The following is a 47147-nucleotide window of genomic DNA, read 5'->3' as shown; positions in this document are numbered from 1 at the left end:
GCTACACCACAGCGCCGAAGCGAGGCGAGTTGGCGGAGTGGTGACGCAGCGGATTGCAAATCCGTGTACACCGGTTCGATTCCGGTACTCGCCTCCATTTAAAAACAATCACTTAGATCACTCCTTGCCGTGTTTGAGGCCCTGCGTTTACAGGGGCGTTTACATTTTTGTGTCTTGAGACAGTGATTTTGCTCGATTGAGCTTGCGCAAAACCGCATCGCTTTCGTCCGGGCTAACCTGAGCATAATGCTCGATTACCTGCGCCGCGTAGCGAACCGACCAGCCCATCAGTACGGCAATCTGGCGCAAGGACAGATCGGCATTCAGCAATCTTGTCGCCGCCGTCCCGCGCGTATCAGACAGAGTCTTCTCCCTGCCGTCGATCCATGGTGGGATCTCCGCTTCGCGCCGCCACTTGGTGATCTGGTTCGATGCCCAACGGGCCGTCAAAGGCCTGCCAAGCTCTGACACCAGCAGCACATCTTGGCCCTCCGGCGTCTCTGCGATCAGTTTCTCAAGGGCTGAAGTGGCCGGGATATATGCGATCTGGCCGCGCTTACTGGTCCTGAAACGAAGGCGCTTGCCGTGCGGCGTGTCTTCGAATTGGTCCATTTTGACCTGAACCAGATCGGCCGCTCGCAAACCGGTTTCGCATCCGGCGGTCAGGATTCTCTGGACCCATTTCGGCGCGTACTTATTGAACTGAGCGATGTCCCCGCTCGTCCAGATGATCTCTGTGCGGTTCGATTGGTAGAGCTTCTTGAGCTTGTGGCAGTGATGCTCTTTCAGCTTTCCCTCTTCCACCGCCCAATTGAGGACGCGTGTGGCATGGGTGCCCGCCATGTCGTGCTGCTTGGGCGAATGGAGCCACTTCTTGCGCCAATTGTTAACCTCGCCCCGCGAGGCGCGTTCTTCGAACATCGCGACAGGATCGGCACCGAACTCCTCGCGGAACAGTTCCAACCATTTGCGGATATCGGCCTTTGAACGCTCAGCCTTGGGCAAGGACGCACTGGACAGAAAATCGTCGACCAAGTGAGTCGTGAGGTATTCAGCCGGGCTCACGGGCGTACCGCACTGTGAAAACGCATGGAAGAATTCGGGCTCTTTGGGGTTTGGGTCCGTCCCTTCCCAAAATTTGGGGCCACCCCGCCAAGCATAGAAATGGTAGCGCACACCGGACACGACCTTGCGCCGGACACGGTGGACGCCCTTGGGGAGGTTACTTCTGGGCACGACGCGCTCTCCGCTGTGCAACGAGGCTCGGTTGCGAAGCGGCCTCGCGTTCTGCCGCGCTGATGCCCTGAACAGCATCCAATCGCGCGCGAATGAGTTTCGGGTCATACCACCCGCGCCGTCCTGGCACCGGAGCAATACCCGTCCTACGGCAGAAGTCGTAGAAAGACGCGCTCGGCTCACTGTAGCCAAAGAGAAGCGCAAGCTCTGGGGTAGGAATCAGCTGGATATGGCTTGGGCTCATTTTTCAGCCCTCTCACCCACGGCTTCTTGCCGCGACATGGCTGCCCGCAAACAAGACACCACCTGAGCGCCCTGTGAGCGTAAGTTCCGCACAGCCTCCTCTTCGAGCCAAGCTTTCACGTCCGCCGGAAGGTTAAGTTTGAACTGGGTTGTCTTCATATTTACACCTCAACAAAAGGACATAAAATGTCCATATCATTGAGGACAAATATTGTCCATCATGGAATCATGAAAGAAGAAGCCTTGGTCCAATTCAAACTCTTGCTTCCTGCCGCGCTCAAGAAGCGTCTGGAAACGCATGCAACACTGAACCGGCGCAGCCTGTCTCAGGAAATCGTCGTCGCCCTTGAGGAGAAGTATCCGGCTGCAGAACCGGATGCGACATCCGATCCAGCGGCCCGTATGCTCTTCTGGCTTGCCAAACGCATCCGTCGAAGAAACCCGAAGCCCGGAACTCCCAGAGATAAGCAAGCCGCCCTGTATGAGCGCATTGCGGGCGATATTGCGGAACGCATGAAGGACATCGGCGAATAACCCTAATAGGCCACCCACTCATATCCGTGGTTACCTTCGTGATCTTCCCATTCCACGCCAACACCTCGTCGCCAATTTGATGACGAACAGCGCCTTGACGGCAGAACCCACTGCGGGGCGGCCGCTGGGGTCGTGCGTTGCCAGCCGAATTCGCCCTGCGTGCCGTAGGTCCCGAGGCGCATGTTGTAACTCTCAGAACAATCATCGTCGCGGCCATGTTCGCGATGGCTGTAGTACCGCACATCCCAAACACGGATCGAGCGGACAAAGTCGAACTCCAGACCGCTGATGTCGATATCGGCACCACCTTCGACTACCTGCGCCAGAATGACTTGGGCGAGCGTCCGACCCATTTGGCTGCTTGCCTCCCAGGTCTTCGGGGCCGTGCTTTGTAAAGGCACACGCTCAGAAACACCCATCGGACAACGCCAAATTTGCAATGGCGGCTCAATTGGCCAGGGCGTGATCCGGCGGATAAACACGGCACGCGCATGGGCACATTCTGCTGACGCAGGCCACCCACCAGCCAGGCAAAGCAGAATGGCGCAATCGACCTGATAGGCCTTTGCCGCCTGCGGGGCCACGGTTGAAAGAAGAGCCACGACAGCTCCGGCGCTCAAATTTCTGATAAGTCTGCACCACATATCAATAAATGCCTTCTGACTACATTACTGCATTATTGATACACTAGCTCCAATCTCAATCTCCACACCATATGCGAGCATAGTGTTTATGATGTTCGCGCGCGTTTTGTGGAATATATTCCGTAGAGCGGTTCTTGTGATCTGGCCGAATAGAGGCCATGAAATTACGGGAACGAGTAGGGTTAAATGTCCGGAATCTAAGAAGTTCCAGAGGATTGAGCCAAGAACAGCTAGCTTTGGCTGCGGATGTAGATCGCAGCTATATCAGCGAGATCGAACTCGCCAAAAATTCAGCATCAATCGATGTTCTGGAGCGGATCGCACTTGCTCTCGAAATCGACCCACAAGAGTTATTAAACAAGAGGGGCTGATATTGCCCGAAATTACGAGTGTTCGCACAACGGCCGAAGCCATCGGCCGTATTTCATGCATCAAAACAGGTGAAGAAATCGGCCTTCTGTATCGCTGGGACAACGGCGAGACGCAGGCTGCGTTGCACAATGACGGCGAGCCTATAGCGCAACACAACTCAGAGCTTACCACTGAACCAGACATTGGTGGAAAACGCAGCTAACGGCCGGAAAGAGCCCGTTCCAGACCTATCAAAAATCCTGCTGCGCGCGCTCGCAGCAAGATCATCGCTGCAGCCCAGCTAGAATCGTCGCTACAGCGCGGGGAGTAAACCCGCCGTTCAGGCAAGCTGCAGCGAGATTTCCACTGGCTATGACCGGGTCGCGGGACAATCCAGCCCTTTGCGGCTGCAGCTATTGCTGACGCAGCTTTTCCTCGCGCTCGCAGCACTAAAATATCGTCGGCGCAGCAATTTTTACCAAACCAGGCATTCAAACAGTTCAATTCGGGTGAAACCGAGATCATGCTTTCGCTGTACGTTGCCTGAATTCGAATGACGCGGGACATGGCCGACGATGGACGCGCGCGGACAAATGGTTTCGATCATAGCCGTCAGCCATTGCTCAGGGGGGATGAAACTGGCATCCATCGGCCCGTCGGGTGATGCGGGATAACAACGTGGACGACGGACGCGATACAACGCCGGAATTGGCCTACGTGAAAATGCACTTCTGTCTGTCTTTGCACAGTAGCTATGAGGCACTGTGCGACTATCTTGCGATGAACCATGTTGGCGAACTTGGGCTTGAGTTTGAGCACGAATAAAGGCGGCCCAACAAGGATGTCGGGCCGCCATTAGATCATGTCTTTGGGTTGGTGAGTCGCGCCTTACCCAAGCGTAGGCATAGTGAATTCCGGATCGGTGCGTTGACCGGAGGGCCAGCGCGTCGTTGTGGTCTTGATCCGGGTGTAGAACCGCACGCCTTCCATCCCGTGCATGTGATGCTCGCCAAAGATCGAGGACTTCCAGCCGCCGAAAGAGTGGTAGGCCATGGGCACGGGGATCGGCACGTTGATCCCGATCATGCCCACCTCGACATCCTGGCTAAAGCTGCGCGCCGTGTCCCCGTCACGGGTAAAGATTGCCGTACCGTTCGCGTATTCATGGCTGTGCACCAGATCAAGAGCTTCCTGATAGGAATTGCGTCGCACGACCGACAGAACGGGGCCAAAGATTTCCTCTTTCCAGACGGTCATGTCAGGCCTGACATTGTCCAGCAGCGTGCCGCCAAGGAAATAGCCGTTCTCGTAGCCCTGCATGTCCTGGTTGAAGTCACGGCCATCAACGACGACTTTCGCTCCTTCTACCTCACCCGTGTCAATGTAGCCACGAACTTTGGCAAGGTGCTGTTCGGTGACCAGCGGACCCATTTCCGAGGCTTTGTCCGTGGTCGGGCCGATTTTCAGCGCATTGATTTTTGGAACCATGATGTCGATCAGCGCATCGGCCACCGCATCGGTGACAGGAACTGCAACCGAGATCGCCATGCAGCGTTCGCCTGCAGAGCCGTAAGCCGCGCCCATCAGCGCGTTTGCGGTCATTTCCAGATCGGCATCGGGCATGATGATCGCGTGGTTCTTGGCGCCACCAAGGGCCTGAACGCGTTTGCCATTGGCTGTGCCGGTCTGGTGAATGTATTTCGCAATCGGGGTCGAGCCGACAAAGCTGACAGCTTTAACATCCGAGTTGTTTAATAAAGCATCGACGGCTTCCTTGTCGCCGTTGACGACGTTGAACACGCCCTCAGGCAGGCCTGCTTCGGTTAGCCATTCGGCCAGTTTCAGCGATGCCGAGGGCACGCGTTCGGATGGTTTCAGGACAAAAGTATTACCTGTCACCAACGCGACTGGGAACATCCACATCGGCACCATGGCCGGGAAGTTGAACGGCGTGATCCCTGCACAAACGCCAAGCGCCTGACGGATGTTATGGCTGTCAACGACCGAGCCCACGTTTTCGGAAAACTCGCCCTTCATGAAGTTCGGCGCGCCGACGGCGAATTCCACAACCTCAAGCCCGCGCGTCACTTCACCGACGGCATCGTCATGGGTCTTGCCGTGCTCGGACGCCAGGATAGAAGCCAATTCATCGGCACGGTCCCACAGGATGCTCTTGAACTTGTCGAGGATACGCGCACGGCGCAGAACAGGGGTCTTGGACCATGCTGGCCATGCCGCTTTTGCAGCGGCGACCGCGCTGTTGACTTCGTCGGTTGAAGCCAGTGGCACGTCCCGCTCGGATGCGCCAATGGCCGGGTTGAAGACAGGTTGCGTACGACCAGATGTGCCCTGCACATGCACGCCGTTGATGTAGTGGGTCAGAACAGGCATGGGTAACTCCTCCTAATGCATGGCCCATCTCGTACCGCTGTGTTACACTCAAAAATACAGTCAAATATGACGATCTGTTATTCAATTTCGGATGTAAGTAGTGAACTGGGACGATCTGCGATTTTTCTTGGCCGTTGCGCGTGAGGGGCAAATTCTTCGCGCGGCGCAAAGGCTTGGCACCAGTCAGGCGCGGGTTAATCGCCGGATCACCCAGTTTGAAAAGGCCTTGGGTGAAAAGCTTTTTGACCGGCGGACGGTGGGGTGCAGCCTGACGCAATCCGGGCGTTCGCTGATGCCCAATGCCCTCGCGGCCGAAGAGGCAATGCTCAAGTTGCGTACGACCCCCGGGACGAAGGGTTCGAGCAAGATCGCCGGAACCGTACGAATTGGCGCACCGGACGCTTTCGGTGTGGCCTATCTTGCCGCACAACTGCCAAAACTGCGGGCGCTTTATCCCGATCTGAAGGTGCAGCTTGTTCCGGCACCTCGCGCCTTTTCACTGTCGCAACGCGAAGCGGATATTGCCATTGTTATCGGGCGCCCGCAGAAGGGTCGGCTCAAGGCGACCAAGCTTACTGATTATTCACTGGGGCTCTATGCCTCGAAATCCTATGTTGCTGAACATGGAGCGCCCCAATGCATTGCGGATCTCGGCGACCATGAACTTGTCGGTTATGTGGACGATCTGATTTATACGCCTGAGCTTGAATTCAACAAAGGTTTTTGGCCGGGCTGGAACTCGCAGATTGAGATTTCGAGCGCGCAGGCGCAGGTTACGGCTGTGCGATCTGGTGCCGGGATCGGTGTCTTGCATGATTTTGTAGTCCGGAGTGATTCTGAGTTGGTCGCGTTGTTTTCCGAAACAAAGGCAGAGCGCAGCTATTGGGTGGTCTGGCATGAGGCGATGGACGCGATCCCCCATATCTCCGCGACGACGCGTTTCATTGTCGAAACGGTACGGCAGGATCGCAAGCTGTTTTCGCCGGGCACCTGATGTCCGGCGAAGGAAAGGGGGCTCATGGCCCCCTTTCTGAAGTTATTCGGCAGCGTGAATTGCCTGCACACCGTTTCTAGCACGTATGCCATCTCTCACTATTGCCTTGATCAGCGAAACACACATCAGCACCATGACGAGCGAGAATGGCAACGCACCGATGACCATGGCGGATTGGATTGCACCAACGCCGCCCGCGATCAGCAGACCGCCGACGACCAACGACAGCGCCAAACCCCAGAAGATGATGTGCGGGCGACCGGATGGCTTTTCAGCACCTGCGGCATTGATTGTGTTCACGATTAGGACCGCGGAGTCAGCCGTTGTCACAAGATATGTGAGCAGCAGAACAACAACGATGATGGCCATGACCCAGGCCAGACCAGACCCGAGGATGAAGTCGAGCATCGCGAACAACTGGTTCTGCTGACCAGCGCCGGAGATCGCGTCGCCCGCGCCACCGTTCAGGGTCAGATCGATGGCTGTGCCGCCAACAATCGTGAACCAGAAGAAACACATCAGCGATGGGATGACGATCGCCCCAAGGACGTACTCGCGCAAAGACCGGCCACGGGAAATCCGAGCCAGGAAAACGCCTACGAATGGTGCAAACGCAATCCACCAGGCCCAGTAGAAGACGGACCAACCACCTTGCCAGCTTGCCAGTTGCGCGGCTTCGCTGCCCTCAACGCCATCAGACGTCCAGATTGTGAACAGCATTTTCGGCAGCTGAACGATGTAGGTCATTAGGCCTTCAAAGAGAGCGGTCAGCCCGAAGAATGTTGAGCCAAAGATCAAGAAGAAAGCGAGAAGAAAGAAGCTAAGACCCATGTTGATGTTGGAGAGCCATTTGATGCCTTTGCCCACACCGGAAAGCGCCGACAATGTGGACGCGCCCATGATCACCAGAAGCGCAGTGATAACCCCGGCAGTTGACGGTTTGCCGGTTTCCGCAACGACGAGCCAGTCGCCGAATCCGATGCGGTGCAGCCCGGATACAAACTGCTCGACGCCAAAGCCAAGAGTTTGTGCCACACCTAGAATAGTCGCGACAACGGCCACGATGTCCACGATGTGTCCCAGGATGCCAGAGAGGCGTTCACCAAAAAGCGGCGTCAACGCGGAGCGGATCGTCAGAGGCAAATTGCGCCGATACGAAAAATACGCCAGCGACAGCCCGACGATGGCGTAGCACGCCCATGCCGAAAACCCCCAGTGCAGGAAAGACCAAAGGTAGGCGTTGCTTACGTTATCAGCGGCAGACGCTCCGGTTTCCCCCATGATGACATTAGGGTTCGTGGCAAAGTGATACATGGGTTCAGCGGTGGCAAAGGTCAACATGCCGATGCCGATACCCGCACCGAACATCATCGAGAACCACGAGAAGTTGGAAAACTCCGGTGTGTCGCCTTCGAGGCCGAGCTTCAGGCGGCCCGTGCTCGGGATCAACGCGAGAACGACGCATACAATCAGGAACAGCGCGACAACGTAGATATACCAGGAAGAGAATGTGGCAAGCAGCGAGCCGTTCAGGTCGCCAAGGATTCTTGCTGCTGTCTCTGGAACCGCGATGGCCCACACGATGAGAGCGGCGATTAGAATTTTGGAAGTGATCGCGACGTCCTTACTGAAACCAGTATAGAACCCGCGTTCTGCGATTGGGATGGAGAGTTCCATCAATGGTGGTGTCTTGGCCATATTTCCTCCTGAATGGCTGGTGAACGTCAGACACAAACGGCGACCCCACACAACGCGAGGTCACGTGGATTTCTGGTGTCTTTGGCTCGGTTAAATGGGCCTGTCCTTAGTTTCCGGCCCGGGAATTTTTGTGAAGCGTCACCCGCCGTCACTCAAGCAGGCGGCGCATCCGATCAGCTCGGCAAATATTCGTCACTCCAGGATTCACTGAGATTGCCAGACTTAATCATGGCTTCAATAGCAGTATCCGCATAGCCAAGCTCTGCAAGGATCGCACGTGTCGATGAACCAAACTTTTCGGACGGGGCCACGGCGAAGACTTTTCCACGGTTGGGTCGCACTGCATAGGGATCCAGCTGGATCACCTCGTGCCCGCTTGGGTGGTCAGCGTAGCTTGAGAACGAATAGCTGCCATTGCCCGTACCCGGATCGCCATCGGCTTCGCGCAGGTTTCTGGCCCTCAGAGCGTCCAGATTTTCGCAAATCACCGCGCCGATGTCTGCCGCCTGCAACCGTTCGATCCAAACCGCCGCCGGTTGGGTCTGGAACGCACTCGCAAGGTAGGCAGAACGGTCGTCCTCTGCCAAATCGGGCAGGTCTTCCAACCCTTCCACGTTGCGGAACAGCGGCAGGTCGGCCTCATAGGCGCTCAGCAGGATGTGGCGCGACGCGGTGCTGTAGAAACGTGTAAGTGCGTCATAGCCGCTTGCCTCCGGGCCGGAGGGTTCATCGAACAACCCGCGCCCTTTGTAATCAAAGGCGAATGGCACCTGTAGCAACCCGCTGTTTGACGACAGGGATGTGCGGCCACGGCCAATGCGCCCGTGACGGTGTTTCTGATAAAGTGCCGCGGCGACGCCCAATGCGCCACCGAACCCGCACATCACATCGATGGTGCCGACGTGGGCGTGTTCCTCAGGGCGATCCATCGCGCCGCCAAAGCGCAGCATGATGCCGGTGGTCGCCTGAACCAGATCGTCATAGCCGATATAGTCCGTTCTGGTCCCGCGGCGCACGCCGCTAAAGCAATCAAGTTTGCAGAACAGCGCATCAGGGTTCAGCCTGCGCAGGTTCTCCGCATCTAGACCCACCTTCCTGATCTGGTTGTCAGGGGCATTCCAGACGATCACATCGACGGATTTAATCAGATCCTCGAACACCTGGCGGCCGTGGCGGGATTTGATGTCTGCAAGGATCGAGCGTTTGCCGCGCATCTGGGACATGCCATAGATGACCGTGTTCCAGCTGTCATACGTTGGCGATGCAGGTTCTAGCTTGATCACTTCGGCCCCGAACCGCGCCAGATAGCTGGCCGAATGCGGCCCCGCGATCACGTTGCACATGTCCAGAACCCGCACGCCCGATAGCCATCCCTCTTGCTCAATTGCTCCCGACGGCTCGGGGATTTCGGTACGGATTTTCTTGAGAATTTTCAATGCCTCGTCGAACTCAACCCAACGGCGGGGTTCCGGCTGCAACGCCTCTTCGCCGCTTTCTTCCATCCAGACCACCGGCCCGGGCTGCGTCATATCGCCATAGACCGGATCGTGGACGTCGATCATCAGGCCGGATGTTTCGGCATATTCATCATGCACCCATTCCTGCAACCATCGCTGCGGCGCTCCGGGGATAAGCCCACGGCCAAACATCTTTTTCCATTCGTGGGACGTGCGAGTCATGAAGACCTCTTTCATCCGCGCTGAAATTTTGTCGGCCCAGTCCTTGGGCATCGGGTAGACGCCGAGCGATGTCTTGCTCTCCCATTCAGACCACGGCTTGTAGGTGTCTTCCTCTGAGGTCAGCCCCTCTTCGACCAGCTCATCATAGATACCGAGCACCTCAAGGCAGCGTCGCGCGTGGTTCTTGTGACTTGGGCAGACAACATAAAACCCGCGCCCGTCCTTGCACATGTAGCTGCGGAAGAACGGGTCCATCAATTCCTGTAGGTCCTCAAAGCTGACATTCATCGGCAAACCTTCGACGCGGCGTCGCTCTATTTCGACCTCGCGTTGGGTCAAGTAACGTTCTGGCATGCCATCAACGTGGATCGAGTTGTAACACAGCCCCTCCATAACAGCAGCGGCCAGGGGCACTTCGATTTGGTCACCAAGGCCGGTAACCTGGCGCGATTGCAGCGCCAGAACCGTGGCGGACGCCGCAATCTGTGAGGCATAAGCCGAGGCGAGAGGCAGGGGCGAGAACGATGGGTTCAATCCCATCAGAACGCGGTTCAACCCCATGTCGGTGAACACTCCCGAACTGGCCGCAACGATGCTTTCGTAAGCGCGCAATTCACGGCGTTCCGCATCGTTTGAGGCGAAACCAGGTACGGATATCGTGATCAGATCGGGGCGGTCTTCGCGCATTGCGGCGAAGTCGAACCCCAGCTTGGCAAACTTCCCAGGGCGGAAATTTTCGACGATGATATCGGCCTCGGCACAGAGCGCATGGGCCTGTTCCAGCCCTTCGTCAGACTTCAGATCAAGGTTCACGATGATCTTGTTGCGGTTCAGCGTGGCGTTGGCCGGACTGTCCCACATCGGGCCATCGGGCGGGTCGATGTGCACGACCGTGGCCCCCAGATCACCAAGCAACATCGCCACCGCCGGGCCAGCAATATACTGTCCAAAATCCACGACCTTCACACCGGTAAGCGGCAATTTCGAAAACGAATTACGCATGGGTCCTCCACAACGACTTCTTGATTTTTGATAGGGGCTGTTATTGCCCGGCCAATATCCAGCCAGCGGCTTTTTCGGCGATCATGATCGTAGGCGAGTTGGTGTTGCCGCTGGTGATTTCCGGCATCACGGACGCATCCACCACGCGCAGGCCGGCGACCCCCTTGAGGCGCAGATGTGGATCTAGAACAGCGGTTTCATCATCCTCGCGGCCCATTTTGACGGTCCCGACGGGGTGGAAAATGGTGCTTGCAATATCGCCCGCAAGACGCGCAAGATCTTCATCACTTTGATACTGAAAACCGGGTTTGTATTCTTCCGGAGCATAAGGCTGCATCGCAGGCTGCGACATGATTTCGCGGACCTGCCTCAAGCTATCGGCGGCAACCTTACGGTCGTCGTCCGTGTCCAGGTAATTCGGTGTAATCTTGGGTGCAACGCGGAAATCATCGGAAGCAATCCGCACATGCCCACGGCTGGTCGGGTTCAGGTTGCAAACGCTGACCGTCATGGCCGGAAAATCGTGTAGATCATCGCCAAAGGCCTCAAGGCTGAGCGGCTGCACGTGGTACTCGAGGTTTGCATGGCTGCGGCTCGGGTCGGACCGCGTAAAGGCACCCAGCTGGCTGGGGGACATGCTCATCGGACCAGAGCGCTTGAACAGATATTCCAGACCGATCTTGGCTTTGCCCACTATCGAATTGGCGAGCGTGTTCATCGTTTTTGTGCCTTTGACCTTGAACACCGCGCGGATTTGCAGGTGGTCTTGCAGGTTTTCTCCGACATACGGCTGGTCCATGACCACGTCGATGCCATGCTCTTTCAGCAATGCTGCTGGACCGATCCCCGACAGTTGCAGGATTTGAGGAGAGTTCACGGCGCCGGCAGACAGAACCACTTCCTTGGTGGCTGTGACATTAACAGGGTTGCCTTTGCGGTGAACCTTTGCGCCGACACAGCGCAGAGCGCCATTGGCTTCTTTCTCGAAGCAGAGTTTTTCGACTTGGGCCTCTGTCCAGATGGTTAGGTTCGCACGGTCCCTCGCGGGACGCAGAAACGCTTTGGACGTGTTCCAGCGCCAACCGGACCGCTGATTCACATCGAAATAGCCCACACCGGAATTATCGCCGCTGTTAAAATCACCGATCTTCTGAATGCCGTTTTCCTCTGCGGCATCGGCGAAGCTGTCCAGAACATCCCACCGCAGACGCTGCCTCTCAATGCGCCATTCGCCGCCATGCCCGTGCGTGTCCGAAAACCTGCTGTTGTCACCGGTGACCGGATCAGCGCCATCATCCAATTTGTAGTGGTTTTCGTGCGCCTTAAAATCGGCAAGCGAGTTTTCCCAGTTCCAGGACTCTTCACCGGTCAATTCAGCCCAGTTGTTATAATCGCGCGCTTGACCACGCATGTAGATCATACCGTTGATGGAAGAGCATCCACCCAGCGTCTTACCACGCGGATAAAGAAGGCTGCGCCCGTTCAAACCCTTGTCTGATTCGGTCTTGTACATCCAGTCGGCCCGCGGGTTGCCGATACAATAAAGATAGCCCACGGGGATATGAATCCAGGGATAGGTGTCTGGCTTCCCGGCTTCCAGAAGAAGCACCCTGTTGGCCGGATCAGCGCTCAGACGATTGGCCATCAAGCACCCGGCGGAACCGCCGCCAATCACGATATAATCGAACCCGTTCAAACCTTCAGACATTTGGTCATCCACCCATCAATCGTTTCGTTGCCATGTGCGTTCCGAGAGGGGCAAAGAGCCACCGCACTTGAACATGCCACTTCGAATGGCCGTCGAACCCAGCAGTTGATTTGCATTCACTCGCGGAACGCTGATTTCGCTGTTCTCTGAGCGATGTGGGCGAAAAAACCTAATGACAAATCCCACAATTCGATATTAGAAATTTTTATATGGATCGTTTTTCGAATATTAACAGCATCTTGGCTTTTGTGACCGTGGCCCGCGAGGGAAGCGTATCACGTGCTGCTGAGGTGCTGAACCTTACCCAACCAGCCATCAGTCACCAGATCAAGCGGCTTGGCGAAGAGACGGGAATCACGCTGTTCAACAGAACGTCCACCGGTCTTCAGATCAGCCATGATGGCGCAGCTGTCTTGGCAAAGGCCGAACGGGTTCTGGATGCGATGAGTGACTTCCAGCGCAGCGCCCGCCAAAGGTCTGGTCGGATCAGCGGCAAACTCAGGATCGGAACGATCGTTGATCCTGAGTTTATACGGCTTGGTCGAATTTTGGCGCGCTTGCGAACAGAACATCCGGACATTGAAACAGAACTGACCCACGGTGTTAGCGGCGATATTATGACCTGGCTGAAACGGGGCCAGATTGATGCGGGGTTCTATTTGTGTGGGCCAGACGACCTTGCCACGATGGGATTAGACAGCGAAGATCCAATACATGCACTCAAACTTGCCGATTTCACCTACCGCGTGATCGGTCCTGTTGGGTGGCAGAAGAAGATTGAGAATGCTGATTGGCCAGAATTGGCAAAACTGCCCTGGATCGGCACACCCGAGAGGTCCGTTCATTATCGCCTTTTGTCCAAAATCTATACAAATCCGGCCGATCGTTTGGGGGTGGTAGCGCGTGTCGACCAAGAAGCCTCGATGCTAGAGATGGTGCGATCCGGCATCGGCTTAAGCCTTTGCCGCGAATCCATCGCGCTCCACCAAAAACAATCCTTCGGTCTTGCGGTCTGCAATTCAGTTTCGGTGCCTGCTTGTCTTTGTTTCGTTGCCTTAGAGCGCCGCAAAGATAGTCCGACCCTCTCAGAAACATTCAACCTGTTGCGGAGTTCGTGGTGACTACCTGGCCGCGATCTGCACGGATGGCTGGTTTTCTCGCTGCACGGTGGAGCTATCTCTCTCTCTCTCTCTCTCTCTCATGCTAAAATTCTCTCGCTGCGAGCGCGCGCAGCGCGAAAATCAAACTCACAGTTTGGGCTCCTTGCAGACCAATGCGTGCGCAGAAGAGGCCCATTTGGTTGGCTTCTCAAAACGAGCGTTCAGCCCTGCTTGTACAATCGCCCGGTCAGCGCGGTGCTGATGATTGGGCTTGGAGGGAGGATCGGAGGGCAAATCATGCCTAGAGTTCAGCTACCCGTCGTCACCCCGAAACGCAGAGCTTGGAACAAGGGCCGGATCATCGGACAGAAACGTCCACTGCTGCCAAAACAGGTATGGGCGATCCGTGCTCGACTCGAACTTGCAGGCAATCTGCGCGACCTTGCCTTGTTCAACGTCGCCATCGACAGCAAGCTTCGAGGCTGTGATCTGGTCAAGCTATCCGTGCCTGATCTTGTCAAAGACGAATGCGTCCGAGAACGTGTTTCGGTGATCCAGAGCAAAACCAAGCGGCCTGTTCAATTCGAACTGTCGGAAAACACGCGAGAAACCGTTCTGACCTGGGTCAGATCTCCTGAGATGCTTGCTTGCCTGTTCATGTTCCCAAGCCGGTTTCACGACCGACCACACATCTCAACGCGCCAGTACGCACGGCTTGTCCGCGACTGGGTGAAGGCGATTGGTTTGGAGCCGAGTGGATATGGCACACATTCGCTTCGCCGGACAAAGGCGGCCGAGATCTATCGCAAGACCGGCAACCTTCGCGCGGTGCAACTGCTCCTTGGTCACACCAAAGTCGACAGCACCGTGCGTTACCTTGGTGTGGAACTGGAAGACGCTCTGAGCATAGCCGAGCGCATCGACATCTAACGAACCCTGGCGAACGGTCCTGCCGTTCGCCATTTGGGAGCGGTTATCCGTCCTTCATGCGGCGTTGGAGCATTCTGACCCCACCGAAATCCCGCGAACACCACTTTCAGTTGCCCGTCTGGCTCAGCCAGCAGTCGATTTGGTCAGCCACTCGCGCCCCTTCAGCATTGCGTTCCAATAGACCCATGGAAGAACGGATTTCTTAAGGAACCAGGCTGACCGCCGCGGTTTCGTCGAGTCCCACGGGAAAGTCGGCATGACTTTGCCCCCGTAGCCGAACTCTGCCAGGATTATCTTGCCGTTCTCGACCGTCAGCGGGCACGACCCGTAACCATCATACTTCGGCGCCATGGCGGCGCCCTTCATCCGGGCGATCAGGTTTTCGGCCACGATCGGAGCCTGCTTGCGGGCGGCCGCGGCGGTCTTGGCGTTGGGAGTGGATGTGACATCGCCCAACCCGAACACATTGTCGAACTTGGTGTGCTGCAACGTGGCCTGGTCCACATCGACCCACCCGCCAGCACCCGCCAGCGGGCTTGCCGCGATGAAATCGGGCGCGCATTGCGGCGGGCAGACGTGGATCATGTCGAACTTGCGCTCGACGATTTCGGGTTCTGCACCTTCTTTGGTGACCTTGAACCAGGCCGTCCTGGCGGGGCCGTCGATCTTGACAAGGTTATGTCCGAAATCGAGGTTGATGCCGTATTTCTTCACGTATTCCATCAGCGGCGGCACGTAAGGCGCGCAGCCGAACAGGACCGGCCCGGCATTGCAGAACGACACGTTCATGTCGCCCAGTTTGCCCGCCCGCATCCAGGCATCGCAGGACAGGTACATCGCCTTTTGCGGTGCGCCAGCGCATTTGATCGGCATCGGCGGCTGGGTAAAGATCGCCTGTTTGCCCGACATCTCCTGCACCAGCTTCCAGGTATAGGGGGCCAGGTCGAAGCGGTAGTTCGATGTCACGCCGTTCTTGCCCAAGGTCTCGGTCAGGCCTTCGACCGCGTCCCAGTCCAGTTTCAGACCTGCTGCAACCACGAGGAAGTCATAGCCGACGACCGTTCCGTCGCTCAGCGTCACGGTATTGGCGTCGGGCTGGAACGTGGCGACCGCTCCTTTTATCCGCTTTATGCCGCTGGGCCAGACCGCATCCATCGCCTTCACGGTCTGTTCTTTCGAGAAAATGCCGCCGCCCACCATGGTCCAGCCGGGTTGATAGAAATGCTGGTCCGCCGGTTCGACAATCGCAATATCGAGCGATCTGTCGCGTTTTTTCAGGCTGGTTGCAGTCGCGATCCCTCCGGCGCCACCGCCGACAATCAGAACTTGGTGGTGTTTGGTCATGTTCTTGTCTCCCCTTCGCCGATCCCCGGGTACTCAAAGGCGGTTGATTGGCACTTTCAGATAGGTGTTTCCGTCATCCTCGGCCGGCGGCATCCGACCCGCGCGCATATTCACCTGGATCGACGGGATGATGAGTTTCGGCATGGCAAGCTGGGCATCGCGCTTGGTCCGGAATGCAACGAATTCGGATTCCGACTTGCCTCCGCCGACATGGATGTTGCTGGCCTTTTGCTCGGCGACCGTGGTCTCCCAGCAAAAGGTATCGCGAGTCGCGGTCTTGTAGTCGTGGCACAAAAACAGACGCGTTGTGTCGGGCAGTGCGAGGATGCGCTGGATCGAGTTGTAGAGGTCGGTGGCCGACCCGCCCGGGAAGTCGGCGCGGGCAGTGCCGAAATCCGGCATGAACAGCGTGTCACCGATGAAGGCGGCATCGCCGATAACATAGGTCACGCAGGCCGGCGTGTGGCCGGGCGTGTGCATGACCACCACGTCGAGGTTCCCGATGGCAAAGCAGTCGCCGTCTTCGAACAGGCGGTCGAACTGGCTGCCGTCCATCTCGAATTCAGTGCCTGCGTTGAAGATCTTGCCAAACACCTCCTGCACCGACGAGATGTTGGCGCCGATCGCGATCTTGCCACCCAGGTGCTGTGCCAGATACGGCGCCGCCGACAGGTGATCCGCGTGAACATGGGTTTCGACGATCCATTGCAGGTCCCAGCCATTGGCCCGGATGGTCGCGATCAGGTTGTCGGCGTGTCTTGTGTGGGTGCGGCCCGACGCGTGGTCGAAATCTAGAATGGAATCGATCACCGCACAGGCATTGGATGATGGATCCTTGACGATGTAGCAGGCCGCGTTGGTGGCTTCGTCAAAGAAGCTGTGGACCTCGGGTGATGTCTGTCGCATGGATCAAAATTCGACGACGGCGCGGATCGACTTGCCCTCGTGCATCAGGTCGAAGCCATGGTTGATCTGGTCCAGAGACAGCTTGTGCGTGATCATCGGGTCGATCTCGATTTTGCCGTCCATGTACCAGTCGACGATCTTCGGAACATCTGTTCGGCCAGACGCGCCGCCAAAGGCGGTGCCGCGCCAAACACGTCCGGTGACAAGCTGGAAGGGACGTGTCGAAATCTCGGCACCCGCAGGCGCGACACCGATGATGATGCTCTCGCCCCAGCCTTTGTGCGCCGATTCAAGCGCGGTGCGCATGACGTTCACGTTGCCTGTGGCATCGAAGGTGTAATCTGCGCCGCCGCCGGTCAACTCGACCAGATGGGCCACCAAATCGCCATCCACCTTGGAGGGGTTGACGAAATCGGTCATGCCGAAATGCTTGGCCATCTCGGCCTTGCCGTCGTTCAGGTCCACGCCGACAATCTGGTCGGCCCCCGCCAGACGCAGGCCCTGAATGACGTTCAGCCCGATCCCGCCGAGGCCAAAGACGATGCCCCTGGACCCGATCTCGACCTTGGCAGTGTTGATCACCGCGCCGATCCCGGTGGTGACACCACAGCCGATATAGCAAATCTTGTCGAACGGCGCATCCTTGCGCACCTTGGCCAGCGCGATCTCGGGCACCACCGTGTGATTGGCGAAGGTCGAGCAGCCCATGTAGTGGTGGATCGGCGTGCCATCCAGCATCGAAAACCGCGTAGAGCCATCGGGCAACAGGCCCGCGCCTTGGGTCGCGCGGATCGACTGGCAGAGATTGGTCTTGGGGTTCAGGCAGTATTCGCATTCCCGGCATTCGGGCGTGTAAAGCGGGATTACATGATCGCCTGGCTCCAGCGTCGTGACGCCTTCTCCCACTTCCAGAACGACGCCTGCGCCCTCATGGCCGAGGATCGCGGGAAAGATCCCCTCGGGGTCATCGCCCGAGCGGGTGAATTCATCTGTATGGCAAAGGCCGGTCGCCTTGATCTCGACCAGCACCTCTCCGGCGCGAGGGCCTTCGAGGTTTACCTCCATCACTTCCAGTGGTTGTCCGGCTGCTAAGGCCACGGCGGCTTTGGTGCGCATCTGTCCCCTCCCAAGTTTCGACTTGCTTCGAATCGAAACATTCTCATAATTCGAGACACAGTCTCACAAGATGAGCGAATTCCGTCAATATGCATCTCGAACGTCTCATCAGCCTTCTGGAAATCATCGCTGTCGCAGGCCGGCCGATTTCCGCCGCGGACTTGCAAAGGGCTACGGGCCTGCCCAAACCAAGTTGTTATCGCCTGATCCAGACGCTGGTGGAACAGAAGCTGGTGGACCAACCGGGCGAGGACGGGAAATACGTCATCGGCGAACGGCTGATCCGTATCGCCTTGCTGGGCAAGTCGGACGCGGATGTGCGGCGCTGTTCAGCCCCGATTTTGAGAACAGCCGCGACAAATTTCAATGAAACGGTGTTTCTGGCCCGCTTTCGCGACGGCAAGGTCGAGATCATCCACGTTGAAACCCCCGACGATCCGGCGCGTGCTTTCATCCACCCCGGGCTGGGCGAACGCCCGATGCATGCATGTTCCTGTTCCAAGGCAATCGCGGCCTTCACCGAACCCGATTTCCAGAACGCGATCCTGTCGGGCACTTTGCAGCAATATACCGAACACACTAAAACGACCGAGGCGGCGCTGCGCGCGGAATTCGCCAAGATCGTCGAACAGGGCTTTGCCGATTGCGATCAGGAAATCGACATGGGCATCGCCAGTGTAGCGGCCCCTATTTCCATCGGCAATATCGGCGCAACCTTCAGCGTTGGCGCTGTCGGCCCGATCCGCCGGTTCGGGCCCGACTACCGCCGCGACATCGGCGTTAGACTCAAGGACATATCCGAAAAGATCAGCGGCGCCATTCAACTCTGCAACGTTGCGGAGGTGTGACCCGGCTTCGCTTCTTCAAATCGCCGGACCCAAAAAAAGACCCCGAAACGGGGCGTATTCAATCAACAAGGGAGAAACCACATGAACCTGAGACCAGACCCGACATTCCACGCCTCGCCCAAGCTGGCGATGGAGGCCCCGGTCGAGAATTATGCATTTACCGTGATGCTCAGCCCCGATGGCTCGCAATCGGACGGCATCGCCGTTGTCGATCTCAAGCCGGGCTCCGACACCTATGGCCAGATCGTCCATCAGGTTATTGTGCCCAACAAGGGCGACGAGTTTCACCATTTCGGCTGGAATGCCTGTTCGTCCTCGCTGTCGCCGCTGTCCGGGCACGCATTTCTGGAACGGCGTTACCTGATCGTTCCGGGCATCCGGTCGTCGCGCATCTATGTCATCGACGTCAAAGAGCCGCTGAGGGCCAAGATTCACAAGACCATCGAACCCGAAGAGCTGTTCGCCAAGACCGGCTATTCGCGCCCCCACACCATTCATTGCGGCCCCGAGGGCATCTATGTCTCTTGCCTTGGCGGTGGCGGCAAGGATGGCACCGACGGCCCTCCGGGCATCTTCATCATGGATTGCGAGACGTTCGAGATCATCGGCCAGTACGAGATGGATCGCGGCAAGCAGGACAAGCACTATGATTTCTGGTGGAACCTGCCGCAGGACTACATGGTCAGTTCCGAATGGGGCCTGCCGCCGCAGTTCGAGGGCGGCCTCGTCCCCGAGGATCTGCTCAGCAACAAATACGGCCACTCGATCCACTTCTGGGACCTGCGCAAGCGCAAGAACATCCAGACCATCGACCTGGGCGAAAACCACCAGATGGCGCTGGAAATCCGGCCCGCCCATGACCCGACCAAGTCTTATGGTTTCTGCGGCGTGGTGGTCGACACCACCAACCTGCAAGGGTCCATCTTCACATGGTGGCGGGACGACGATGGCAAATGGCAGGCCAAGAAGACCATCACCATCGACCCGCGCCCCGAAAAAGCAGAGAACCTGCCGCCCTTGCTGCAAGGGTTCGAGGCCGTGCCGCCTCTGGTCACCGATATCGACCTGAGCCTGGACGACAAATATCTCTATGTCGCCTGCTGGGGGCTGGGCGAGATGCATCAATACGATGTCTCCGACCCGATGAACCCCAAGCTGGCCGGCAAGGTCGAGCTGGGCGGCATCGCACGCGGTGCCAAACATCCCAACGGCAAGGATTTCGCCTTTGGTCCGCAGATGGTCGAGATCAGCCGCGACGGCAAGCGTGTCTACTGGACGAACTCGCTTTATTCCACGTGGGACGATCAATTCTACCCGGACGCCGAGGGCGGGCAGATGGTGATGGCCGATGTCGGCGAAAACGGAGGCCTGACGTTGAACAAGGACTTCTACATCGACTTCCCCAAGGGTCTGCGCAGCCACCAGATCAGGCTGGAAGGCGGCGATTGTTCGACCGACAGCTTCTGCTATCCGTCCGTCTAAACGATGGGTGACATGACAACGGTGACAGCCCTTTGGTGGGCTGTCATTTTTTCTGGCTTCTACCACGGCATCAACCCGGGCATGGGCTGGCCGCTGGCCGTTTCGGCGGCGTTGATGGAGCGTCGCCATATGGCGATGCCCAAGGCGCTGGCGATGCTGGCGGTGGGACATTTCCTGGCCATGATCGCCATTCTGCTGCCGTTCTCGCTCTTGGTGTTCCTTGTCGAATGGCAAACCCAGATCCGCATCGGCGCGGGGCTCCTGGTCATCGCGATGGGGGTCTATCTGCTGATCAATCGCAGGCACCCGAAGATACTGGCACGCGTGCATCCGGCCCGTCTGGCGCTCTGGTCGTTTCTCGCGGCGATGGCGCATGGCGCCGGGCTGATGCTGGTGCCCTTCTATCTGGGCATCTCCGACAGCGGCACGCACGACCATGGGCACATGGCCGCACAGACCCTGATGGGCAACACCGTGACCAAGGCCTTGGCCGTCGCGCTGTTTCACACAGCCGCCATGACGCTGGCAGGCGGGGCGATTGCTCTGGTCATCTATTTCTGGTTGGGGCTGAAATTCCTGTCGAAAACATGGTTCAACCTCGACCTCGTCTGGGCGCTGAGTCTTGTTCTGGTTGGTGCATTCGGCGTGACATTTGCCTATATGGGCCACTGAAAACCGACCAGTCGCATTTGTGATCCGAAGAGCCAAATGGAACTTGGTCGCGTTGCGGTCATCGCCAGCCCGCAAAACAGCCTTCCCGCCCACAGGGTCAGTGCGCAAATTGTCTGAAAATCTAGGGTTTCCGCACAGGCAAGTGCCAGAATTCATGCAAGTGCTGCGCTTCACGCCAATAGGTGTACATTCTTGTCGCAACAGTCAACGGCTGCTATTTCAGCACCTTGCAGGTTGGCGACGTGCGCAGCGAATGGGCGGCTTAATTTTGGCTTTATCTGCGTGTTTGAATGACCGGAAACAGTAAACGCGCTACAATGCCGCGATACCGACGCCGCGACGGTGACGGCTTTCTGCGTCAGCAATAGCTGCGCGGGCAAAAGGCGGCTTCGTCCGCACCTTACCAGTTCAGACAGCACGCAGCGAATGCCGTTATTCCCGAACCGGCCACTCATGACCAGCGCGGCGAAGGTGCCGGGAGAGCCCAAAGCTACTGATGCTGCAGAGTGCGTGAACGGCTGCTCAGGGCGGAGAGCGGACATTCGCGGCTGTTGCGCAATATAAATCCAACCACAGCAGAAGCTGTAATTGGGTCAAGATTTGACGGACCAAATTGTATAGGACGAAGATGGCCTGCTTTGAATCTTCATCGACCAACGCGCCTAATTCGTGATGATCTCCGGCCCCATGTAAGCCGTGGGCAACACGGTCGACAGCCATGGGATGTAGGTCACCATGATCAGGAACACGAAGAGCACCGCGAGGAACGGCAACGCCGCCCGCACGACCCGCATCATCGACATCTGCGCAACGCCTGACGTCACGAAGAGGTTCAAACCAACCGGTGGCGTGATCATCCCGATTTCCATGTTCACCACCATGATGATGCCCAGATGGATCGGATCGATCCCCAGCTGAATGGCAATCGGGAACACCAGTGGGGCCACGATCACGATCAGACCTGACGGTTCCATGAACTGCCCACCGATCAGCAGGATGATGTTGACGATGATCAGGAACCCAATGGGTCCAAATCCAGCCGCCAACATCACTTCCGTAATGTGCTGAGGGATCTGCTCGTCCGTCAGAACATGCTTCAGGATCAGTGCGTTGGCGATGATGAACATCAACATGATCGTCAGCTTGCCCGCTTCCAGCAACGTGTGCTTGGTATCGCGGTGCAGTAAGGCTGGCACCGCAAAAATCAGGTTTTCAAGGTTCGCACGCAGCAAGTTGCGCCCACCCACGGAAAGCGAAGTGCCGTATCCACCGCCCGCAGCTTCAAGCCGCTGCGCCCCACGCACCAGTGAGAAGACGAAAACCGCAGGGGGCAACAAAAGGACAAACACAGCACCGATGGTCTGGATCACGGCAAACAGCGCCGTCATCTCCTCGTTGGTGAAAATCATATAGAGCGCATAGAGCATTGGAAGCGCCCCAAAGATCGCCACAGCGCCAAAGGCCACACGCATGCCTTGCCCCGCAGGGACGGCTTTGGCCAGAAGTGCGCCCAGGACGAGTGCCACGACCAAGAAAACCACCGCCGCGTAGATGGCGATCATGATCGACATCCCCATCATAAAGGCCGCAATCGCATAGAGCAGGAAGCTCACAATCGTGAACCCCCAGACACGCAGCCCCAAAAGGCCCACATCGGCATCCGCTTCTGGCAGCCAGCTCTTGCCTTTCAGGGGTCCCATATCGCGATAAATGAAGATGGAAACGATGAAGGCATAGACGGACGCGATGGCCGCCGCTTCCGTGGGGGTGAATACGCCCCCGTAGATGCCGCCCAAGATCACGACCATTAAGAACAGACCCCAGCTTGCATCAAGGATCGTGGAAAACACCTGCTCAAATCCCTGCCACTCGCCTTTTGGCAAGTTCTTAATGCGCGCGATCACATAGATCGTCACCATCAACATGATCCCCGCCAACAGGCCCGGAATGACGCCCGCCAGGAACATCCGACCGACCGACACATCCGTTGCGGACGCATAGACGACCATTACAATCGACGGCGGGATCAGAATGCCCAAGGTGCCCGCGTTACAGATCACACCAGCGGCGAAGTCTTTGGAATACCCCGATTTGACCATGCCCGCGATCACGATTGACCCAACCGCCACGACCGTCGCCGGCGATGAGCCGCTAAGAGCAGCGAAGAGCATGCAGGCCAGAACACCCGCAATCGCCAGACCGCCGCGCACGTGCCCGATGATTGCAATCGCAAATTCGATAATCCGCCGCGCCACGCCGCCCGTCGACATGAAGGATGAGGCCAAAATGAAGAACGGGATCGCCAGCAGCGTATAATGACCGGCCATCGCCTGATACAGGGACTGCGCGATGGACCCAAGCGAGCTGTCAGACAGTACCAACAGGAACAGCGTTGAGCTCAGGCCAAGGGCCACGGCGATCGGCACACCGATCGCCAGCAAGGCCACGACCATGCCGAAAAGAATGACAACATCCATTGTTCTAAGTCTCCTTGGACAGGCTCTCAGCTGCCTCTTCCACAGCGTCTTCGGCCTCATGGCTAACGATCAGACTTTCGAGCTCACCTCGCACAATCCTCATCAGATTCTGCGCCAAACGATAGGCTGTCAGGGCCATTGCAAACGGCAGCATGGCATAGGGCACAAAGCGCGGTAGTTTCTCGTAGGGTTCGCCCAAGTTGAAGGTGTTCTCCAGCCAGATTTGCGCGAACGGGATCGGAATTTGCTCGGTCTCATACCAACCCTGATCTCGGGAGTTTTCAAAGCCCGTGGGGAACCAGCGCCCAGACGTTGCATCAAACCCGGCAAACGGCGCCCAGTAGTCCCAAGCGCCCTTCAAGAGCAGGAGCGCATAAATCAGACAGAGGGTCGCCGCCAGTATTCCCATCAGACGTTTCGGTCCCGGCGCTAGCAGATTGATCAATGCGTCCACACCCAGATGGCTGACCACCTTGAATCCATAGGCGATGCCAAACAACACGAGCCAAGCGAACAGGACGAGCGTCAGCTCAAGCCCCCAGATCAACTGGCTGTTAAATCCATAACGCATTACCACGTTGATAAACGTCACGAGGGTCATTAGGCCCAGCAACACGGCGATGATGGTTTCTTCGATGGTGTGAACGACCGCACCGAACCGCCCTTTTGGTTGATATCCACCCGACATTGCTATCCCTCCTCAAGAAGGGATCGGCCACCAAAGCAGCCGACCCGATTGTTAGCGAAAAGCCAGAGCCCTAGAGTGCCGCGTTGATAGCTTGCGCAGCATCGATGTTTTCCTGGCCTACATCGTCAATGAATTGCTCCCAGACGGGCTTCATGGCTTCGACCCACACTGCACGCTGCTCGGGTGTCAGTTCTCGGATCACACCGCCGGCATCGATGATGGATTGCTTGGCCTCTTCGTTCACCGCGAAGCTCTCCGCGTTGCGGGTCTCGGTGACTTCACCAAGGATCGTAAGGAATTGATCACGCACCTCTGGATCAAGGCTGTCGAGGAAATCGACGGACGTTACGACAAGATAATCGATGATGCCGTGGTCTGTTTGGGTGATGCCGTCCTGAACTTCAAAGAACTTCTGGCCCCAGATGTTGGACCATGTGTTCTCTTGGCCAGCAACAACGCCCGTTTGTAGGGCACCGTAAACTTCGGAAAAGGACATCGGCTGCGGGGAGGCTCCCATTGCTTCCATCTGCGCAATCAACACGTCTGACGGCTGAACACGGAACTTCAGACCTTCGGCATCCGATGGCACCATCAGCGGCACATTAGCCGACATCTGCTTCATGCCGTTGTGCCAATATCCCAGACCCTGAAGGCCACGACGTTGCATGGAATCGAGCATCGCCTGACCGGTGTCAGACGCTTGGAACGCATCTACAGCTTCGATGTTCGCGAACATGAATGGCAGGTCGAAAATGCGGAACTGGCGAGTGAAGGCCTCAAACTTGGACAGGGATGGTGCGGCCAATTGGACGTCACCTTGCAGCATCGCCTCCAGCACTTGGTCATCGTTGTAAAGCGACGACTGCGGGAAGACTTCCATGCACATTACGCCATCCATTTCGGCGTTCACACGCTCCTGCAGCAGCGTAGCAGCGATGCCTTTGGGGTGGCGGTCTGTGTTTGTGACGTGGCTGAACTTAACGACGACCTCACCCTCATCGCAGTCCGCCAAAGCGGAATTCGCGCTGATCGCCATTGTCAGGGATAGTGCAGTGGTTAGTAGAAATTTCATGGTATCCTCCTCTGATCCGGTTTGCCGGACACCCCGTGTCTCTGGTGCGGCTTATGTCAACAAAGACTATCGGGGTTTCGCACGGGGATTAGTCGGCATAACTGATCAGTTTTCCCGATTAAAATTCGCGAACTATTCTGAAATACTGGACAAAGTGTATTTTTCCCCAAGGAGTCGGAAATGTTCCAGGAATTCGTGGAAGACCACATCGAAGGCGATGGTGCGACACTGTTCGTCCGCCGCGCGGGGCCCGACGGGGCGCCACCGATTGTCCTTCTTCATGGCTATCCACAAACATCCGCCATGTGGCACGGTGTGGCGCCAATTCTGGCACGCTCTTATCAGGTTATCTGTCCGGATTTGCGCGGGTATGGACGGTCTGACAAGCCGACGTCGAACGGGGCGCATGAACCCTATTCAAAACGCGCCATGGCGGGTGACATCGTCGCGGTCATGCAGCGTTTGGGGCATGAAAGGTTTCTGGTTGGGGCCCATGATCGGGGTGCGCGGGTGGCGCATCGGATGGGTCTGGATCATGCTGATCGCGTGGCGGCTATGGTATTGTTGGACATTGCCCCGACGCGTGAAATGTACGCCAATACGTCTGCAAAATTTGCAGAGATGTATTGGCATTGGTTCTTCCTGATCCAGAAACACCCACTGCCCGAACAAATGATCGGTGCTGATCCGAAAGGATTCTGGAAACTGAAATGCTTCAATCAGGCAGGTGGTGAGAACCCGTTTTCTCCCAAGGCTCTATCGGAATACTTGCGCGCTTTTTCTGATCCCGATGCCATCCATGCAAGCTGTGAAGATTACCGAGCCGCCGCCACCATCGACATCGAACACGACGATGCGGACGAAGGGCGAAAACTTGAAATGCCTCTTCTGACGCTCTGGGCGAAACGTGGAGTGATTGAAACCTGCTTTGACGCGCTTGGCCTTTGGCAAATGCGCGCCGCACAGGTCGAGGGCGAAGCGCTCGACACCACACATTACATGGCCGAGGAAATCCCGGAAGACATTGCATCACGCATGTCGGATTTCTTTGCCCGTCACCCTATCCAAGCGGAGACAGCCGAATGAACCGGACGCTCTACGACAAATTGGTCGACGCCCATAAGGTGTGCGATCTGCCCGATGGCGACATGCTGATCTATGTCGATTTCCACATCATGAACGAATACACCAGCCCGCAGGCCTTCTCGGGCCTCGACACAAAGGGCCTGAGCGTATGGCGACCAGAGGCGCATCTGGCGGTTGTCGATCATGTCAACGCGACCCGAAGCAGTGAACCGCATGATGCGGCGTCCAAGCTGCTCATCGACAACTTGCAGGCAAACTGCACCAAACACGGTATCGCCTTTTACGGACTTGGCGACCCGCGACAGGGCATCGAACACGTTGTTGTTCCGGAACAGGGGCTCGTCGCGCCGGGTATGCTGATCGCTTGCGGCGACAGCCATACCACCACCTATGGGGCTTTCGGCGCGCTTGGCTTCGGGATCGGCACATCCGAGGTCGAACACGTGCTCGCCACCCAAACCTTGCGCTACAAGCGCATGAAAACCATGCGCGTTATGATCGACGGCGACATAGCACCCGGTGGAACGGCAAAAGACATCATCATGAAGGTCGTGCAGGTCGTTGGCGCAGGCGGGGCCAATGGATATGCGGTTGAATTTGCAGGCTCAGCCATTCGCGGTCTCGATATGGCCGGACGTATGACCGTTTGCAATATGGCGGTTGAGCTGGGTGCTCGCGCGGCCTTGATTGCAGCGGATGACATTACTGAGCGTGCATTGCAGGGTCATCCTCATAGCGGTCATTTTGACTTCGAAAGTGAAACCTGGGTCAGTGATTCCGAAGCCGTATTTGACCAAGAAGTCACCATCGCAGGGGCCGAAATTGAACCGTTGATCACTTGGGGCACGAGCCCAGATCAGTCAGTGCCCATCACAGCGAATGTGCCTTCTGAAAAGGACTTTGTCTCCCCGAAGGCTAAAGCGGCGCTGGAACGGGCGTTGCAATACATGGGGTTGAACGAAGGGCAACCGGCCCAGTCAATAAAGATCGACACGGCATTCATCGGCTCTTGCACCAACAGCCGTATCGAAGACCTGCGCGAGGCCGCCAAAATCCTGGACGGCCGGAAAGTTGCCGACGGAGTCGAAGCCATCGTTGTGCCAGGGTCTGCCATGACACGTATCAAGGCCGAAGCGGAAGGGTTGCGTGCCATCTTTGAGGTAGCAGGTTTTGAGTGGCGACCTGAAGCAGGCTGTTCGATGTGTCTGGCGATGAACGACGACATTGCAATGGATGGAGAGCGGGTAGCCTCATCAACCAACCGAAACTTTGAAGGACGTCAGGGCCGCGGTGCGCGCACCCATTTGATGTCGCCAGCAATGGTGGCCGCGGCCGCCATCGCTGGCCATCTGGCTGATGTGCGAGATTTCAAATGAAAGACAAACAGATGACGAAAACGATCAACGGGATCGCCGCCCCATTGCCACTGGCCAATGTCGATACCGACGTGATCATGCCTAAGCGGTTTCTGATCACGATCACCCGCGAAGGCTTGGCTGACGGCACGTTTGCCGACTTGCGATTTGACAACGCGGGGGGCCAGCGCCCGGACTTCATTTTGAACAATGCGCCTTGGACACAGGCCAACATTTTGGTCGTCGGTGACAATTTCGGCTGTGGGTCCAGTCGGGAACATGCCGTTTGGGGCCTGCGCCAGCTTGGAATAGATGCGTGCATCGGGACAAGTTTTGCAGGGATATTCTACGACAACGCCCGCAAAAACGGCCTTGCACTCCCACTTGTTTCCCCCTCGACACGGGACGCACTTTTGCAATTTGCGAGCGATGCCCGTGGCGGCGAGTTATCGATTGATCTAGAAAAACGAACGATAGCGGCAGGCAAACTGTCGGAGCCTTTCGAGATGGACGATGCCACACAAACATCGCTGATCCGAGGTCGCGATGATACGCTAGACTCGCTGGATTATGCAGGTGCGATCCGGGATTTCGAAGCCGGATTGAACAACAAGATGCGTGTAAGCGTTTTAAAGTAGACCGACAAAGGGGGACAGATTGGATATCAGACAACTGGAATGCTTCGTCGCTGTCGCCGAAGAGCTCCACTTCCGACGCGCAGGGGAACGATTGGGGCTAAGCCAATCCGCACTGTCTGAACGGGTCTCCGCGTTGGAGCACGAACTTGGGGCGAGGCTGCTTTTCAGAACGACCCGGCAGGTCAGCCTGACCCAAGCCGGATCGGAATTCATTCAAGATGCCAAAAGAATTCTATCCGATATCGAAAGATCAGTCTCCAATGTTCGTCATACTGCCGAGTCTGACCTGCGTCACATCCGGGTTAGCGGCGTTGACGAAGCGATTTCGATGTTGTTGCCGCGGACTCTGCTGGCTTTCCGGCAAACCGACCCAAAAGTCCATGTTCAGGTTCTGGAAATTTCCTCCTCTGAACAGCACTCCCAAGAATTGATCGGCCATCGTACCGATGTTGCCTTTGTTCGCACGCCTCTGGATGACGAATTCATTACCAGCGAGCTCCTGCACCGCCAGCCAATCGTGGTTGTCCTTGCCAACGCCAACCCGCTTTCCGGCGCGGCGTCTCTTTCCACTTCCGATATCGTTGACCAACCGATCGTGGGGTATCCCAAGCACGCGCGACCAATCCTGCACGAGGCATTGTGGAGCGGTTTTCGCCAAATTGGCGCTCAACCAAATATTGTCTGCGAGATCATCGATAAGTCCACTCTGCTGCAGTTCGTGGCCCAAGGTCTCGGGATTGCGCTGGCACCAGCCTGGGTCAAGAATATCGCCCCTCCCGGCGTTACATTCGTCCCGTTTGAACCATGCGAAAACCAAATCGATCTGTATGTTGCGTTTCGAAAGTCAGGGAACTCTGACACCATTAAAAGTTTCGTCGATACCGTAAGAACAGCCGCCGTCTAACAGCATGGCGCCGAAGTATGCTTTGACGAGGGCTCAGTTTCTGTTCGGTGTTGCCAAGTTCTTGTCGCCGTAGCGAAATGTCGACAATACGGGCTGCAACTGCGGCATCATTGCATTCACTCAATGTCCGGTTTGGGTTGTTTGCAGACACTGGCACTCAGCAGCCCAACGGCAGCTTTGTCCGCGTTGGCGACCTTCGCGGCAGCTTTGTTGAACGGCAGTTTTCTCTACTTGAGGACGGGTATCATTTCCTCATGTCGTTCAGGAATTCCAGAACGCGCGCATAGTCTCCACTGACCACGCGCGCTTGCTCGAAGACCTCTCGCCTCTGCTGATCTAGGCAACGGAAATAATTCTCTACATCCGCAAAATAAGCCTCCGCATCGCGCTTCAACAGATCCGCATAGGCCTGCACGTCATCGGCATCGGTCGGCATCCACGGCGGCGCAGGCGGCAAACAACTGCCCGCGATCGCGGCAGATCCCCAGCTCAGAACGACAATAGCCACGCATGTTTGTTTCAAAAGCCCCATATTATCTTGGCTCAGCCACTCCGTTGCAGTAAATTTGTTTCAACGCATGAAGGGCGCAACAACTCAAATTGCACCTATTGATTGCAAGATTATAATATTGTATCGGTTCGGTAGTCCATGAGGGACTGCCGGGCCAATGCACAATTCTGCAAGGCTCGATCCTATGAATTTGATGCAAGACGCCCCTAATGTTGTCAGTGAAGACGGGCTGCGCACACTACTTGCCGAGGGTCATTCGGCGGATGTTGTGTGCCGGGTTACGCCCAAACGTACAGGTGCTCAGTGGTCCGGAGTTTGGACCGTGCATTGCGTCTCGCCAGATGGCGAGACGCGTCGCCTGCTCGTCACCGCGCGTAACAACATGGCGGCCCGAGAGTTTAAGACAATCAACGGCTTATCCAGCTTCCTCGCCGGGCTTGGTGTTTCGATCGTCTCGATCCCCATGTTCGAAGGCAAGATCGCCTCTCACAAGTTGGACGACGCGGGCTAAGCCACTTGCCGTCTTCGCAGCATTCCTAGCTGCCCCGGCCTATTCCGAAGGCTTCGTGCTTTCCATGCGGGCCGATGGGCAGCTGGAAACCAAATCCCCCCAATCAGGTTTTGCACAAAGCTACGTCGACGGGATTGGTGCAAACCCGCCGGAGCTGATCGTATTCGCAGCTCCGGAACCTGAAGCTCCCACTCCTGCACCCGCCCGGGCAGTTCCCCGCCCCGAAATCCTCGCAGCGCTTGAAAGCACCGCGCATCGTTATGGCGGGCACCCTGCACTGCGCCGCGCCGGTCTGTCGGTGACGGAGTGGCAGGCCCTCTTCCAAGCCAATATCGAGATCGAAAGCGCCTATCGCCCGAATGCGCGCAGCTCGGCAGGCGCGATCGGCCTCGGTCAGTTGATGCCCGCGACGGCCGCGCAACTCGGCGTTGATCCGAATGACTGGCGGGCGAACCTTGATGGATCCGCACGCTACCTTTTGATGATGTTGGCGCAGTTCGGCACGCCTGAGCTCGCGCTCGCTGCCTATAATGCGGGACCAGACGCGGTCGCGCGCTATGGCGGCATCCCTCCCTACCAAGAAACCCAAAATCACGTGCGCCGCGTCATGGCCGTGCGTGATCGACTGACTGGAGCCTCCTGATGCACATACAATTCCGCACAATCCTGTCGCTGGCTCTGGCCAGTCTAATGATTGCCAATCCCGCCTTCGCGCAGAGCATCGACCTCTCGCCGGTCCAGAACCTGCTGCAAGGCATCGTCGACACGATCACCGGCCCCCTAGGCATTGTCATCGGCACCTTGGCTTTGATCGGCGTGTTCCTCTCCTGGCTCTTTGGCATCCTCGACTTCCGCCAGGCTCTTTGGGTACTGGTCGCGATCGCAGGCATCGCAGCTGCGCCGACCATCGTGACCGCGATCTGGGGCGCGTAAATCTGACATGGCAACGCAATCCCGCCTCTTCCTCGGTCTGATCCGGCCGCCAAAGCTCATCGGCTTGCCGATCATGTATGCCATGGTTTGGCTCTTCGGGTTTGTGTTGCTGTTTCTCTGGGTCCAGAGCTGGCCGGTGATCATCATCGCCGCTCTGGCCTATCCCGCGCTGTGGAAAGCGGCGGATTGGGATCCGGCCTTTCTTGAGGTGATGGTCACCGCCCTACAGGAAACGCCGCCCACCCCGAACCGCAAGATCCATTCGGGGGACAGCTATGCTCCATAACCCCTCGGATGATCTTGCGACGCTACCGGACTGGGCGCGCAAAGAGCGGCCTATGGCCAGTATGCTGCCCTATGTCAGCCTCGTGGATGACGTGACAATCCGCACGCGCGGCAATGCGCTGTTCCAGTGCATCCGCCTTGATGGCGTCAACAGCATGACCAGCGATGACGCACATTTGGAGAAGATCCGCGCGCTCTTTGCGGCGATCATTGCGCAGATTGGGCCGGAATACTGTTTCTACCTCCACAAGGTATCAAGAGCGATCGAGACCGCCTTGCCACTAGTGCCCAATGAGGGGTTTGCCCAAGCCCTGGACAGCCGATGGCAAACGGCCATGGCGCGGGCGGGCCTGCGGGACAAAACGCTCACACTCACAGTTCTGAAACGTCCTCCCCTCGGCGCTCGGCTGCGCCTGAAACGTGCAAATTCAATCGCGCAGCTGAATGACCAGACAACCAAACAGCTGCGCAAGCTCGAGGAAATCGTTGGTTTTCTGCTGTCATCTTCTGCCGAGATGAATCCGCGCCTGCTTGGGGCTGAGAGCGGCGAACTGCTCGGCTTCCTCGGGGCGCTCAATATTGGTCAGGAACGGCCGCTGTTCGCCAAATCGCGATTTGGCGTCATTGCCGAAGATGTCGCCAACACGCGCGTCACGTTTCAGGGGCGAGGCTTTACGCTCGACGATGGGACGGCGGGCAAGCGGCTTGGCACTAGCTTTGCAATCAAGACCTATCCCGCCAAAACCAACTGCACCATGTTCGATGAGCTGAATCTGCCCGTCGACATGGTCGTCACGCATTCCTTCACGCCGATCAACAGCAACATCATGGCCAGCCGGATCAAACGGCAACAGCGCTTGATGAAAGCAAGCGATGATGGCGCGATATCCCTTGCGGAAGAACTGGTCGACGCGCTGGATGATCTGGAATCCAAACGGCTCAGCTTTGGCGATCATCACATGACGGTGACGGTTTTCGCCGAGACCGAGGAAAAGCTAGAAGCAATCGCCGCCGAGGTCCGCAACATCGCGGCCAGTGAAGGCGTCAATCTGGTGAACGAGAGCTTTGCAGCGCGGACGCATTATTTCGCGCAGCATCCGGGCAATGGGCAGATGCGCAGCCGCAAGGCCGCCATCACCAACACGAATTTTGCCGATCTCGCAGCGCTACATCGCGGTCAACTCGGCAAACCCGGACACAAAGTGCCTTGGGGCAAGCCGATCACTCTCTTCCCGACGCCGGAGCGTTCGGGGTTCCTGTTCAACTACCATGAGACGGGTCAGCCGGACAAAGAACCGACCGGCGGGCACACCTTGATCCTCGGCCGTCCTGGCTCAGGCAAGTCAGTGCTGTCGGCCTTCCTCATGACCCAAGCCCGTCGCTGCGACGCGCGCGTGTTTGTGTTCGACTATCGCGCAGGTATGGAAATGGCCGTGCGGGCCAATGGCGGGCGCTACAGCGCTATCAAGGCGGGTGAAGCAACCGGTCTCAATCCACTGCGCACTGAAATCGATGGGCGCGGGCAAGCCTGGCTGTCTGATTGGCTGGCGACGCTGCTGCACCGGACCGACAAGCCCCTGAGCCCGGTCCAGATCAACCGCATTCAAGAAGTGGTGCGCCAAAACGCCGGGGCGAGCGATGCTGCCCTGCGCAACTGGCAGGATTTGGCCTCCCTCTTTGTGGCGGGGGCAGATGAAGGGGATCTGTTTGAGCGGATACAGGAATGGACCGCAGATGGTCGCTATGGCTGGATCTTCGGTCAAAGCGCCGAGGATACCTTCTCGCTCGATGGAGATGTCGTGGGGTTCGACCTGACCGGCATTCTCGACAGCGAAAGCGAGAAGGAACGCATGGCGGTCCTCTCCTACCTCTTTCGGCGGGTGGAACGCGTGATCGAGGACCGCAAGCCGACATTGATCATCATCGATGAGGCCTGGAAGGCGCTGGACAACCCGTATTTCGCGGACAGGCTCAGCAATTGGCTGGTCACGGCGCGCAAACAGAACGCGGTCGTCGTGATGATGACCCAATACGCAAGCCAGCTTGAGAAAACCCGCACTGGCAAGACGATTGTCGAGGCTGTGCCGACGCAACTCTTACTTCCTAACATACGCGCCTCGGCCAGTGATTACGCCATGTTGGGCCTTTCTGAAAAAGAGCTCAGCGTTCTGCTCAGCACGGGCAGCAACTCCCGTCTGGCGCTGGTGCGCGACGACCAAGGTTCGGTGGTAATCGATGCCGATCTGAGCGCCCTTGGCCCTTACCTCACGGTCCTTGGTGGCATGGAGAAAGGCGAAGCGCTGGTGGGCGCAGATTATCGCCAGAACCCCGATTTTTGGAGACAGATTTGATGCGTAGGCTGTTCGCCCTTATCCTCACCCTTTTGACCCTGACAGCCTGCGCGGAATACCGGCCGTCAGAGGCAGAATGCTTCAACTCCTTCGCCGAGGTCAGCCGCAGCAACTGCAATTTCGAGCTGCTCGGGCCGATTGGTGGTCTCGGTGAGTAATCACCGCCTGCATATCTTTGCGGGCTTGGTCTGTTTCGCCGCGCCATTGGCCTATGCCCAAGGCGTGCCCACATTTGATGCGGGCATGTTTTTACAGCGTGAGCGCGTGTTGCAGCAAGGCGAACAAGATCTGGCGCTGCAGCGGGATCGGTTGACCAAAGAGGAAGAGCTTGAAGAGCTCGAGCAAGAGCAACTCCAAGCGCTGGAAGACATTCTCGATGCGACGACGTTGGCCAGCGGGAATTCCGGCGGACTGGTCGCGGGTTTGGAAGCTAGTGCATCACCTGAAAGCGCCGCAGATACGCTCTACAGTCCGGTCGACCCAAACCCCGGCGCGGCACAGATGTTCGGCGATGCCTCGGGCTCCATCGAACAACTAATCATTCGCGCGGCTCAGGAAACGCGCCACATGTCCGGCGTGCGCGCTGCCGGTCTGTCGCCCAAGCAATGGCGCTGTCTTTTGCAGGCGCTGATCTGGCAAGAAAGCCGCTTCACCATCGGCGCGCGCTCCCCTGTCGGTGCGTTCGGACTGACCCAGATCATGCCCGGCACGGCGCAGGATCTGGGGATTTACCCGGCCTATTTTGAAAACCCCTACATCCAGGTCACCGGCGGCGCGCGCTATCTGGCCCGGATGCTGGCCATGTTTGATGGCAACATCATTCACGGGCTAGCGGCCTACAATGCGGGTCCCGGCAACGTGCAGCGCTATGGCGGCGTGCCGCCCTTTGCTGAGACCCAGCATTACGTTCAGGTCATCCCCAAACGCTACAATCTCTACCTTGCCCGTGTCGGCGGCGTCGACGCGCTCGGCACCATTGATCCTGTCTTGCTTGCCAACTCCACGATGAGCCTGACCTCATTCGGCGCAGGGGTCTATGGCGACTACTCCTTGGTGTCGGTGCAAGCGGCTGCGCTGCGCGTGCAGGACATCATCACCCGCATTGGCGAGACCGACGACATTCACGCGGCCATGTCTCTCAACACCTATGCGCGGGCCGAGCTCGCTCGCCTGATCGCGATCCGCACGCGCCTCAAGGCCTCCCACACCCGCCCGCTTAGCGCAGCTGAACTGGCCATGGCGGCCGCGCAGGCGCGTGAACAAGACTTCATGCACTTTGATCTGGAGGCTCTCCGATGATCCGTCTTCTTTCGACCGTTGCCACCTGCGCGTTGCTAGTTGCTTCTCCCGTATCTGCCCAAGGCGTTCCCACGGTCGACACCCGCAACATCGCCCAGGAAATTCGCCAACTGCAGCAATTGCTGGAGGATTTCGGGATCCAAACCGACCAGCTCGACACGCTGCTCGAACAACTCGACCTCGTGCAGCAGCAACTTGACACGCTCAACGAGACCTACGCGGCCCTGACCGGCGCGACGGATATCATCGAAATAGCCATGGGCGGTGATCTGGATGGTCTCCTCGACCAAGAGTTCGGCGATCTCTTGGGGACTATCCGACAAATTCAAAGCGGTGACTTCAGCGGCCTTATCGGCAACGCCGCCCCTCAGATGGAAGGCCGGATGACGCAAGCCTTGGAGGATGCAGGTTTTGATCAAGACAGCTTGTCCGACATGGCCAGCAGCGGCAATCCAGGGGCGGAGCGCATTGCCAGTCAGGCAGGCACCGGGGCAATGATGTCGGCGGCGGCTGAGAACAGCTATGACGAGGCCGCGCAATCCCTCGAACGGGTCGAACAGCTGGTCTCATTGATCCCGGACATGGAAACGCTCAAGGAAGCCATGGATCACAACACCCGCGTCACAGCCGAACTGGCGATTGCCATGACGCGCATGTGGGAACTCGAAGCCATCCAGACCGTTGGCGCTGGCCAATCCGGCGTGGTGGATGCCGCCACGCTGGCCGAAGAACGCCGCTACATGGACTTCACGCTGCCAGACCTGCGCGCGGACTGACCCCATGAACAGCGAGGCAGAAATCATCGAAGAGGAGCTGGTCTACGGCGCACGACGACGCGAGCTCATGTGGCAGAAATTGGGGCTGACAGGCATGGCGTTTGGTATGGCAGGTTGCCTCGCCGCTGCCCTCGTGGCCCTCTTCGACGTGGACCCGCCGCCCATGATCGTGCCCTTTGATAGCGAAACCGGCATGGCCCTCCCCAATGCCATGGTTGAAGCGGTCTCACTCACGGAACGCCCCGCTATCATCGAGGCACAGGTCTACCGCTATGTCATCGATCGAGAGACATACAACCAGCTCGACAATGATGTGCGTGTGCGGCGGGTCCTGGACCAGTCGGACGGCGCGGCCGCTGCAGGACTGCGCGCGCTTTGGACAGGTGGCCATGAGGCCTATCCGCCGGACAGCTACGGCACAGATGCACGCCTTGAAGTTGAGGTTTTGTCGATCACCCATATCAGCGCCAATCGTGCCCAGGTACGATTGCGCAAGCGGCTCAATTCACCGCGCGGCACTCAAAACGGGCTCTTCACCGCAACCCTGATGTTTGAGTTTCGGCCTGAGAATAGCCGGTCGATCGATGATGTCTGGCAGAACCCCTTCGGCTTCACCGTCACCGAATATGCGATCCGCTCAGATCGTCTGGAGTAACCAATGCGCCGCCTGTTCCTGTTCCTCGCTTTCATTGTTCCGCTCGCTGGCACCGCCTATGCCGAAACGCAGCCGCGCCAAGGCCCCTATGATGCCCGCGTTCGGCTGGCCACCTATCAGGATGGGCAGGTCTATCGCATCCGCACCAGCCTGACCCATGTGACCAGCATCGAGTTTGGCCAGGGCGAGACCATCCGCTCGATCATTGCGGGCGACACTGAAGGGTTCCTTCTCGACGGCGTCCCCGGCGGTCAGGCCTTTGCAATCAAACCAGTCACGCGCGGCGCGCATACCAACATCACGGTCTACACCAACCGGCGCAGCTATTATTTCAATGTGACCGAGGCGAGTTCACCGACCTTCTATGTCATCCGCTTCACCTATCCTGAGGCGGCACCCCAGCAATCCCGAGTGGCCGCAAGCCAACCTGCGAACCACGCCTATGGCGTCAGCGCGCGGTCCGAGATCACTCCGCGCGAGATTTGGGACGATGGCACCTTCACCTATTTCCGGTTTGCCGCAAACGCGCCGCTGCCTGCAATCTTTCGTTGGTCCGGCGGCAATGAGCGCAGCGTGAATGCGCTCGCCCGGTCAGATGGTGTGATCCGCGTGTCAGGTGTCAGCGATCGATGGGTTCTCCGGCTCGGCGAGGATGAGATCTGCGTCCAAGAGATGAGCGAGGCAACCCAAGATGAGTGAAACAGCTGAGCTTAAGAAGCGCCTCGAAGCGCTTGAAGGCAAACCACAAAACCGAAAATCGCGACCGTCCGTTGTCACTATTGCCCTAGGCATTGGGGCAATCGCCGCTCTGGGCGGCCTCTTGCTGTTGTTCTCTGGCGGTTCTGAACCCGACAGCTTGGAAACCGCATCCCCAGATGAGTTCCAAGCGGCAGGACCGGGCTTTGGTGCGCTCGAACCCACGCCCGCACCGATTGACACAGCCCCGCCGCCGGAGCCGGAACCGGCCAGCGACACAGAAGAGCTGCGCGCGCAAATGGACGCCATGCGCACTGAGCTCGAAGCACTGCGCAACGCACCCGCACCTGAAGTCCCAGCCGTCAACACTGAAGCATTGGAGACCTTGGGTGCAGAGATCGATGCCCTGCGCAGTGAGGCCGCTGCTACGCAAGCCGCCTTGCGCGAAGAACTGGAAGAACGCGCACGTCAGATACAGCGACTGCAGAACGATCTGGAGCTTGCGCGCCTGGAAACCCCGCGCACGCCCGCACCTACCGGCCCCACGGCCGAGGAACTGCGCCTTCAGGAGCTGGAACGGCGGCGGCAAGCCGAACTTGAAGAGCTGCAAGCCCGTATCGCCAGCCCAATCATTGCTTTCGGCGGCTCGGGCAGCGGCAACAATGAAACTGCCGCGCAGCAGCGGCGGCTTGATGGGGACACAGACTTTGTCCGAAATGGCGCTGAACCTGCCGAGGTGACGCAGGCCCAGTTGATCGTGAACCCGTCAAACACCGTTGTTCAAGGCACGATGATCCAGGCCGTGCTCGAGACAGCAATCGACAGCTCGCTCGCCGGTCAAGTCCGCGCGATGGTATCGGAAGATGTCCACGCCTATGACGGCTCGCGGATCCTGATCCCGCGCGGCGCGCGTCTGATCGGGCGGTATCAATCTGGTCTCGATATTGCACAGCAACGCGTGACCATCGCCTGGGACCGGATCATTCTGCCCAGCAACCAGACCGTTGAAATCAGCGCCTTTGGCGGTGATGAACTCGGGCGGTCCGGCACAACCGGTTTCGTCGACAGCCGTTTTGGCACGCGGTTCGGGTCAGCCGCCCTGATATCGCTGATCGGAGCCTTGCCCGCCGTGGCAGCCCAGAACACCGAAGATGAGATCGCCTCAGATGTCATCGAGGGCATTGGCGAAGACCTTCAGGACAGCGCGCAAAGCGTGATTGGCGAATATCTCTCCGTCTCGCCCGTGATCTATGTCGATCAGGGTGCCCGCGTCACCGTGATGGTCGACCGCGATCTGGAGATCTTCTGATCATGGCGGCCAGCTATCTGCAAAGCTCGATGGACAAGATCCCCGAGGCGCGCGATCCAAAGCTGATTGAGCTTTGCATCAACCCCGACGGCACGCTGTGGGCGGAGTTTCAGGGGGATCACTTCATGCGGAACGTCAATCGACAGCTCTCGGCGAATGAGATCAAGGACCTGGGAAATCAGATTGCCTCCGCCGCGAACACCACGCTCAGCCGAACGAAGCCCATCGTCTCGGTCAGCATCACCTACCGAGACCGCCCAATCCGGGCGCAAGTCATCCAGCCCCCCGCCGTTGATGGCGGTTACGCGATTTCACTGCGTTTCTTTTCGGACCTGCCACTGGATCAGATCAAGCTGTCCTATCTTTTCGGCAAAGAGCGCAGCAACGAGGGCGCAAGACGCAAGCGCAATGCCGAGCTGCGCAATGTCGTGGCCACCGGCGACATCGATGCGGCGATCAAGTTTTGCGTCACCCACAAGCTCAACATGATCGTCTCCGGTGGCACCTCTACCGGCAAGACCGTCACGGCGCGCAAGATCCTCTCCTTCGTGCCCGCCGACGAGCGTATCGTCACGATCGAAGAGGCTGCGGAGCTACGCCCGGCGCAGCCCAATGTCGTCACGCTGATGTCTGATCGCGACGAAGCTACACGCAGCGCTGATGTCCTGCTGACCTCCACCCTGCGCATGCGGCCGGACCGCATCGTCTTGGGCGAAGTGCGCGGCAAAGAGGCCATGACCTTTCTCGAGGCGATCAACACCGGCCATGGTGGCTCACTCACCACGCTCCATGCTGAAACCCCTCAGCTGGCCGTGCAGCGCCTCGCCATCGCCGCCCTGAAAACCGACGTGCCCATGACCTACCAGGACATGAACGACTACATCACCCGCTCGATTGATGTGATCATCCAGGCTGGTCGCCATGAAGGCGCACGCGGCATCACCGAATTCTACCTGCCGGTTGACCCGGCCCACGCAAAGGAAGCAGCCAATGTTTGAATACAAGATCGAAATGATCAACACCGCCAAAACAAAGCCACCGAAGATCGAAGCGCAGCTGACCGCCCTTGGTCAGGATGGCTGGGAGTTGGTCTCTGTCGTGCCGGATTTCGACGGCGAGCACATCCTGAAAGCCTTCCTGAAACGCCGCACCGGCTAAAGCACCTAAAAGCAAACCGAGGAGGATCGGATGGGCGTAGTCACCTGGATGGTCGAGACAACCGACAACTTTCTGGACGACGCGGCCCAAACCACCTTTGGCAATGTCGCCGGTCAGCTTGGCGGCGTCATTGCTGTGGCCTCGACGCTCGCCGTTATCGGCGTGTTCCTCAACATGGTGTTTCAGTACAAATCCATGGACGGGCGGACCGCCTTCTGGTTCGCCCTCAAGCTCATGCTCATCTCCCTGTTTGCGATGAACTGGGTCCAATTCAACGCCGTGGCTAGCGCCCTGATCAACGGGCTCGACCAGCTCGCGGGTGGCATGGTGGCAGGGCTTGGCGGCGGCGGCGCAGGTACATCCTACTTTGCCGAGGCCTTCGACGATCTCATCGAGGAATTTGGCGACTACCTGAACGCGGCCGGTGACAACATGCATTGGATGGCCGGAGCCCTGATCGGCGCGATTGGTGCGTTCCTCCTCGGCGTCATTGGCGCGCTCTGCGGCCTTGTTCTGATCTTCGCGAAGATCATGCTGGCCTTCATGATCGGCATCGCCCCAATCATGATCGCGCTTTCGCTGTTCGACGTGAGCAAGGACTACTTCCACCGCTGGCTGTCCAGCACGGTCTCCTACGCGCTCTACCCCCTCGTGATCGCGGGCGTGTTCTCCACCGTCGTCGGAATGTCGCGATCGCTGATGACCGAACTCGGAGATCCCTCCGGCGCAAGCAATATCGGTGCACTGGTGCCCTTCTTCATGATGATGTTCCTCGCAGGCGGTATGATCATCGCGACCCCGCTGATCGTGCGCTCTATCTCAGGCAACTTCATGATGGCTGGGCCGCCAAGCATTCCCGGCCCCAGCGGTTTCGCAAAGGGCTTAATTGGCACCAAAGGGTCACGGGCGCGGGCGCGGTTTGGGAACAGGTCTAATGCTGAGATCGCGGGGGCTGGGATACGTCAGGCAGGTGATGCGACCGTCTCGATGGTTCAGAGGGTGGCAAATCGGGCGAAGCGGCTTAGTGGATCAGATTGAAATTCCATACTGCGCCTTTTGCTCAAGCCCCCTTCGGAAGTCTTGGTCATTCGCATCCCAAAGGTCTATTGGGCGTCAACTTGACATTTGCTCTTTCTCCTTGAACTTCTGCCTCAGGGTATGTAGCGCGCCCGACTGTCAGGTTGATTCCACGTTGTATTTTACCCGCACCCCGCTAAAGTCCATCGAGCTTGCGGGCTACCTAGTTACAGCAAAATGTAAAATTAATCGGATCAAAATGACGATACCCATCAAGTGTATTTTTCAGGGCGGCGGAGCCAAATTGGTTACTCTTTTAGCTGCGGCAGAAGTGCTAGAAGACCTAGAAGGCGAAGGGATTCTTCAGGTAACGGAAGTTGCTGGCACCTCAGCGGGTTCGATTGCGGCTTACCTTTTGGCCCACCAGAAACCGACGGATCAGCTTCGCTTAAAAATGAAAATTGCGGCTCGTGACGTCATCTCGCATTTTTCGAAACGCCCAAGCATGAAGAAACTTGCATGGAAAATCTACTGGGGTTCGCCTGTATTTGACGAGAAGAAGTTACGAGAGTTCATTCGCGCGATCGTGACTGAGGATGAAGCCGAAAGGCCAAAACTATCCGACACACGTATACCAGTCCACATATGCACTGCTGATATACGAAACGGAACCGACTTCATTTATCCCCCTGAAAGCAATGCACCAATTGACCGTGTTCTAGCGGATTCCTGCGCCATCCCAATTGCCTTCAGAACGTTTAGTGACAACTCGGATTACGCCGATGGCGGGGTCGCATCGAATTTGGTGGGGCCAAGCGTATTTGGGGAAACAACCGAGAGAGTTCTTGCGTTGTCATTCGCACGCACAGCGCCCCGCGACTACAAGGACGCTCAATCGTACCTACTTGCTCTAGCATCGACAGCCATCGATAGTAGCGTTGAACAGTCGCAAAATAACATTATTGCTCAAGGGGGGTACGTATGTGAACTACCCAATGAGTATGGAACATTTGACTTCCACGAAGCACTTGAGAACGGCTTAGATGACAAAACTTTCAGAGAATCCAAAAGTGAAATCCGAGCTAAAATTCTAAGAGCGATCGACGGTTTCCGACGAGCTGACAGACAGCTCGACCTAAAGAACGACTTAGGCCGTGTCCAACGATTTGCCAACGCCACCTTGAGCCGAATTATGGAGCAGTACCCATACGCCATTGTGGGATCATCCACACTATGCGTAGCAAACTGCCTCGGTTCAAAGAATGATGACGAAGCCGTCCAACCGGATAAAGTCATTAAGGACGTCTATGTATCTGCATCCGGCGACGAGCTAATGGCTTTCCGAATTGGTTTAACCAGAGAAGAACACTATGAGCTCGGAAAAGACATAAATTGGGAAATTCACGATGCGCAAGGCGTGGACCTAAAAAAGGAAGTAATTCACGAGGTCTTGGAAACAGTACAGCGCGGAGATCAAAGTGTGGTTTATCAATCATGCTTTTGTTTTGCCAAGCCAATCGTTCAGTCGAGAACACCAGTACGAATACGGCTGGTAACGTCTCATGTAAAACTTATGGGCAACCTCAGGTTTAAGGAGAAAACTGAATACATGCGCTCTGAATCTCACCAAGAAGACAGAGTGAAATCGCTGGACTTCGTTTTCTGCTACCCGCAGCAGGCGGGGGAATTCGTCATGACCGACCTGCTACAAAACTACCACCGAGCTGACCCAAAACCGTCAAAATTTGCAGAGATGAAGGAAAGATGGTTTACTGGAGGGCCCCTCACTGGAGACGGTTTGACGCGTTATCGAAATGAACACTTGTATCTGTCAGACTATCAGTTTAGCGGTTGGCGCTGGGAAAACGTGCCACCTGAAACGTTCTCGGGTGTGCTAATTGAACGTTCTAGATAATGCGTTGATTTTGATGCGGCCACTAGGTATCGTATCAACATCGAGCAGGAGGACATACATGATGGTGAAAGCCATAGAGACTGCAATCTAGTAGTGAGTTCCCTTTTGGGCTCATGCGACTGAATTATTGAACGAGGCCGCGCACTGCGCGGCCTCTTCTCGTTACACCAATGACAACGAGCGATTCGCTCTAAGCAATTTTCCGTAGACTATGTCGCGCAAAATTCATTCCCCACCAATTGTGACAAGGGAGCCACACCACACAATGAGATATACCGCGCGACGCGCGTAAGCTTTTATTCCATCTTAAATCAATAGCTTACAGAAAATCCGACCACCATTGGAGGACATCAAACAAACAACATATCCCAATTCAAGGCCCCTCATCCCCGAGCTGCCTCCTCCAAAAATCTCTCCATCCGATCTGTTCCAGCCTGATACTCGCCCCGGCTAGGCGTGTCGTCCGACGTTACTTCCCGCTGTTCGCTGACAAGGTCTTCGACCTCTTCTCGCAGTTTCCCACCGCCTGCGGAACCACCAACTGGCACCACCTTCGGCAACTCAAGCTCTCCGATCTTTGCTTCCAGTGCCTTGATCTGCCCTTGCAGCCCGCGCATCTGGTCTCCTGCCGAGGGATAAGGTAGATCGCCGGTCTGCTTGTCGAAAATCTGCTTAAAGAACCTGTCGTCATAGTATTTGATCCGCTTGGCGCGGACGGGCATTTGCGCGTCGACGACCAGAACAATGTCATCAAGATCCATGCGCCGTGCCTCATCCTCGGGTAGGAGCGCGGTTTCTTCAGTCCGTTCAGACATGCTGCGACCAGCGAAAGGGTTTCGGCCGACAGAACGCGAGCGGGTCACAACGCGCTTGGTTGTTTTGCCAACGGCCTTGCTGAGCTCTTCGATGGTCTTTTCGTCTGAGGGGGTCAGATAGAGCTTGATACCCGCGTTGCCCTGCAAGGCGCGGCGGGCGTTTTCACCGTAGATTTCGTCCAGCGCCGGGATCGTCTGTGTGACGATCGCGAGGTTCGCCCGGTAAGATCGCAGGGTTTCGATGCTGTCCAGAACGATGGGCATTTTGCCCAAGCGGTTGAACTCATCGAGCATGATCATCACAGGCCAAGGCTCGTCCTTGCCGGGTTCATGATCTTGCAGCGATGCCAACAAGTCCGAGAAGAACAGACGGATAAGCGGCGCGAGCGGTTTCACCATCAGCGGTTCGACCACGAGATAGACCGAAAACGGCGTTTTTCGGATGTCGCGGAAGTCGAAGTCTGAGGTTGCGGTTGCACGGTCGATGGCGGGGTTGGACCATTGTTTGAGGCCAGATGTCATCAAGAGCGACAGGTAGGACGTTAACGTGTCGTTGTTGGTTGAGGCCATGCGCATGAAGATCAGCTTGGCGGCTGGGTTGACCACTTCATCGGCGCGGCGGCGGTATTCCTTCTGCTTGTCCCCGCCCGACGCGGTGATGCGGTAAATCTCACCCAGGGTCGGCCGCTTGCGCTCGAACGCCAAAAGTCCTGCCGCCACGAATAGATCGATACCGCCATCGAGGAGTCCTTGGACGCGGTCGTTATCTGCTTGCAGGAACAGCGAAGCCAGAAGTTGCAGCTCCATCTGCTGACGGTCGACGTTTTCCAGCACCGATATGCGCAGCAAAGGATTGTACCGGTGAGAGCGACCATCCTTCCAATCTGTTGGCGCGAACCGGAACACCTTGTCGCCCTGTGCGGCCCTGTGGCGCGCCGTCGCCTCGAAGTTCTCACCCTTCACGTCCAACACCACCGCGCTGCCCTGATAGGTAAGCAGGTTCGGGATGACGAAACCCGTCGTTTTGCCGCGTCCGGTCGGGGCGACGATCAGGGCATGGGGGAACACCTTGGACATCACGAAGGGTTTGCGACTCTTAGGCTTACCCATTTTGCCGAGGACAAAGCCGTGGCCAGGCTTGCCGAAAAAGCCGTTCCGCTTCATCTCTGACATGTGCTGCCAGTGGGTTTCACCAAATTTGGTCAGCGCGTCATTCATCAATACAGCGCTGAGCAAAACACCCGCGCAAGTGCTGATCCCCACGATCAAGTGAACAATCTGCATGTCGGCCTGATGGGTCGTTCGGAGAACCCCATAGCTGCGTGCCAGCATCAGGAAATCGATATCCGCCCCAACCCCGAACCAGCGGAACGTCAGAAAGGCCGACGCCAGAACATACCCTAGCACCGCGCCCAGAAGAGCAAAGCACATGACGCCAAGTGCGATCCGCGTCTTACCCATGCGTCACACCCTTTTCGCCATCGCTATCGACATGCCGCTCGCGTTGAACATCAATTTCTTCATTGGCGATCTCATCGAGGACGTGCTCGATCGCCACGCTGTTCGCCAGAGCGGCATCGCTCTGCAGATAAGCCTTAGCCGCATAGAGCCGGTCCAGGCGGTCTTCGATATGTTCCTCCAGAGCGGTCTCATCGCCAATCGCCAAGTCCGGGGTGCCCTCTTCACTGACCAGTTCCTCCATCTCAGCACGCAATGTCTCGCGTTCCTGATCGTTTCGGAATGGATCTACGGTTGGGTCGTCCCTCATACGAATCAGGATTTCTGCAGTGGTCGGCGGCAGCCGGTCGATGATGGCTTCCTGCCGGTCAGTCTCCACCGTACCACTGTCTCTAAGAACCTCGGCATCTGCCAACACACGGCCCAGATCACTGTGCACCTGGTCAAGGCGGTCGATCACTTTCTCGAGTTCATCGGCGCGTGACAGGTCAAAGCCTTCTTTATCGGCAATCGCCTTCAGATCCTGTCCAAGCCATTGCCGTTCCAGCGCGGCATTGCCCGCGCCGATTTCAACGCGGCGCGTCACCTCTTGCGCGTCAATTCCGGTGCCTTTCAAAGCCCGCTGAAGACGTTCGGAAAGAGCTGGATCTTGCAAAGCGCCTTGGGCCTCGGTCCGTATATTCGCTGCGGAATAAATTCCACTCTTGGACGCATCCTCAAGCAAGGTGTGGGACTGCGTTCCCATTGGGCTCAGATGTGACAAAGAACGATAGATGTCGTTCAGCTCATGCTCCAGCGCCGCACGTCGCTCCACCGGAGCGTCCGCCACAATGCGTTCGGCTTGGTTGATCTTGTCGTGAAAGGCATCCACGACCTCATCAAAGGAATGCTGTTCTTCGGCCATACCATATACCTTTCCATCTGCTTCAATCGGAATACCCTGCGCCAAAAGCGTCGCGGCTTTGTCCAAGGCAGCTGCAATGTCATGCTGGTTCTCGCGCGAGGCCTCGGCAGCCAGGCCGCGATAAAGCCGCGCGTTCTGCACCACCTCAGCCAATGCGCGTTCGAGCTCTGGCCCCACGCGCTCGCGTTCGGTTAGCTGCTTTCCCGTGTCTTCCGCGCGGCGCTGTTCTACATCGCTTGGCCTCTTCGTCGTGATGCCTCGCTCAAGCTTTCTCGTCGCCTCAAGGCGCAGCCCATAGCGGTCCGACACCTCCACCATCGCCTCGCGAAAACTGTCGTAGTTGAAGTGGTGCCCTTCCTTTAGAAAGAAGAACTCGCCGTCCTTGCTGCGCCGGTTCAGAACGATGTGCGCGTGGGGGTGATCCCGGTCCTCATGCACGGCGGCGATGTAGTCAAAGTGGCTGCCTTCGCCCTGAAAAAACCGCTCGCAAATCTCGCGCGTGATCTCGGCGACATCCTCGCCGCGCGTGCCAATCGGGAAAGCCATCAACAGGTGAGAAGTGTGCCCCAGCTTGGGATGAAACCCCTCGTTCCACTGCGCTGAAAACCGGCGCGTGACCTGTTCGATCTCTTTGGCTGACAGGACGCTTTGACCGTCATAGGTGCCCCGACTATCGATGATGAAGCTCGACTTGGTGGTCAGGTATTCCAGCTGGTTGCGCAGCTGCGCTTTGTTATGCGTGCCGCCGTCGCGAATGGCTTTGAAGATCGCGGGCGAATGCCCCATCGCCGCCCGGGCCATTTGCTTGGCACGGGCACGCGGCACGCTGCCGCGAATGCGGCTCCAGTCGCGATCGAAGAAGGCCTCCTGCGCGGCAGCAACGGCGCTATTCCGGGCCATCGGCAAAACCTCCCAGTACGCGAGCAACCTCGCCGGACAGCGCGCTTCGGCGGCGCTGCGCCATGTCCTGAACCTGGTCGGCGATATCGAAAATCAGCCCGGCCAAGGCGCGCACCTGGCTATGGGCAGAGTTGCCATAGGGCGGCGTCTTGCCCTGCCGCTTTGCCTCGTTCAGGCGCTGTGCAATCTGGTTGATATTGTTGCCGGTGCGATTGAGCGAAGCCGATAGCCCCTGCATCTGGTTCGCCAGTTCATCGTCAGGAACAAAGAGATCGTTCGACGCATGGATCAGCCGCCGCAGCCCCTCCGCCCGGCTTACGATATCATGCCGCGTCAGCACCGCGTCAAAACTCGCCAGCTCTCTTGGCGTGAGCCGGACATTCACCAGTTCGGAGCGCACGCGCGCATCAAGCTTGCGGCTTTGATCGGCCTTCAACGTGTAGAAGATGCTGCGGGTCGTGACGCCGAATTCACGGGCCAGATCCTCGATCGGCGCCCCTTCGGTGCGTGTTTCGCGGGATGGTGGGCACAGATTTCATCTGATCGTGGGCAGTGA

45 protein-coding genes and 1 tRNA gene are annotated in these 47147 nt (G+C 57.5%); 30 read left to right on the top strand and 16 right to left on the bottom strand.

Features of this window, described 5'->3' with window-relative positions; all coding sequences use genetic code 11:
* Nucleotides 1-23 precede the first annotated feature (23 nt).
* Nucleotides 24-97: transfer RNA gene (locus AC4GMC_RS03715), tRNA-Cys, on the top strand.
* Nucleotides 98-159: 62 nt separating this feature from the next.
* Here the strand turns inward: AC4GMC_RS03715 and AC4GMC_RS03710 are convergent.
* Nucleotides 160-1065 carry a tyrosine-type recombinase/integrase gene (locus AC4GMC_RS03710; protein ID WP_487875720.1) on the bottom strand — a complete coding sequence of 302 codons (906 nt, stop codon included), beginning with the start codon at nucleotides 1063-1065 and terminating at the stop codon, nucleotides 160-162.
* A 642-nt stretch (nucleotides 1066-1707) separates the two neighbouring features.
* On the opposite strand from AC4GMC_RS03710, the gene AC4GMC_RS03705 reads away from it, so the two are divergent.
* Nucleotides 1708-2013: a hypothetical protein gene (locus AC4GMC_RS03705; RefSeq protein ID WP_050673817.1), complete on the top strand. Its 306-nt coding sequence runs from the start codon at nucleotides 1708-1710 to the stop codon at nucleotides 2011-2013.
* Between the two features lie 2 nt (nucleotides 2014-2015).
* On the opposite strand, the gene AC4GMC_RS03700 is transcribed toward AC4GMC_RS03705, so the two are convergent.
* Complete coding sequence (locus AC4GMC_RS03700) at nucleotides 2016-2657, bottom strand: hypothetical protein (protein WP_487875721.1); 642 nt, start codon at nucleotides 2655-2657, stop codon at nucleotides 2016-2018.
* 158 nt (nucleotides 2658-2815) lie between these two features.
* Here AC4GMC_RS03700 and AC4GMC_RS03695 point away from each other — a divergent pair, with 158 nt between their 5' ends.
* From AC4GMC_RS03695 to AC4GMC_RS03685, 3 genes are all read left to right on the top strand, one after another.
* The gene (locus tag AC4GMC_RS03695) at nucleotides 2816-3028 is read left to right on the top strand and encodes a helix-turn-helix domain-containing protein (protein WP_170349196.1); all 213 of its coding nucleotides are present in this window, start codon (nucleotides 2816-2818) and stop codon (nucleotides 3026-3028) included.
* Nucleotides 3029-3030: 2 nt separating this feature from the next.
* Complete coding sequence (locus AC4GMC_RS03690; RefSeq protein WP_058260737.1) at nucleotides 3031-3231, top strand: hypothetical protein; 201 nt, start codon at nucleotides 3031-3033, stop codon at nucleotides 3229-3231.
* Between the two features lie 455 nt (nucleotides 3232-3686).
* Entirely contained in the window at nucleotides 3687-3833 is a 147-nt protein-coding gene (locus AC4GMC_RS03685; protein WP_487875722.1) for a hypothetical protein, read from the top strand.
* A 63-nt stretch (nucleotides 3834-3896) separates the two neighbouring features.
* Here AC4GMC_RS03685 and AC4GMC_RS03680 read toward each other — a convergent pair whose 3' ends face one another.
* The gene (locus tag AC4GMC_RS03680; protein ID WP_487875723.1) at nucleotides 3897-5399 is read right to left on the bottom strand and encodes a CoA-acylating methylmalonate-semialdehyde dehydrogenase; all 1503 of its coding nucleotides are present in this window, start codon (nucleotides 5397-5399) and stop codon (nucleotides 3897-3899) included.
* A gap of 100 nt (nucleotides 5400-5499) precedes the next feature.
* On the opposite strand from AC4GMC_RS03680, the gene AC4GMC_RS03675 reads away from it, so the two are divergent.
* Nucleotides 5500-6393 carry a LysR family transcriptional regulator gene (locus AC4GMC_RS03675; protein WP_487875724.1) on the top strand — a complete coding sequence of 298 codons (894 nt, stop codon included), beginning with the start codon at nucleotides 5500-5502 and terminating at the stop codon, nucleotides 6391-6393.
* A gap of 42 nt (nucleotides 6394-6435) precedes the next feature.
* Here AC4GMC_RS03675 and AC4GMC_RS03670 read toward each other — a convergent pair whose 3' ends face one another.
* The 3 genes from AC4GMC_RS03670 to AC4GMC_RS03660 form a co-directional block, all read right to left on the bottom strand.
* Entirely contained in the window at nucleotides 6436-8091 is a 1656-nt protein-coding gene (locus tag AC4GMC_RS03670) for a BCCT family transporter (RefSeq protein WP_487875725.1), read from the bottom strand.
* Between the two features lie 173 nt (nucleotides 8092-8264).
* Nucleotides 8265-10772, bottom strand: a complete 2508-nt coding sequence (locus tag AC4GMC_RS03665) for a CoA transferase (RefSeq protein ID WP_487875726.1) — start codon at nucleotides 10770-10772, stop codon at nucleotides 8265-8267.
* 40 nt (nucleotides 10773-10812) lie between these two features.
* On the bottom strand, nucleotides 10813-12480 hold the full coding sequence (locus tag AC4GMC_RS03660) for a GMC family oxidoreductase (RefSeq protein WP_487875727.1): 1668 nt from the start codon (nucleotides 12478-12480) through the stop codon (nucleotides 10813-10815).
* Between the two features lie 209 nt (nucleotides 12481-12689).
* On the opposite strand from AC4GMC_RS03660, the gene AC4GMC_RS03655 reads away from it, so the two are divergent.
* Both AC4GMC_RS03655 and AC4GMC_RS03650 read left to right on the top strand, forming a co-directional pair.
* Nucleotides 12690-13601, top strand: a complete 912-nt coding sequence (locus AC4GMC_RS03655; RefSeq protein WP_487875728.1) for a LysR family transcriptional regulator — start codon at nucleotides 12690-12692, stop codon at nucleotides 13599-13601.
* Nucleotides 13602-13877: 276 nt separating this feature from the next.
* Nucleotides 13878-14510: a tyrosine-type recombinase/integrase gene (locus tag AC4GMC_RS03650; protein WP_487875729.1), complete on the top strand. Its 633-nt coding sequence runs from the start codon at nucleotides 13878-13880 to the stop codon at nucleotides 14508-14510.
* Between the two features lie 123 nt (nucleotides 14511-14633).
* On the opposite strand, the gene AC4GMC_RS03645 is transcribed toward AC4GMC_RS03650, so the two are convergent.
* From AC4GMC_RS03645 to AC4GMC_RS03635, 3 genes are read right to left on the bottom strand one after another with little or no spacing between them, the layout of a single operon-like run.
* Nucleotides 14634-15854 (bottom strand): NAD(P)/FAD-dependent oxidoreductase, encoded by a 1221-nt coding sequence (locus AC4GMC_RS03645; RefSeq protein WP_487875730.1) that lies wholly within the window; start codon nucleotides 15852-15854, stop codon nucleotides 14634-14636.
* Nucleotides 15855-15887: 33 nt separating this feature from the next.
* Nucleotides 15888-16760, bottom strand: a complete 873-nt coding sequence (locus AC4GMC_RS03640) for an MBL fold metallo-hydrolase (protein WP_487875731.1) — start codon at nucleotides 16758-16760, stop codon at nucleotides 15888-15890.
* Between the two features lie 3 nt (nucleotides 16761-16763).
* Entirely contained in the window at nucleotides 16764-17876 is a 1113-nt protein-coding gene (locus tag AC4GMC_RS03635; protein ID WP_487875732.1) for an S-(hydroxymethyl)glutathione dehydrogenase/class III alcohol dehydrogenase, read from the bottom strand.
* Nucleotides 17877-17965: 89 nt separating this feature from the next.
* Between AC4GMC_RS03635 and AC4GMC_RS03630 the strand changes: the two genes are divergently transcribed.
* The 3 genes from AC4GMC_RS03630 (at nucleotide 17966) to AC4GMC_RS03620 (ending at nucleotide 20878) form a co-directional block, all read left to right on the top strand.
* Complete coding sequence (locus AC4GMC_RS03630) at nucleotides 17966-18724, top strand: IclR family transcriptional regulator (RefSeq protein ID WP_487875733.1); 759 nt, start codon at nucleotides 17966-17968, stop codon at nucleotides 18722-18724.
* Nucleotides 18725-18805: 81 nt separating this feature from the next.
* Nucleotides 18806-20206 carry a selenium-binding protein SBP56-related protein gene (locus tag AC4GMC_RS03625; protein WP_487875734.1) on the top strand — a complete coding sequence of 467 codons (1401 nt, stop codon included), beginning with the start codon at nucleotides 18806-18808 and terminating at the stop codon, nucleotides 20204-20206.
* 3 nt (nucleotides 20207-20209) lie between these two features.
* Nucleotides 20210-20878: a hypothetical protein gene (locus AC4GMC_RS03620; protein WP_487875735.1), complete on the top strand. Its 669-nt coding sequence runs from the start codon at nucleotides 20210-20212 to the stop codon at nucleotides 20876-20878.
* 662 nt (nucleotides 20879-21540) lie between these two features.
* Here the strand turns inward: AC4GMC_RS03620 and AC4GMC_RS03615 are convergent.
* From AC4GMC_RS03615 to AC4GMC_RS03605, 3 genes are all read right to left on the bottom strand, one after another.
* Nucleotides 21541-23355, bottom strand: a complete 1815-nt coding sequence (locus AC4GMC_RS03615) for a TRAP transporter large permease (RefSeq protein WP_487875736.1) — start codon at nucleotides 23353-23355, stop codon at nucleotides 21541-21543.
* Between the two features lie 4 nt (nucleotides 23356-23359).
* The gene (locus AC4GMC_RS03610; protein ID WP_487875737.1) at nucleotides 23360-24043 is read right to left on the bottom strand and encodes a TRAP transporter small permease; all 684 of its coding nucleotides are present in this window, start codon (nucleotides 24041-24043) and stop codon (nucleotides 23360-23362) included.
* A 70-nt stretch (nucleotides 24044-24113) separates the two neighbouring features.
* The gene (locus AC4GMC_RS03605; RefSeq protein ID WP_487875738.1) at nucleotides 24114-25115 is read right to left on the bottom strand and encodes a DctP family TRAP transporter solute-binding subunit; all 1002 of its coding nucleotides are present in this window, start codon (nucleotides 25113-25115) and stop codon (nucleotides 24114-24116) included.
* A 180-nt stretch (nucleotides 25116-25295) separates the two neighbouring features.
* Between AC4GMC_RS03605 and AC4GMC_RS03600 the strand changes: the two genes are divergently transcribed.
* Genes AC4GMC_RS03600 through AC4GMC_RS03585 form a run of 4 tightly spaced genes read left to right on the top strand, consistent with a single transcriptional unit; the run spans nucleotide 25296 to nucleotide 29098 of the window.
* A complete protein-coding gene (locus tag AC4GMC_RS03600; protein WP_487875739.1) occupies nucleotides 25296-26201 on the top strand; it encodes an alpha/beta fold hydrolase in 906 nt (301 codons plus the stop codon).
* On the top strand, nucleotides 26198-27577 hold the full coding sequence (gene leuC / locus AC4GMC_RS03595; RefSeq protein ID WP_487875740.1) for a 3-isopropylmalate dehydratase large subunit: 1380 nt from the start codon (nucleotides 26198-26200) through the stop codon (nucleotides 27575-27577). Before AC4GMC_RS03600 ends, leuC begins: the two co-directional genes overlap by 4 nt.
* An 11-nt stretch (nucleotides 27578-27588) precedes the next feature.
* Nucleotides 27589-28194, top strand: a complete 606-nt coding sequence (gene leuD / locus AC4GMC_RS03590; protein ID WP_487875741.1) for a 3-isopropylmalate dehydratase small subunit — start codon at nucleotides 27589-27591, stop codon at nucleotides 28192-28194.
* Nucleotides 28195-28213: 19 nt separating this feature from the next.
* Nucleotides 28214-29098 carry a LysR family transcriptional regulator gene (locus AC4GMC_RS03585; protein ID WP_487875742.1) on the top strand — a complete coding sequence of 295 codons (885 nt, stop codon included), beginning with the start codon at nucleotides 28214-28216 and terminating at the stop codon, nucleotides 29096-29098.
* A 244-nt stretch (nucleotides 29099-29342) separates the two neighbouring features.
* Here the strand turns inward: AC4GMC_RS03585 and AC4GMC_RS03580 are convergent, their stop codons facing one another.
* Nucleotides 29343-29630, bottom strand: coding sequence for a hypothetical protein (locus tag AC4GMC_RS03580; protein WP_487875743.1), 288 nt, complete (start codon nucleotides 29628-29630; stop codon nucleotides 29343-29345).
* 163 nt (nucleotides 29631-29793) lie between these two features.
* Here AC4GMC_RS03580 and AC4GMC_RS03575 point away from each other — a divergent pair, with 163 nt between their 5' ends.
* From AC4GMC_RS03575 to AC4GMC_RS03505, 15 genes are all read left to right on the top strand, one after another.
* Nucleotides 29794-30120, top strand: coding sequence for a hypothetical protein (locus AC4GMC_RS03575; RefSeq protein WP_058243064.1), 327 nt, complete (start codon nucleotides 29794-29796; stop codon nucleotides 30118-30120).
* Nucleotides 30121-30184: 64 nt separating this feature from the next.
* Nucleotides 30185-30763, top strand: a complete 579-nt coding sequence (locus tag AC4GMC_RS03570; RefSeq protein ID WP_487875758.1) for a lytic transglycosylase domain-containing protein — start codon at nucleotides 30185-30187, stop codon at nucleotides 30761-30763.
* Nucleotides 30763-31053 carry a TrbC/VirB2 family type IV secretion system protein gene (locus tag AC4GMC_RS03565; RefSeq protein ID WP_025060020.1) on the top strand — a complete coding sequence of 97 codons (291 nt, stop codon included), beginning with the start codon at nucleotides 30763-30765 and terminating at the stop codon, nucleotides 31051-31053. The genes AC4GMC_RS03570 and AC4GMC_RS03565 overlap by 1 nt, the downstream gene beginning before the upstream one ends.
* 7 nt (nucleotides 31054-31060) lie before the next feature.
* Nucleotides 31061-31339 carry a VirB3 family type IV secretion system protein gene (locus tag AC4GMC_RS03560; RefSeq protein WP_106473616.1) on the top strand — a complete coding sequence of 93 codons (279 nt, stop codon included), beginning with the start codon at nucleotides 31061-31063 and terminating at the stop codon, nucleotides 31337-31339.
* Entirely contained in the window at nucleotides 31329-33689 is a 2361-nt protein-coding gene (locus AC4GMC_RS03555; RefSeq protein ID WP_487875744.1) for a VirB4 family type IV secretion/conjugal transfer ATPase, read from the top strand. Before AC4GMC_RS03560 ends, AC4GMC_RS03555 begins: the two co-directional genes overlap by 11 nt.
* Complete coding sequence (locus tag AC4GMC_RS03550) at nucleotides 33689-33847, top strand: hypothetical protein (RefSeq protein ID WP_487875745.1); 159 nt, start codon at nucleotides 33689-33691, stop codon at nucleotides 33845-33847. Before AC4GMC_RS03555 ends, AC4GMC_RS03550 begins: the two co-directional genes overlap by 1 nt.
* The gene (locus AC4GMC_RS03545) at nucleotides 33840-34988 is read left to right on the top strand and encodes a lytic transglycosylase domain-containing protein (protein WP_487875746.1); all 1149 of its coding nucleotides are present in this window, start codon (nucleotides 33840-33842) and stop codon (nucleotides 34986-34988) included. Before AC4GMC_RS03550 ends, AC4GMC_RS03545 begins: the two co-directional genes overlap by 8 nt.
* Nucleotides 34985-35764: a type IV secretion system protein gene (locus AC4GMC_RS03540; RefSeq protein ID WP_487875747.1), complete on the top strand. Its 780-nt coding sequence runs from the start codon at nucleotides 34985-34987 to the stop codon at nucleotides 35762-35764. Before AC4GMC_RS03545 ends, AC4GMC_RS03540 begins: the two co-directional genes overlap by 4 nt.
* A 4-nt stretch (nucleotides 35765-35768) precedes the next feature.
* Nucleotides 35769-36419: a VirB8 family type IV secretion system protein gene (locus AC4GMC_RS03535; RefSeq protein ID WP_487875748.1), complete on the top strand. Its 651-nt coding sequence runs from the start codon at nucleotides 35769-35771 to the stop codon at nucleotides 36417-36419.
* 3 nt (nucleotides 36420-36422) lie between these two features.
* Entirely contained in the window at nucleotides 36423-37118 is a 696-nt protein-coding gene (locus AC4GMC_RS03530) for a TrbG/VirB9 family P-type conjugative transfer protein (protein WP_487875749.1), read from the top strand.
* Nucleotides 37111-38424 carry a TraB/TrbI/VirB10 family type IV secretion system protein gene (locus AC4GMC_RS03525; protein WP_487875750.1) on the top strand — a complete coding sequence of 438 codons (1314 nt, stop codon included), beginning with the start codon at nucleotides 37111-37113 and terminating at the stop codon, nucleotides 38422-38424. Before AC4GMC_RS03530 ends, AC4GMC_RS03525 begins: the two co-directional genes overlap by 8 nt.
* Before the next feature lie 2 nt (nucleotides 38425-38426).
* Complete coding sequence (locus AC4GMC_RS03520) at nucleotides 38427-39422, top strand: ATPase, T2SS/T4P/T4SS family (protein ID WP_487875751.1); 996 nt, start codon at nucleotides 38427-38429, stop codon at nucleotides 39420-39422.
* Nucleotides 39415-39582 carry a DUF4177 domain-containing protein gene (locus AC4GMC_RS03515; RefSeq protein ID WP_487875752.1) on the top strand — a complete coding sequence of 56 codons (168 nt, stop codon included), beginning with the start codon at nucleotides 39415-39417 and terminating at the stop codon, nucleotides 39580-39582. The genes AC4GMC_RS03520 and AC4GMC_RS03515 overlap by 8 nt, the downstream gene beginning before the upstream one ends.
* A 30-nt stretch (nucleotides 39583-39612) precedes the next feature.
* Nucleotides 39613-40620: a TrbL/VirB6 family protein gene (locus tag AC4GMC_RS03510; RefSeq protein ID WP_487875753.1), complete on the top strand. Its 1008-nt coding sequence runs from the start codon at nucleotides 39613-39615 to the stop codon at nucleotides 40618-40620.
* Nucleotides 40621-40858: 238 nt separating this feature from the next.
* Nucleotides 40859-42514, top strand: a complete 1656-nt coding sequence (locus tag AC4GMC_RS03505; protein ID WP_487878860.1) for a patatin-like phospholipase family protein — start codon at nucleotides 40859-40861, stop codon at nucleotides 42512-42514.
* A gap of 383 nt (nucleotides 42515-42897) precedes the next feature.
* Here AC4GMC_RS03505 and AC4GMC_RS03500 read toward each other — a convergent pair whose 3' ends face one another.
* The 3 genes from AC4GMC_RS03500 to AC4GMC_RS03490 are packed head-to-tail and all read right to left on the bottom strand — an operon-like array spanning nucleotide 42898 to nucleotide 47027.
* Nucleotides 42898-44790, bottom strand: coding sequence for a type IV secretory system conjugative DNA transfer family protein (locus AC4GMC_RS03500; protein ID WP_487875755.1), 1893 nt, complete (start codon nucleotides 44788-44790; stop codon nucleotides 42898-42900).
* Nucleotides 44783-46591: a relaxase/mobilization nuclease domain-containing protein gene (locus AC4GMC_RS03495; protein WP_487875756.1), complete on the bottom strand. Its 1809-nt coding sequence runs from the start codon at nucleotides 46589-46591 to the stop codon at nucleotides 44783-44785. Before AC4GMC_RS03495 ends, AC4GMC_RS03500 begins: the two co-directional genes overlap by 8 nt.
* Nucleotides 46578-47027, bottom strand: coding sequence for a hypothetical protein (locus AC4GMC_RS03490; protein WP_487875757.1), 450 nt, complete (start codon nucleotides 47025-47027; stop codon nucleotides 46578-46580). Before AC4GMC_RS03490 ends, AC4GMC_RS03495 begins: the two co-directional genes overlap by 14 nt.
* Nucleotides 47028-47147 lie beyond the last annotated feature (120 nt).

The organism is Thalassobacter sp. (assembly GCF_982993085.1).
The sequence above is the reverse complement of the archived record's forward strand: the minus strand, read 5'-3'. Positions and strand labels throughout refer to the sequence as shown.

Bases quoted from the DNA above. Each gene is read 5' to 3' on its own strand.
- AC4GMC_RS03535 (WP_487875748.1), top strand. From the start codon at position 35,769: ATGAACAGCGAGGCAGAAATCATCGAAGAGGAGCTGGTCTACGGCGCA.
- AC4GMC_RS03500 (WP_487875755.1), bottom strand. From the start codon at position 44,790: ATGGGTAAGACGCGGATCGCACTTGGCGTCATGTGCTTTGCTCTTCTG.
- leuC (WP_487875740.1), top strand. From the start codon at position 26,198: ATGAACCGGACGCTCTACGACAAATTGGTCGACGCCCATAAGGTGTGC.
- AC4GMC_RS03550 (WP_487875745.1), top strand. From the start codon at position 33,689: ATGCGTAGGCTGTTCGCCCTTATCCTCACCCTTTTGACCCTGACAGCC.
- AC4GMC_RS03620 (WP_487875735.1), top strand. From the start codon at position 20,210: ATGGGTGACATGACAACGGTGACAGCCCTTTGGTGGGCTGTCATTTTT.
- AC4GMC_RS03670 (WP_487875725.1), bottom strand. From the start codon at position 8,091: ATGGCCAAGACACCACCATTGATGGAACTCTCCATCCCAATCGCAGAA.
- AC4GMC_RS03650 (WP_487875729.1), top strand. From the start codon at position 13,878: ATGCCTAGAGTTCAGCTACCCGTCGTCACCCCGAAACGCAGAGCTTGG.
- AC4GMC_RS03625 (WP_487875734.1), top strand. From the start codon at position 18,806: ATGAACCTGAGACCAGACCCGACATTCCACGCCTCGCCCAAGCTGGCG.
- AC4GMC_RS03530 (WP_487875749.1), top strand. From the start codon at position 36,423: ATGCGCCGCCTGTTCCTGTTCCTCGCTTTCATTGTTCCGCTCGCTGGC.
- AC4GMC_RS03640 (WP_487875731.1), bottom strand. From the start codon at position 16,760: ATGCGACAGACATCACCCGAGGTCCACAGCTTCTTTGACGAAGCCACC.
- AC4GMC_RS03520 (WP_487875751.1), top strand. From the start codon at position 38,427: ATGGCGGCCAGCTATCTGCAAAGCTCGATGGACAAGATCCCCGAGGCG.
- AC4GMC_RS03515 (WP_487875752.1), top strand. From the start codon at position 39,415: ATGTTTGAATACAAGATCGAAATGATCAACACCGCCAAAACAAAGCCA.
- AC4GMC_RS03610 (WP_487875737.1), bottom strand. From the start codon at position 24,043: ATGTCGGGTGGATATCAACCAAAAGGGCGGTTCGGTGCGGTCGTTCAC.
- AC4GMC_RS03555 (WP_487875744.1), top strand. From the start codon at position 31,329: ATGCTCCATAACCCCTCGGATGATCTTGCGACGCTACCGGACTGGGCG.
- AC4GMC_RS03560 (WP_106473616.1), top strand. From the start codon at position 31,061: ATGGCAACGCAATCCCGCCTCTTCCTCGGTCTGATCCGGCCGCCAAAG.
- AC4GMC_RS03570 (WP_487875758.1), top strand. From the start codon at position 30,185: ATGCGGGCCGATGGGCAGCTGGAAACCAAATCCCCCCAATCAGGTTTT.
- AC4GMC_RS03525 (WP_487875750.1), top strand. From the start codon at position 37,111: ATGAGTGAAACAGCTGAGCTTAAGAAGCGCCTCGAAGCGCTTGAAGGC.
- AC4GMC_RS03660 (WP_487875727.1), bottom strand. From the start codon at position 12,480: ATGTCTGAAGGTTTGAACGGGTTCGATTATATCGTGATTGGCGGCGGT.
- AC4GMC_RS03655 (WP_487875728.1), top strand. From the start codon at position 12,690: ATGGATCGTTTTTCGAATATTAACAGCATCTTGGCTTTTGTGACCGTG.
- AC4GMC_RS03540 (WP_487875747.1), top strand. From the start codon at position 34,985: ATGATCCGTCTTCTTTCGACCGTTGCCACCTGCGCGTTGCTAGTTGCT.
- AC4GMC_RS03645 (WP_487875730.1), bottom strand. From the start codon at position 15,854: ATGACCAAACACCACCAAGTTCTGATTGTCGGCGGTGGCGCCGGAGGG.
- AC4GMC_RS03700 (WP_487875721.1), bottom strand. From the start codon at position 2,657: ATGTGGTGCAGACTTATCAGAAATTTGAGCGCCGGAGCTGTCGTGGCT.
- AC4GMC_RS03580 (WP_487875743.1), bottom strand. From the start codon at position 29,630: ATGGGGCTTTTGAAACAAACATGCGTGGCTATTGTCGTTCTGAGCTGG.
- AC4GMC_RS03630 (WP_487875733.1), top strand. From the start codon at position 17,966: ATGCATCTCGAACGTCTCATCAGCCTTCTGGAAATCATCGCTGTCGCA.
- AC4GMC_RS03695 (WP_170349196.1), top strand. From the start codon at position 2,816: ATGAAATTACGGGAACGAGTAGGGTTAAATGTCCGGAATCTAAGAAGT.
- AC4GMC_RS03615 (WP_487875736.1), bottom strand. From the start codon at position 23,355: ATGGATGTTGTCATTCTTTTCGGCATGGTCGTGGCCTTGCTGGCGATC.
- AC4GMC_RS03565 (WP_025060020.1), top strand. From the start codon at position 30,763: ATGCACATACAATTCCGCACAATCCTGTCGCTGGCTCTGGCCAGTCTA.
- AC4GMC_RS03680 (WP_487875723.1), bottom strand. From the start codon at position 5,399: ATGCCTGTTCTGACCCACTACATCAACGGCGTGCATGTGCAGGGCACA.
- leuD (WP_487875741.1), top strand. From the start codon at position 27,589: ATGACGAAAACGATCAACGGGATCGCCGCCCCATTGCCACTGGCCAAT.
- AC4GMC_RS03505 (WP_487878860.1), top strand. From the start codon at position 40,859: ATGACGATACCCATCAAGTGTATTTTTCAGGGCGGCGGAGCCAAATTG.
- AC4GMC_RS03510 (WP_487875753.1), top strand. From the start codon at position 39,613: ATGGGCGTAGTCACCTGGATGGTCGAGACAACCGACAACTTTCTGGAC.
- AC4GMC_RS03600 (WP_487875739.1), top strand. From the start codon at position 25,296: ATGTTCCAGGAATTCGTGGAAGACCACATCGAAGGCGATGGTGCGACA.
- AC4GMC_RS03635 (WP_487875732.1), bottom strand. From the start codon at position 17,876: ATGCGCACCAAAGCCGCCGTGGCCTTAGCAGCCGGACAACCACTGGAA.
- AC4GMC_RS03575 (WP_058243064.1), top strand. From the start codon at position 29,794: ATGAATTTGATGCAAGACGCCCCTAATGTTGTCAGTGAAGACGGGCTG.
- AC4GMC_RS03495 (WP_487875756.1), bottom strand. From the start codon at position 46,591: ATGGCCCGGAATAGCGCCGTTGCTGCCGCGCAGGAGGCCTTCTTCGAT.
- AC4GMC_RS03605 (WP_487875738.1), bottom strand. From the start codon at position 25,115: ATGAAATTTCTACTAACCACTGCACTATCCCTGACAATGGCGATCAGC.
- AC4GMC_RS03665 (WP_487875726.1), bottom strand. From the start codon at position 10,772: ATGCGTAATTCGTTTTCGAAATTGCCGCTTACCGGTGTGAAGGTCGTG.
- AC4GMC_RS03705 (WP_050673817.1), top strand. From the start codon at position 1,708: ATGAAAGAAGAAGCCTTGGTCCAATTCAAACTCTTGCTTCCTGCCGCG.